The sequence below is a fragment of the Saccharopolyspora sp. NPDC045941 genome, from assembly GCF_056431445.1.
Genome location: NZ_JBWKKU010000059.1, coordinates 1 through 56903 on the forward strand (window position 1 = coordinate 1; position 56903 = coordinate 56903).

General features: G+C 71.0%; 58 protein-coding genes (1 of these 58 running past the window's edge). 34 read left to right on the top strand and 24 right to left on the bottom strand.

Annotation, left to right across the window (positions count from 1 at the left end; genetic code table 11):
* Positions 1-115 precede the first annotated feature (115 nt).
* The 9 genes from cobM to AC07FN_RS34720 all read right to left on the bottom strand — a co-directional run bounded on the left by cobM (position 116) and on the right by AC07FN_RS34720 (position 9215).
* On the bottom strand, positions 116-859 hold the full coding sequence (gene cobM / locus AC07FN_RS34680; protein ID WP_132487335.1) for a precorrin-4 C(11)-methyltransferase: 744 nt from the start codon (positions 857-859) through the stop codon (positions 116-118).
* The gene (cbiE, locus tag AC07FN_RS34685) at positions 856-2082 is read right to left on the bottom strand and encodes a precorrin-6y C5,15-methyltransferase (decarboxylating) subunit CbiE (RefSeq protein WP_478399435.1); all 1227 of its coding nucleotides are present in this window, start codon (positions 2080-2082) and stop codon (positions 856-858) included. The genes cobM and cbiE overlap by 4 nt, the downstream gene beginning before the upstream one ends.
* Before the next feature lie 23 nt (positions 2083-2105).
* Positions 2106-2513, bottom strand: a complete 408-nt coding sequence (locus tag AC07FN_RS34690; RefSeq protein ID WP_478399436.1) for a pyridoxamine 5'-phosphate oxidase family protein — start codon at positions 2511-2513, stop codon at positions 2106-2108.
* Positions 2514-2569: 56 nt separating this feature from the next.
* Positions 2570-4177, bottom strand: coding sequence for a DEAD/DEAH box helicase (locus AC07FN_RS34695; protein ID WP_478399437.1), 1608 nt, complete (start codon positions 4175-4177; stop codon positions 2570-2572).
* A 226-nt stretch (positions 4178-4403) separates the two neighbouring features.
* A complete protein-coding gene (locus AC07FN_RS34700) occupies positions 4404-5366 on the bottom strand; it encodes a serine protein kinase RIO (protein ID WP_478399438.1) in 963 nt (320 codons plus the stop codon).
* Between the two features lie 227 nt (positions 5367-5593).
* Positions 5594-6337, bottom strand: coding sequence for a peroxide stress protein YaaA (gene yaaA / locus AC07FN_RS34705; protein ID WP_478399439.1), 744 nt, complete (start codon positions 6335-6337; stop codon positions 5594-5596).
* A 66-nt stretch (positions 6338-6403) separates the two neighbouring features.
* Positions 6404-7333 (bottom strand): endonuclease domain-containing protein, encoded by a 930-nt coding sequence (locus AC07FN_RS34710; protein ID WP_478399440.1) that lies wholly within the window; start codon positions 7331-7333, stop codon positions 6404-6406.
* 154 nt (positions 7334-7487) lie between these two features.
* A complete protein-coding gene (locus AC07FN_RS34715) occupies positions 7488-8786 on the bottom strand; it encodes a cytochrome P450 (protein ID WP_478399441.1) in 1299 nt (432 codons plus the stop codon).
* Positions 8787-8861: 75 nt separating this feature from the next.
* Positions 8862-9215, bottom strand: a complete 354-nt coding sequence (locus tag AC07FN_RS34720) for a VOC family protein (RefSeq protein WP_478399442.1) — start codon at positions 9213-9215, stop codon at positions 8862-8864.
* A gap of 124 nt (positions 9216-9339) precedes the next feature.
* Here AC07FN_RS34720 and AC07FN_RS34725 point away from each other — a divergent pair, with 124 nt between their 5' ends.
* A complete protein-coding gene (locus AC07FN_RS34725; protein ID WP_478399443.1) occupies positions 9340-11085 on the top strand; it encodes a proline--tRNA ligase in 1746 nt (581 codons plus the stop codon).
* 86 nt (positions 11086-11171) lie between these two features.
* On the opposite strand, the gene AC07FN_RS34730 is transcribed toward AC07FN_RS34725, so the two are convergent.
* The 3 genes from AC07FN_RS34730 to AC07FN_RS34740 form a co-directional block, all read right to left on the bottom strand.
* Positions 11172-11858, bottom strand: a complete 687-nt coding sequence (locus tag AC07FN_RS34730) for an HAD family hydrolase (protein ID WP_452615456.1) — start codon at positions 11856-11858, stop codon at positions 11172-11174.
* Positions 11859-11919: 61 nt separating this feature from the next.
* Positions 11920-13206 (bottom strand): MFS transporter, encoded by a 1287-nt coding sequence (locus AC07FN_RS34735; RefSeq protein WP_478399444.1) that lies wholly within the window; start codon positions 13204-13206, stop codon positions 11920-11922.
* 295 nt (positions 13207-13501) lie between these two features.
* Positions 13502-13912 carry a YjbQ family protein gene (locus AC07FN_RS34740; RefSeq protein ID WP_132487358.1) on the bottom strand — a complete coding sequence of 137 codons (411 nt, stop codon included), beginning with the start codon at positions 13910-13912 and terminating at the stop codon, positions 13502-13504.
* Positions 13913-13969: 57 nt separating this feature from the next.
* On the opposite strand from AC07FN_RS34740, the gene AC07FN_RS34745 reads away from it, so the two are divergent.
* Positions 13970-14989: an aminotransferase class V-fold PLP-dependent enzyme gene (locus AC07FN_RS34745; RefSeq protein WP_478399445.1), complete on the top strand. Its 1020-nt coding sequence runs from the start codon at positions 13970-13972 to the stop codon at positions 14987-14989.
* Between the two features lie 79 nt (positions 14990-15068).
* Complete coding sequence (locus tag AC07FN_RS34750) at positions 15069-15890, top strand: hypothetical protein (protein WP_478399446.1); 822 nt, start codon at positions 15069-15071, stop codon at positions 15888-15890.
* A 9-nt stretch (positions 15891-15899) separates the two neighbouring features.
* Here AC07FN_RS34750 and AC07FN_RS34755 read toward each other — a convergent pair whose 3' ends face one another.
* Both AC07FN_RS34755 and AC07FN_RS34760 read right to left on the bottom strand, forming a co-directional pair.
* Positions 15900-16346: a ferritin-like domain-containing protein gene (locus tag AC07FN_RS34755; RefSeq protein WP_478399447.1), complete on the bottom strand. Its 447-nt coding sequence runs from the start codon at positions 16344-16346 to the stop codon at positions 15900-15902.
* Entirely contained in the window at positions 16343-16834 is a 492-nt protein-coding gene (locus AC07FN_RS34760) for a hypothetical protein (protein WP_478399448.1), read from the bottom strand. The genes AC07FN_RS34755 and AC07FN_RS34760 overlap by 4 nt, the downstream gene beginning before the upstream one ends.
* A 251-nt stretch (positions 16835-17085) precedes the next feature.
* Here AC07FN_RS34760 and rimP point away from each other — a divergent pair, with 251 nt between their 5' ends.
* From rimP to AC07FN_RS34795, 7 genes are all read left to right on the top strand, one after another.
* On the top strand, positions 17086-17643 hold the full coding sequence (gene rimP, locus AC07FN_RS34765; RefSeq protein WP_478399449.1) for a ribosome maturation factor RimP: 558 nt from the start codon (positions 17086-17088) through the stop codon (positions 17641-17643).
* Positions 17640-18710 (top strand): transcription termination factor NusA, encoded by a 1071-nt coding sequence (gene nusA / locus AC07FN_RS34770; protein ID WP_452615463.1) that lies wholly within the window; start codon positions 17640-17642, stop codon positions 18708-18710. Before rimP ends, nusA begins: the two co-directional genes overlap by 4 nt.
* A complete protein-coding gene (locus tag AC07FN_RS34775; protein WP_478399450.1) occupies positions 18604-19137 on the top strand; it encodes a YlxR family protein in 534 nt (177 codons plus the stop codon). The genes nusA and AC07FN_RS34775 overlap by 107 nt, the downstream gene beginning before the upstream one ends.
* Before the next feature lie 92 nt (positions 19138-19229).
* A complete protein-coding gene (gene infB / locus AC07FN_RS34780; protein ID WP_478399451.1) occupies positions 19230-22193 on the top strand; it encodes a translation initiation factor IF-2 in 2964 nt (987 codons plus the stop codon).
* A 73-nt stretch (positions 22194-22266) separates the two neighbouring features.
* Entirely contained in the window at positions 22267-22560 is a 294-nt protein-coding gene (locus tag AC07FN_RS34785; RefSeq protein WP_132487374.1) for a DUF503 domain-containing protein, read from the top strand.
* Positions 22561-22676: 116 nt separating this feature from the next.
* Positions 22677-23177, top strand: coding sequence for a 30S ribosome-binding factor RbfA (gene rbfA, locus AC07FN_RS34790; protein ID WP_478399452.1), 501 nt, complete (start codon positions 22677-22679; stop codon positions 23175-23177).
* A 164-nt stretch (positions 23178-23341) separates the two neighbouring features.
* Positions 23342-24298, top strand: coding sequence for a DHH family phosphoesterase (locus AC07FN_RS34795; RefSeq protein ID WP_452615586.1), 957 nt, complete (start codon positions 23342-23344; stop codon positions 24296-24298).
* Positions 24299-24749: 451 nt separating this feature from the next.
* On the opposite strand, the gene AC07FN_RS34800 is transcribed toward AC07FN_RS34795, so the two are convergent.
* Positions 24750-25277, bottom strand: a complete 528-nt coding sequence (locus AC07FN_RS34800) for a CGNR zinc finger domain-containing protein (RefSeq protein WP_478399453.1) — start codon at positions 25275-25277, stop codon at positions 24750-24752.
* A 69-nt stretch (positions 25278-25346) separates the two neighbouring features.
* On the opposite strand from AC07FN_RS34800, the gene AC07FN_RS34805 reads away from it, so the two are divergent.
* A complete protein-coding gene (locus tag AC07FN_RS34805) occupies positions 25347-26675 on the top strand; it encodes an MATE family efflux transporter (RefSeq protein ID WP_478399454.1) in 1329 nt (442 codons plus the stop codon).
* Between the two features lie 15 nt (positions 26676-26690).
* On the opposite strand, the gene def is transcribed toward AC07FN_RS34805, so the two are convergent.
* Positions 26691-27188 (bottom strand): peptide deformylase, encoded by a 498-nt coding sequence (gene def / locus AC07FN_RS34810; protein WP_397531454.1) that lies wholly within the window; start codon positions 27186-27188, stop codon positions 26691-26693.
* Between the two features lie 72 nt (positions 27189-27260).
* Between def and truB the strand changes: the two genes are divergently transcribed.
* From truB to AC07FN_RS34860, 10 genes are all read left to right on the top strand, one after another.
* Positions 27261-28169 (top strand): tRNA pseudouridine(55) synthase TruB, encoded by a 909-nt coding sequence (gene truB / locus AC07FN_RS34815; protein WP_478399455.1) that lies wholly within the window; start codon positions 27261-27263, stop codon positions 28167-28169.
* Positions 28170-28298: 129 nt separating this feature from the next.
* Positions 28299-28940: a DUF4232 domain-containing protein gene (locus AC07FN_RS34820; protein WP_478399456.1), complete on the top strand. Its 642-nt coding sequence runs from the start codon at positions 28299-28301 to the stop codon at positions 28938-28940.
* A gap of 87 nt (positions 28941-29027) precedes the next feature.
* Positions 29028-30014: a bifunctional riboflavin kinase/FAD synthetase gene (locus AC07FN_RS34825; RefSeq protein WP_452615471.1), complete on the top strand. Its 987-nt coding sequence runs from the start codon at positions 29028-29030 to the stop codon at positions 30012-30014.
* 168 nt (positions 30015-30182) lie between these two features.
* A complete protein-coding gene (locus AC07FN_RS34830) occupies positions 30183-30671 on the top strand; it encodes a helix-turn-helix domain-containing protein (protein WP_358575300.1) in 489 nt (162 codons plus the stop codon).
* Positions 30672-30723: 52 nt separating this feature from the next.
* Positions 30724-31293 carry a 2'-5' RNA ligase family protein gene (locus tag AC07FN_RS34835; protein WP_478399457.1) on the top strand — a complete coding sequence of 190 codons (570 nt, stop codon included), beginning with the start codon at positions 30724-30726 and terminating at the stop codon, positions 31291-31293.
* 144 nt (positions 31294-31437) lie between these two features.
* Positions 31438-31707: a 30S ribosomal protein S15 gene (gene rpsO, locus AC07FN_RS34840; RefSeq protein WP_093261676.1), complete on the top strand. Its 270-nt coding sequence runs from the start codon at positions 31438-31440 to the stop codon at positions 31705-31707.
* A 251-nt stretch (positions 31708-31958) separates the two neighbouring features.
* The gene (locus AC07FN_RS34845) at positions 31959-34205 is read left to right on the top strand and encodes a polyribonucleotide nucleotidyltransferase (RefSeq protein WP_478399458.1); all 2247 of its coding nucleotides are present in this window, start codon (positions 31959-31961) and stop codon (positions 34203-34205) included.
* A gap of 315 nt (positions 34206-34520) precedes the next feature.
* On the top strand, positions 34521-35858 hold the full coding sequence (locus tag AC07FN_RS34850; RefSeq protein ID WP_478399459.1) for a M16 family metallopeptidase: 1338 nt from the start codon (positions 34521-34523) through the stop codon (positions 35856-35858).
* Positions 35859-36024: 166 nt separating this feature from the next.
* Complete coding sequence (gene dapB, locus AC07FN_RS34855; RefSeq protein ID WP_358575297.1) at positions 36025-36777, top strand: 4-hydroxy-tetrahydrodipicolinate reductase; 753 nt, start codon at positions 36025-36027, stop codon at positions 36775-36777.
* 15 nt (positions 36778-36792) lie between these two features.
* Entirely contained in the window at positions 36793-37245 is a 453-nt protein-coding gene (locus AC07FN_RS34860; RefSeq protein WP_358575442.1) for a hypothetical protein, read from the top strand.
* On the opposite strand, the gene AC07FN_RS34865 is transcribed toward AC07FN_RS34860, so the two are convergent.
* Positions 37161-37583, bottom strand: coding sequence for a response regulator transcription factor (locus AC07FN_RS34865; RefSeq protein ID WP_478399460.1), 423 nt, complete (start codon positions 37581-37583; stop codon positions 37161-37163). The two genes, AC07FN_RS34860 and AC07FN_RS34865, sit on opposite strands and share 85 nt — an antisense overlap.
* Positions 37549-37860, bottom strand: a complete 312-nt coding sequence (locus AC07FN_RS34870) for a hypothetical protein (protein WP_478399461.1) — start codon at positions 37858-37860, stop codon at positions 37549-37551. Before AC07FN_RS34870 ends, AC07FN_RS34865 begins: the two co-directional genes overlap by 35 nt.
* 848 nt (positions 37861-38708) lie before the next feature.
* Between AC07FN_RS34870 and AC07FN_RS34875 the strand changes: the two genes are divergently transcribed.
* From AC07FN_RS34875 to AC07FN_RS34895, 5 genes are all read left to right on the top strand, one after another.
* A complete protein-coding gene (locus AC07FN_RS34875) occupies positions 38709-40529 on the top strand; it encodes a hypothetical protein (RefSeq protein WP_478399462.1) in 1821 nt (606 codons plus the stop codon).
* Positions 40530-40685: 156 nt separating this feature from the next.
* Entirely contained in the window at positions 40686-42341 is a 1656-nt protein-coding gene (locus AC07FN_RS34880; RefSeq protein ID WP_478399463.1) for a hypothetical protein, read from the top strand.
* A 19-nt stretch (positions 42342-42360) separates the two neighbouring features.
* Positions 42361-43596 (top strand): YeeE/YedE family protein, encoded by a 1236-nt coding sequence (locus AC07FN_RS34885; protein ID WP_478399464.1) that lies wholly within the window; start codon positions 42361-42363, stop codon positions 43594-43596.
* Positions 43597-43641: 45 nt separating this feature from the next.
* Positions 43642-43833, top strand: a complete 192-nt coding sequence (locus AC07FN_RS34890; protein WP_132487414.1) for a hypothetical protein — start codon at positions 43642-43644, stop codon at positions 43831-43833.
* Between the two features lie 34 nt (positions 43834-43867).
* Entirely contained in the window at positions 43868-44101 is a 234-nt protein-coding gene (locus AC07FN_RS34895) for a hypothetical protein (protein WP_358575288.1), read from the top strand.
* 123 nt (positions 44102-44224) lie between these two features.
* On the opposite strand, the gene AC07FN_RS34900 is transcribed toward AC07FN_RS34895, so the two are convergent.
* Positions 44225-44716 (bottom strand): YqaA family protein, encoded by a 492-nt coding sequence (locus tag AC07FN_RS34900; protein WP_478399465.1) that lies wholly within the window; start codon positions 44714-44716, stop codon positions 44225-44227.
* 82 nt (positions 44717-44798) lie between these two features.
* A complete protein-coding gene (locus tag AC07FN_RS34905) occupies positions 44799-45362 on the bottom strand; it encodes an N-acetyltransferase family protein (protein ID WP_478399466.1) in 564 nt (187 codons plus the stop codon).
* A gap of 150 nt (positions 45363-45512) precedes the next feature.
* Here AC07FN_RS34905 and AC07FN_RS34910 point away from each other — a divergent pair, with 150 nt between their 5' ends.
* Positions 45513-46730 (top strand): winged helix-turn-helix domain-containing protein, encoded by a 1218-nt coding sequence (locus tag AC07FN_RS34910; protein WP_478399467.1) that lies wholly within the window; start codon positions 45513-45515, stop codon positions 46728-46730.
* Between the two features lie 45 nt (positions 46731-46775).
* Here the strand turns inward: AC07FN_RS34910 and AC07FN_RS34915 are convergent, their stop codons facing one another.
* Positions 46776-47171: a winged helix-turn-helix transcriptional regulator gene (locus AC07FN_RS34915; RefSeq protein ID WP_478399468.1), complete on the bottom strand. Its 396-nt coding sequence runs from the start codon at positions 47169-47171 to the stop codon at positions 46776-46778.
* 88 nt (positions 47172-47259) lie between these two features.
* On the opposite strand from AC07FN_RS34915, the gene AC07FN_RS34920 reads away from it, so the two are divergent.
* Entirely contained in the window at positions 47260-47952 is a 693-nt protein-coding gene (locus AC07FN_RS34920) for an NADPH-dependent F420 reductase (protein WP_478399469.1), read from the top strand.
* Positions 47953-48048: 96 nt separating this feature from the next.
* On the opposite strand, the gene AC07FN_RS34925 is transcribed toward AC07FN_RS34920, so the two are convergent.
* Positions 48049-49050 carry a DUF4097 family beta strand repeat-containing protein gene (locus tag AC07FN_RS34925; protein ID WP_478399470.1) on the bottom strand — a complete coding sequence of 334 codons (1002 nt, stop codon included), beginning with the start codon at positions 49048-49050 and terminating at the stop codon, positions 48049-48051.
* A 15-nt stretch (positions 49051-49065) separates the two neighbouring features.
* Positions 49066-49629: a toxin-antitoxin system HicB family antitoxin gene (locus AC07FN_RS34930; RefSeq protein ID WP_358575283.1), complete on the bottom strand. Its 564-nt coding sequence runs from the start codon at positions 49627-49629 to the stop codon at positions 49066-49068.
* A gap of 163 nt (positions 49630-49792) precedes the next feature.
* On the opposite strand from AC07FN_RS34930, the gene thyX reads away from it, so the two are divergent.
* The 6 genes from thyX (at position 49793) to AC07FN_RS34960 (ending at position 56152) form a co-directional block, all read left to right on the top strand.
* Positions 49793-50545, top strand: a complete 753-nt coding sequence (gene thyX, locus AC07FN_RS34935; RefSeq protein ID WP_478399471.1) for an FAD-dependent thymidylate synthase — start codon at positions 49793-49795, stop codon at positions 50543-50545.
* A 224-nt stretch (positions 50546-50769) separates the two neighbouring features.
* Positions 50770-52215: a serine/threonine-protein kinase gene (locus tag AC07FN_RS34940; protein WP_478399472.1), complete on the top strand. Its 1446-nt coding sequence runs from the start codon at positions 50770-50772 to the stop codon at positions 52213-52215.
* Between the two features lie 44 nt (positions 52216-52259).
* Complete coding sequence (locus AC07FN_RS34945; RefSeq protein ID WP_358575279.1) at positions 52260-52886, top strand: TIGR03085 family metal-binding protein; 627 nt, start codon at positions 52260-52262, stop codon at positions 52884-52886.
* A gap of 148 nt (positions 52887-53034) precedes the next feature.
* A complete protein-coding gene (gene dapA / locus AC07FN_RS34950) occupies positions 53035-53967 on the top strand; it encodes a 4-hydroxy-tetrahydrodipicolinate synthase (RefSeq protein ID WP_478399473.1) in 933 nt (310 codons plus the stop codon).
* A 7-nt stretch (positions 53968-53974) separates the two neighbouring features.
* The gene (locus AC07FN_RS34955) at positions 53975-55699 is read left to right on the top strand and encodes a ribonuclease J (RefSeq protein ID WP_452615489.1); all 1725 of its coding nucleotides are present in this window, start codon (positions 53975-53977) and stop codon (positions 55697-55699) included.
* Between the two features lie 213 nt (positions 55700-55912).
* Entirely contained in the window at positions 55913-56152 is a 240-nt protein-coding gene (locus tag AC07FN_RS34960) for a hypothetical protein (RefSeq protein WP_478399474.1), read from the top strand.
* Positions 56153-56276: 124 nt separating this feature from the next.
* Here AC07FN_RS34960 and AC07FN_RS34965 read toward each other — a convergent pair whose 3' ends face one another.
* Positions 56277-56903, bottom strand: the final stretch of a protein-coding gene (locus AC07FN_RS34965; protein ID WP_478399475.1) for an alpha/beta hydrolase. The gene runs 954 nt beyond the window's last position; 627 of the gene's 1581 nt are visible here — the last part of the coding sequence; the start codon falls outside the window, past its right edge; the stop codon is at positions 56277-56279.

A 56903-nucleotide genomic window follows, 5' to 3' on the forward strand; every position in this document is an offset into this window, starting at 1 on the left:
CGCGTCCGCTGCTGCCCACACCGCGTCGGCACCCTCGCCCGAGCCATCCTCACCCTCGAACACGAAGGATGAAAAACGCTCAATGGAAATTGCGGTACACCCAGGGGCCCAAGCCCTAGTCGCGGCAGCGGGTGGCGGAGTAGAGGTGGCTGTCGGGGAACTCCGACGCGGTCAGCACCTGGCCCACCACGACGACGGCGGTTCGCACGATGCCCGCGGCGCGCACGCGTTCCGCGATGTCGGAAAGCGTTGCGCGCAGGACGATCTCGTCCGCACGGCTCGCGTTCGCGACCACGGCCACGGGGCAGTCCGCACCGTAGTTGGGCAGCAGTTCCTCGACGAGCTGCTCGATGCGGTTGACCGCGAGGTGCAGCACCATCGTCGCCCGGCTCCGGCCGAGCGTGGCGAGGTCCTCGTGCTCGGGCATCGGTGTCGCACGCGCGGAGGTGCGGGTGAGCACCACGGTCTGCCCGACCCCCGGCACGGTGAACTCCCGCTTCAGCGAGGCCGCCGCGGCCGCGAACGCCGGCACGCCCGGCACCACCTCGTAGGGGATCCCGGCCGCGTCGAGCCGGCGCATCTGCTCGGCGACGGCGCTGAACACCGACGGGTCCCCGGAGTGCAGCCGAGCCACGTCGAGCCCGGCTCCGTGGGCGGCCAGCATCTCGGCGAGGATCTCGTCCAACGTCAGCTTCGCCGTGTCCACCAGCCTGGCGTCGGCCGGGCAGTGCGCCAGCAGCTCCGCCGGGACCAGGCTGCCCGCGTACAGGCACACCGGCGACGAAGCGATCACGTCGCGCCCCCGCACGGTGATCAGGTCTGCGGCGCCGGGCCCGGCACCCACGAAACGCACTGTCATCGCTTGCTCACCGCCCACTGCGTCACCGGCATCGCCGGTCGCCAGCCGGTGTAGCCACCGATCGGCGCCGCGCGCTCCACCGAGATCCGGACCAGCTCACCGCCGTGGCGGCCGTACCAGTCGGTCACCAGCACCTCCAACTCCAATGTGACCGCGTTGACCACCAGCCGACCGCCTCGCCGCAGAGCGGCCCAGCACGCCTCCAGCACGCCCGGCGCGGTGCCACCGCCACCGATGAAGATCGCGTCGGGTTGGTCCAGCCCGTCCAGCGCGCGCGGCGCGGCTCCGGTGACGACCTGGACGCCGGGGACGCCCAGCGCGCTCGCGTTCGTCGCGATGCGCCGTGCCCGGTCCTCGCGGTGCTCGATCGCGATCGCCCGGCAGGCCGGATCGCTGCGCATCCACTCGATCGCGATGCTACCGGCGCCCGCACCGACGTCCCACAACAACTGCCCGGGCGTCGGGGCCAGCCGCGCCAGCGTGATCGCCCGCACGTCGCGCTTGGTGAGCTGCCCGTCGTGCTCGAAGGCGTCGTCGGGCAGACCTGGCGTGCTGGGCAGGAGGTTCGCGTCGGGAGCCGGGCGGCACTCGACCGCGATCACGTTGAGCGGACTCACCGCCGGCCGGTCCCAGTCGTCCGCGGTGGAACTCGTCCGGCCCTCCTGCACGCCGCCGAGGTCGGACAGCACCGTCACGCTGCTCGTCCCGTAACCGCGGGCCCGCAGCAGCGCGGCCACCTCGTCCGGCGTGCCGCCGTCGGAACTGAGGACCAGCAACCGGTTTCCCGGCTGGAGCCGGGGGTGCAGCAGCTCCACCGGCCTGCCGACGAGGCTCACGACGGCCGTTTCCTGCAGCGGCCAGCCCATTCGAGCGCAGGCCAGCGACAGCGATGACGGGTGCGCAACGATCCGCACCCGATCCCGGCCCAGCAACTTCACCAGGGTCGCGCCGACCCCGTAGAACATCGGGTCACCGCTGGCCAGCACGCAGATCGACCGGTCGGCGTGCTCCGCGAGCAGGCCGGGCAGCGCGGGCAGCATGGGCGTGGGCCAGGTCACCCGCCGTCCGTTCGCTTCGGGCACGAGGTCCAGCTGTCGCGAGCTGCCGAACAGCACATCCGCGGAATCGACGATCTCCCGGGCGTGCGGCGACAGACCCGCTGCGCCGTCGGCCCCGATTCCCACGACGTGGACGAGCTCCGGCTTCTCCTGGTGAACGGTCACCGCACCACCTCACCACGTCGCCGCTATACCGTGCCGAGGACCTTCGTCACGGAGATCTCGATCACCACGCGGGACGGGTTGGGGCGGGGCTTCTTGTAGCGCTGCTCGTACCGGGCCTCCGCGTAGGCCACGGCGCCGGGATCGTCCCGCACCACGGCGCGACCCTCCAATGTGGACCAGCGCCGCCCGTCGACCTGGCAGACCGACGCGGGCACGCCCGCCGGCCCGGCGGCGAGGATCTGTCGCACCTTGTGCGAGGTGCCCGAGGAGATCACACGCGCGACCGCCGACTCGACGTCGAGGGTCACGCCCACCGGAACGACGTGCGGTGTGCCGTCGCGTCGCACCGTCGTCAGCGTGCACAGGTGCCGTTCCTGCCAGAACTGCAGGAAATCCTCGCCCTTGCCGTCCAGCGGCGACTTCTGGCCCACCGGTTTCCCTCCTGCTCGGGTTGGCGACGCGTGTTCACGAGCGCCGCAGCCGCGCGTCACCCCCGGCGCGCACCGCCGCGGTCGTTGCGGGTGCCGTGGCCTCGCCGGGCACCGCGCCCGGACGGACCGTGCACGCCGCGGCCGGCGCGATCTCCATGCGCGCCTTCGGCGCTACGGCCGCTGTCGCGGCGCCCCTGGCCGTTGCCGTCCGCACGGCGCGGCCTGCGGCTCGCCCTGGGCTCGCCGGCCTCGTACTCGGTGCGCCGCGTCGCGCCTCGCGGCGCTTCGCTCTGCCTCGCGCCGCGACTGCGCAGCGCACCGCCCTGCTTCGCGGGCCTGCTGCGCGGCGCTTCGCGCCGCTTCGGGTCGACGATGGCGACGCCGTCGGGTTCGCGGGCTCCGGTCAGGCGCGCCAGTTCGGCGTCCTCCGGGCCGACCGTCGTGGTCGTGGCCGTGACCCCGGCCTGGTTCGCCATCGTCCGGAAGGCCTGCTTCTGGTCGTCCGTGACCAGGGTGACGACGGTGCCGGTCGCGCCCGCACGGGCGGTTCGGCCCGCTCGGTGCAGGTAGTCCTTGGGGTCGGCCGGCGGCTCGACGTGCACCACCAGGCTGACGTCATCGACGTGGATGCCGCGCGCGGCGACGTTCGTCGCCACCAGGGTCTCGGTCTCGCCGGTCTTGAACTCGTCGAGGATCCGGGTGCGCGCGTTCTGAGCCTTGCCGCCGTGCAGCGCTCCGGCCCGGATCCCGACCGCGCGCAGCTTCTTCGCCAGCCGGTCGGCGTGGTGCTTGGTGCGCACGAACATGATCGTGCGGCCCTCGCGGGCTGCGATGCGGGCGAGCACCGCCTGCTTCTCCGCGGCGGACACCAGGAGCTGGTGGTGCTCCATGCTGTCCACGCTCGCCGCCGGGGGCGCCAGCGAGTGCACCACCGGGTCGGTCATGTAGCGCTCGACGAGCTTGTCGACGTCGCCGTCCAGCGTCGCGGAGAACAGCAGGCGCTGGCCGTCGGCCGGGACCAGGTCGAGCAGCTCCCGGACCTGCGGCAGGAAGCCCATGTCCGCCATCTGGTCGGCCTCGTCGAGCGCGGTCCGCTCCACTTCGGACAGCACGCAGGTGCCCTGGCGCACGTGGTCGGCCAGCCGGCCGGGCGTCGCGACCAGCACGTCCACGCCCCGGCGTAGCGTGTCGGCCTGCCGGGTGAAGGAGGTGCCGCCGACGACCTCGCGGACGTAGAGGCCGAGCGCCTTGGCCAGCGGTTTGAGGGCATCGGTGACCTGCGTCGCCAGTTCGCGGGTCGGCACCAGCACCAGCCCGCGCGGGTGCAGCGGGCGGGCGTTGCCCTCCTGCATCGCCAGCAGTGGCAGGCCGAAGGCCAGCGTCTTGCCGGATCCGGTCTGGCCCCGGCCCAGCACGTCCCGTCCGGTCAACGCGTCCGGGATGGTGGCCGCCTGGATCGGGAAGGCCTCGACCATCCCGTTGTGGGCCAGGGCGCTCACCAGCCGCTTCGGCAGCCCGAGCTGGTCGAAGGGCGCCGGGTCGACGGCTGTGACGCCGACCTCGTCGAACAGGCTGCGCTTCGGCGCCGGCTGCTGGGATTGCGGGCGGCGCCGGCGGGGCCGCCGGGACGAGCGCGCGGGCGTGTTGGACGAACTTGATGGCACGAAGAAACTCCCGAGATGCGGCACGTCACGGGGAGGCTTCGCGGAGACCGCGTGCGATCGCAAGGACGAGCCCGGCGCATTCGCGCCGATGGATGTGGATTCCGAGTCCGTTGACTCGTGGTCGGCCGGTGGGTTTCCGGCCCGGTTCAGCGCCGAGTCTAGCCGATCACGCGCGGTCGCCGGTGGCTGGCGTGCGTGGTGGCCGGACCCGGCGCTGAGACCGCGGTCACATCACATTTCCCGCTGTGGCCAGGAGAACCGTCAGTGCCTCGGGATCCGCCAGGTGCTCGTCGGCACCGCGGGCGCGGAACCAGCCGGCGATGTTGTCCGCGTCACGTCGCAGGAATTCGGGCCCCCGCGGATTCGCCGCGAGATCGACCGCCTGCGGCAGGTCGATCAGCATCAGCTTGCCGTCGTGCACGAGCACGTTGTACGCGGACAGGTCACCGTGGGTGTAACCCTGCTCGGCCAGCCCCAGGAGAGCGTCGACGAGTTGCAGCCAGAGCTCGTCGAGCTCGTCCGGCGTCGGCCGCAGCGCCGAGAGCCGCGGAGCCGACGTCCCGTCGGCGGACCCCAGGAACTCCAGCAGCACCTCGGTGCCGACGCGCTGCACGGGGTAGGGCACCGGCACGCCGGCCAGCCACAGCGACGACAGTACGGCGAACTCCGCCACCGCCCACTGCTGCGCGATCATGCCGCGCCCGAACGAGCTGCGCTGCTGCATCGCCCGCATCTCGCGGGACTTGCGCATCTGCCGGCCTTCGAGATAGCCCGCGTCGCGGTGGAACATCCGGTGATCCATGTCGCGGTACCGCTTCGCCGCGAGCAGGCAGGAACTCCCACCGGGCACCGACCTGCGCAGCAGGTGCACGTCGGCTTCCTTGCCGGTCTTGAGCACGCCCAGCTCGTGGTCGACCGCGGCCAGCTCGGTCACCAGCCAGGACGGGTGCGGCCCGGGGCCGCGTTCCCCGGTGTCCCAGGTGGACCAGCGGTCGGCGCCGTCGGGCAGCGGTCGTGGTTCTGGCTCGTCGCGCAGCGCGGCGAGCAGGGTGCGTTCCTCCTCGGTGAGTCGGCCGCGCCGCATCGGCTCGTCGTCGAAGCGGCGCTTCTTCGACTGCTTCGGCTTGCGGTTCTTGATCGGCTTCGTGATGCGGATGAAGTCTGGGTCGTACTCGTCGTACGCAGACAAGATCTGGTGCTCCTCAAGCGGGACCTCCGCCGGGCACCGGTGTTTCAGCGCACGCGTGGCGGAGAGAGGCGGGTTCGGCGGTAGCTGCGCGGAATACGCACGCGCGCGAAGGTCACAAAGGCCACCATGGCGAACCTCCCTCCAACTTTCCGAGCTGCGCGAACTGGTCGAAGTAAGTCTGATCGATCGACGGCCGCCGCCGCAACCGAATTTCCGCGCCCGGAAAGTCAGGCCCGGACGACGACGCAGAGCCCGCGCGCGCCCTCGCGTTCCACCTGCAGCCCGGCGTCGTTGGCCACGTCGAGGACGTCCTCGAGCGCACCGGGCTCCTCGGGCGTCCGGGCCAGGGCCCGGGCCAGCTTCCCCTTGTGCGACTTGTTGTGGTGGCTGACGACCTTCCGCTTGCCCGCCGCGTCTTCGGACAGCACGCGAACCGCAACGGCGTTCGGCACCTTGGCCAGCGCCGAGTACGCGCCCGACCGCAGGTCGACCACCAGCGCGTCGGCGTCGGCGAGTACCGGCTCCAGCACTGGGCGCCACACGCTGCGCAACGTCCCGAACCCGGGCAGCGCGCTGCCCCCGGACAGGCGGTAGGCGGGGATCGCGTCGGTGCCCCGGACCAGCCCGAACAGCGCCGAAGCGACGGCCAGCCGGGCATCGGCCCGCGAGCGCTCGGCGGCCAACAGCGACCGGACGTCCAGCGCGTCGTACAGCACCCCGGTGTAGCGCTCGAGTGCCGGAGCAGTGGGCGAATCCCACAGCTCTGCGTTGCGCTCGACCTCCTCCACCTGGCGCTCCGACAACCCCAGTGCGGCCAGGCTGGCGGGCACGTCATCGGCCAAAGTGGACAGTGCCTCGATCAGCTTCCGCCGGGTGGGCGTCAACTCCGGATGCGACAGGGCGTCGAGATCCAGCGGCGCCCCGGCGCCGCCAACGGCCTTGGTCTCCGAAGGAGGAAGCAGAACCAACACCCCACCAGGCTAAGCGGTCCCCGGACGAGGCCGGCGAGCCCGGTGCGCAGCACCTCACCTCCGAGGTCACGCAATTTCCATTGAAATCGAACCTCCAATTTCAATGGAAATTGCGTACTGGTGCTTCAACGCGGCTTGGATCCTCGCAACGACCTGGTCGAAACCCTCCCGAAGCTGGTCGCTCGTCACGATGATGACGACCCACCCGAGACTCCTGAGACGGTTCCGCCGGATCTCGTCGCGCTTGATCTGCGCCGGGTCCGCATGCCATCCCCCGTCGTACTCGACCGCGACCCGGGCGGCTTCGAAGGCGAGGTCCACCCGCGCGACGAATCCATCACTATCGAATACCTCCAGTTGCGGAACCGGGCGTAGTCCGCGCAGCGCGAGTTCGACGCGGAGGATCGACTCCGGCACGGACTCCGCGCGGCCGTCGAGATGTTCGAGCCGCATACGCGCCCGGACGATTCCATGATCCTTCCTGCCGACAAGGAAGCCCGCGATCTCCTCGATCGTGATGCTCCCCGCGTGCAGCAGCGCGTCGCAGTACGCGACGGCCTGGGACATCGAGCGCTGCTTCAGGATGTCGAACGAAATGCGCGGAAATCCCGCCACCCCGATCCCACGCCACGACGAGTGCTCGAAGTCGAAGGCTCGGGCAGCGGTGCAGCGGAGTCCGTTCCTGCGAAGCATCCCGTCAACGCGGGGCACGATCACTTCGACCGGCGCCCTGAAATCCGCGAGCGGCACACCACGCAGCGTCGCAGCGGATCGGCCGGTGATCACCGAGCCGCTCGGCAAGGTCATGGCCGCTGCGGCACATTTGAGCTCGTGCGTCAGCTGGGTGTCGCAGGTGGTGTAGACCCCGTGCAGCACCTTGCGGAACGCGCTGCCCCGCAACTGCCAGTCGGTGAGACCCGCGGCAATGGCCTCGGAGCGGAGGAAGAGCTTGTGGGGGGTGTCGCCGATTTCGGGAGGGAACGCTTGGAGTCTCATGTAGATGTAGAGGCGCGAGACCCTCGATCAGATACACCTCGCCGAAAATCTGTGGATAGGTCGACCCCCTTGTGGATAACTTCCGCAATTTCAATGGAAATCGAAGGTCCGATTTCCATTGAAATTGCGGGACCTCGAGTCGGGACGGGGGACGTCAGGCGGGGGAGAGGGTGCGGTTGGTGGTGGCCGGTAGGGCGGACAGGCCGTGGATGATCGACGTCGGGCGGCGGACCACCGCTCCCGCCCGGCGCAGCCCCGGCAGGCGGGTCGCCAGGCAGCGGAACGAGATCTCCGCCTCCAGCCGGGCCAGCGGCGCGCCCAGGCAGTAGTGGATGCCCGAGGAGAACGCGAGGTGATCACCCCGGTCCGGGCGGGTGATGTCGAACCGGTCCGGGTCGTCGTGCACCGCCGGGTCCCGCCCGGCCGACGCCAGCACCGCCAGCACCGGCGTGTCCGCCCGGAGCCGGCGACCGGCCAGCTCCACCGGCTCGTGCGCGATCCGCATCGTCACCTGAACGGGCGGATCCCAGCGGAGCGTCTCCTCGACCACGGCCGACGCCATGCCGGGATCGGCCCGCAGCAGATCCCACTGCTCCGGGTGCTGCAGCAGCGCGAGGGTGCCATTGCCGATCAGGTTGACCGTCGTCTCGAAGCCGGCGACCAGCAGCAGGTCGCACAGCTGCACCAGCTCGGCGCCGGTCAGCTTGTCCTGGTCGAGGGCGGCGACCAGGTCGCTGACGATGTCCTCGCCGGGATCCGCGCGGCGCTGCTCGATCAGCCCGGTGAACATCGCGTCGAGCTCGCCGAAGGACTCCCGCATCTGCCGGAGCTGGCGGGCCGACCGGACCCCGTCCAGCGCGCCGGCCAGCACCGTGCCGTGGTGCGCCAGCCGCTGCGCGTCCAGCGGCGGCAGCCCGAGCAGCTCGCAGATCACCCGGATCGGCAGCGGCCCGGCGAAGTCCCGGACCACGTCGAACTCGCGGCGCTCGGCGGCCCGGTCCAGCAAGTCGTGGGCGATCTGCTCGATGCGCTCGCGGTAGGTCTCCAGGCGGCGCGTCCGGAAGGCCGGGGCGGCGAGCTTGCGCAACCGCGAATGATCGGGCGGATCGAGCTCCAGCAGCGAGAGCTGCAGGTCAACGGCGGCGGCCGTCGGGTCGCCGTAGGACCCGTCGCTGGTGCGCACGCCGAACCGCCGGTCCCGCAGCACCTCGTCGCACAGCTGGTGGGTCGTCGCGACCAGCACCCCGAGCTTGCTGCGCACCAGCGGCCCCTGCTCGCGCATCTGCCGGTAGAGCGGGTACGGATCGTCCCGCCACGGGGCGTGCAACAGGCGCGCCATCGGGTCGCCGCGCACCGCGAAGAGCCAGGTCAGCGCCCCCTGCGCGAGCAAACGCGCGCGGAGGCTCCACTCCGCTGATCGGCCGCCGTCGCTGCGGGCCTGCTGAGCGGACATCGGACCCCCTACGTGAAACGGACACCTCGTTCGAGGTAACCGCACCCGCGGCGGCCCGACAATGGGCCAACCGGATCAGTGTCCGCTGGCCACGCAGAACTCGTTGCCCTCCGGGTCCTGGAGCACGGTCCAAGCCAGGCCGCCGGGCCCCTCGTGCTCGCCGACCTCCGTGGCGCCCAGCTCGACGAGGCGGCGCACCTCGGCCTGCCGGTCGGTGGTGCCCAGGTCCACGTGGACCCGGTTCTTCCCGGCGCGCGGCTCCGCCACCTGCTGCAACCCGAGCGCCACCCCGCCCTCCTGGTTCGCGGCGAGCATCACGAACTCACCGACGTCGAGGACGACGGAGGTGTCCAGGGCCTGCGTCCAGAAGTCGGCCAGCTTCCGGGGCGATGCGCAGTCGATCGTCACCATGCCGATGTTCAGTGCCATGGCGCGGAAGATAGGCGCCGACCCCGACAGCCGCCGGGCGGCGCGGGTAATCCGCTGGTGGTGACCCCGGGGTGGGTCGCTACCCTGCGGTTGACGTATCGGGCCGGACGAGGAGCTAGTAGCCGTGATCACGAGGATGTCGACGTTGTTCCTGCGTACCCTGCGCGAGGATCCGGCCGACGCCGAGGTGCCGAGCCACAAGCTGCTCGTCCGCGCCGGCTACGTCCGCCGGATCGCGCCGGGCATCTACTCGTGGCTGCCGCTGGGCCTGCGGGTGCTGCGCAAGATCGAGGAGGTCGTGCGCGAGGAGATGAACGCGATCGGCGCGCAGGAGATCCACTTCCCCGCGCTGCTGCCGAAGGAGCCCTACGACGCGACCAACCGCTGGACCGAGTACGGCCCGAACCTGTTCCGGCTGAAGGACCGCAAGGGCGGCGACTACCTGCTCGGTCCGACGCACGAGGAGCTGTTCGCGCTCACCGTCAAGGGCGAGTACAGCTCCTACAAGGACTACCCGGTCATGCTGTACCAGATCCAGACGAAGTACCGGGACGAGGAGCGGCCCCGCGCCGGCATCCTGCGCGGCCGCGAGTTCGTCATGAAGGACTCCTACTCCTTCGACCTGGACGACGAGGGCCTGGCGAACTCGTACCAGCTGCACCGCGACGCCTACATCCGGATCTTCGACCGGGTCGGGCTGCGCTACGTGATCGTCGCGGCCACCTCCGGCGCGATGGGCGGTTCGGCGTCCGAGGAGTTCCTGGCCGAGAGCGAGACCGGTGAGGACACCTTCGTCCGCAGCACCGAGTCGGGCTTCGCCGCCAACGTCGAGGCCGTGGTCACCCCCGCGCCGCCCGCCGAACCGATCGAGGGCAAGGCGGCCGCCGAGGTCCACCACACGCCGAACACGCCGACCATCGAGACCCTGGTCGACTACCTCAACGCCAACACCGACCGCAAGTTCACCGCGGCCGACACGCTGAAGAACGTGCTGGTCAAGACCCGGCAGCCGGGCTCGTCGGACTGGGAGCTGCTGGCCGTGGGCGTGCCCGGCGACCGCGAGGTCGACATGAAGCGGCTGGAGGCGTCGCTGGAGCCCGCCGAGGTGGCGCTGCTGGAGGAGGCCGACTTCGCCGCCAACGCGTTCCTGGTCAAGGGCTACATCGGCCCGAAGGCGTTGCAGGACAACGGCGTCCGGTACCTGGTCGACCCGCGCGTGGTGACCGGGACGGCGTGGGTCACCGGCGCCGACAAGACCGACCACCACGTGGTGGACCTGCTGTGCGGCCGGGACTTCACCCCGGACGGCACCATCGAGGCCGCCGAGGTCCGCGAGGGCGACCCGTCGCCGGACGGCCACGGCACCCTGGTCGCCGCGCGCGGCATCGAGATCGGCCACATCTTCCAGCTCGGCCGCAAGTACGCCGACGCGTTCTCGCTGGACGCGCTCGGCCAGGACGGCAAGCCGAAGCGCATCACCATGGGTTCCTACGGCGTCGGGGTGTCGCGGCTGGTGGCCGCGATCGCCGAGCAGAGCCACGACGAGGTCGGCCTGGTGTGGCCGCGCGAGGTGGCGCCCGCCGACGTGCACGTGGTGATCGCGGGCAAGGACGAGAGCATCCGGGAGCGCGGCGAGGCCATCGCGGCCGAGCTCGACGCGGCCGGCGTGCAGGTGATCCTGGACGACCGGACGGTGTCGCCGGGCGTGAAGTTCGCCGACTCCGAGCTGATCGGGGTGCCGACGGTCCTGGTGGTGGGCAAGGGCCTGACCAGGGGCGTCGTCGAGGTCCGCGACCGTCGCTCCGGCGACCGCGCGGAGGTCGAGGCGGACAACGCGGTGCAGCACCTCATCGACGTCGTCCGCGGCTGAGAGGCCCGAAGCCGATTACGGGGCCGTGGGCCCGGGGTTTCCCGGGATCCACGGCCCCGTTTCTTCGCTGTTCCGGCAGCCGCAGGTCAGGACAGCGCGGTGAGCACCGCGTCGGTGTCGGCGAGGTTCGGCAGGACCGCGTGGGCGCCCGCGGCGCGGAGGTCGTCCTCGCTGCTGGAGCCCGTGGCGACGCCTACCGCGACCGCGCCGAAGCGCAGCGCACCCGCGACGTCGTGCGGCGTGTCACCGACGACCACCACGGCGTCCGGGGAGATCGGCCCGCCGTGGCGGTCTTCGGCCTTGGCGACGGAGTCCGCGATCAGATCGTGGCGGTGCACCGAGGCCTCGCCGAAGCCGCCGATCTCGAAGTCGACGTGGTGGTGCAGGCCGAACGATTCGAGCTTGTGGAAGGCGACCTCCGCGAGGTTCCCGGTCACCAGCGTCTGCGTGAACCGCGGCTCGTCGGCGAGCGCCGTCAGCGCCCGGGCCGCACCGGGCAGCGCGCTGCCGCGCTGCGAGAGCTCGTCGCGCGTGTCGGCGACCGCGCTGGTCAGCGCCGCGAACATGGCCGCGATCGTGGGCTCGTCCGGGGTGCTGCCGTGGATCTCCAGCACGTCCGTGGTGATCGCCAGCTCGGTGCGGCCGGCGGTGTCCGGCATGCGCTGCAGAGCCTTCCCGGTCACGTCCGCGAGCGCGCGGCGGTACCAGCGGGAGCCGAAGCCCCGGGCGTCGATCAGGGTCAGGTCGATGTCCCACAGCACGAGTCGCGTCACCGCACCATCCTGCCAGCCGACAGGCGGTGCGGTGACGCCCGATTTCCCGGCAGCCGCGCGCTCAGGCGGCGAGCTCGCGGCGGGCGGTCTCGGTCACGATCGACATGCCCAGCACCGTCAGCGCCAGGCAGCAGATCAACATGATCGCCACCGGCATCGCCGAATGCGTCGCCCGCAGCAGCGCCGCGCCGATCAGCGGTGCGGCGGCGCCGGCGACCACCGTGGCGGCCTGATATCCCAGCGACACCCCGGAATACCGCACCGAGGTGCCGAAGAGCTCGGCGTAGAAGGCGGATTGCGCGCCGGTCAGCGTGCCGTGCAGCAGCAGCCCGACCGCCACCGCCAGGAACACCAGCACCGGATCGTGGCTGCCCACCAGCGGGAAGAAGATCACCGTCCACAATGCACAGCCGATGGCGGCGGTGATCGCCACCGGTCGGCGGCCGAGCCGGTCGGACAGCGCCCCACCGGCGAGCATCGACAACGCTTGCACGAGGGAACCGACGGCCACCGCGGTGGTCGTGATCGTGGTGGGAAGCCCGATGTTGCCCGCGTAGACCAGCAGGAAGATGGTGAACACGTAGAACGCGGCGTTCTCGCCCACGCGCGCCGCGAACACCGCGAACACCGGCCGCGGGTACTGGGCCAGCGCTTCGAGCACCGGCGCCCGCTCCTCGCGGCTCTCCTCGGCGACGGCCTGGAACAGCGGCGACTCGGCCACCCGCAGCCGCACCCACAACCCGATGACGACCAGCACGATCGACGCCAGGAACGGGATCCGCCAGCCCCACGCCGAGTACTGCGCGCCGGTCGTCGCGGTCGCCATCGCGGCCAGGGCGCCCGTGGCCAGCAGGTTGCCCAGCGGCCCGCCGGTCTGGGGCCACGCGGTCCAGAAGCCGCGCCGCTCGCGCGGCCCGTGCTCGGCCACCAGCAGCACCGCGCCGCCGAACTCGCCGCCGAGCGCGAAGCCCTGCACCAGCCGCAGCAGCGTCAGCAGCAGCGGCGCCGCGATCCCGATCTGCTGGTAGCCCGGCAGCACGCCGATCAGCACCGATGCGGAGCCCATCAGGACCAGGCTGATCACCAGCAGCCGCTTGCGGCCGACCCGGTCGCCGAAGTGCCCGAACACCAGGCCGCCCAGCGGCCGGGCGGCGAACCCGACGGCATAGGTGACCAGCGCCAGCAGCACGCCGAGCAGCCCGTCGGAATGCGGGAAGAAGACCGGGCCGAACACGGTGGCCGCGGCCGCCCCGTACAGGAAGAAGTCGTAGAACTCGACGGTGGTCCCGACCACGCCCGCGGACACCACGCGGGCCAGGCGGCGAGTTCCCCCAGCTGTTGTCGTCACGGTCGCAAAGAGTGCTCGCGCGACCACGCCCCGCGCAAGATCCCGGCTCGAAGTCGCCTCATCCGCAATGCCATTGGAATGAGGTTTTCCAACCTCGTTTTGCGTGGCGGTGCGGGTAGCGGAACCTCAGAGGCTTCCCGGACTGCGGGTGCCCGCCGCCATGAAGCGTTTGAGAACCCGCGGCGGTGCCGGTTGCGGGGGTGGGCCGAAAGCGCCTCCGGTGCTTGGCGGCAGCGTGCGCGGTCACGGCACGTCGGGCTCCGCAGTCACGGCCGCTCCAGGATGAAAATCGCGATCAGCCGGGCAGGAAGCTCAGGCGGACCCGGCGGACCGGATTGTCCACATTGGTGTCCACCAGGCACACCGACTGCCAGGTCCCCAGCGCCATCTCCCCGCCCAGCACCGGGATAGACGCGTACGGCGGGACGAACGCGGGCAGCACGTGGTCCCGGCCGTGGCCCCGCGAGCCGTGGCGGTGCCGCCAGCGGTCGTCGGCGGGCAGCAGGTCCCGAAGCGCGGCGAGCAGGTCGTCGTCGCTGCCCGCGCCGGTCTCGATGATCGCCAGCCCGGCGGTCGCGTGCGGCACCCAGACGTTGAGCAGGCCGTCGCGCGCCCGGGCCGAACGCAGGAACCGCTCGCACTCCGCGCCCAGGTCGTAGACGACTTCCACGGAGCCGGTCCGGACCTCGATTTCCTCGCTGTGCATGGGTTCAACCGTAAGCAGCGGTACCGGAACCGGCCCGGCCGGTGCGAGGATGCCGCCATGCGTGAGGCATTCGGTGCGCGGTTCGACGTCCCGGACGGCTATCTCAACACCGCGAGCATCGGCATCCCGACCGCCGACGCGGCCCGCGCGGTCGCGGAGTCGGTCGCGCGCTGGGGGCGCGGCCGCGACCTGCCCGAGGACTTCGAGCCGGCGGTGGCCGACGCGCGGGCGTCGTTCGCGGCGCTGGTCGGCACCACCGCGGAGCGGGTGGCGATCGGGGCCACCGCCTCCCAGCTCGTCGGCCTGGTCGCGGCGAGCCTGCCGGCGGGCGCTCGCGTGCTGGTCGCCGAGAACGAGTTCACCAGCGTCGTCTTCCCGTTCGCCGCGCAACCGGACGTGCAGGTCACCGAGGTGCCGCTGGACGAGATCGCGGAGCACGCCGCGGACCACGACCTGGTGGCGGTCAGCGCGGTGCAGTCCAGCGACGGCCGGATCGCCGACCTCGACGGCCTCCGGCGGAGCGCCGCCGCGGGTTCGACGCGGGTGCTCATCGACGTCACGCAGGCGCTGGGCTGGCTGCCGGTGCGGCTCGACTGGGCTGACTGGGTCGTCGGCGCCGCCTACAAGTGGCTGCTGTCACCGCGCGGCGCCGCCTGGCTGGCGGTGCACCCGGATGCGCCCGAGGTCGTGCCGAACAGCGCGAACTGGTACGCCGGGCAGGACCCGTGGAGCACCACCTACGGCCTGCCGCTGCGGCTGGCCGGTGGCGCCCGCTCGCTCGACCTCTCGCCGACGTGGTTCGCGCAGGTCGGCGCGGCGGTGGCGATGCGATGGCTGGCCGGGCTCGACATGGCCGCGGTCGCCGCGCACTGCACCGGGCTGGCCGACGAGTTCAGCGCGGCGCTGGGCCTGCCCGCCGCCGGCTCCGCGATCGTCTCGGTGCGCGCGCCGGACGCCGTGTCGAAGCTCACGGCGGCCGGGATCACCTGCGCGGCGCGAGCGGGCCGGGCACGACTGTCATTCCACCTCTACAACACCTCCGCCGACGTCGAGCGCGCGGTGCGTGCGCTGCGATGACCATCCGGGGTGTCCGACTTGTAATCAGCGCCCGCTACGGTTGGTGCTCGTGCCGGACCGACGAGGTGTGCCCGAAGAGATGACGGGAGCACAAGCCAACACGCAGCGCGAAACCACGCCGCTGCGGCGCGACAACTCGCTTATCAGACCGGATCGCGCGCCGGTGCCGCCGGACGAGGCCACTCGGCCGGCGTTCGCCCCACCGCCCCGCCGCGACCAGCCGCCGCCAGTGCAGCAGCCGCCGGTGCAGCCGCAGGCGCAGCAGCAGCCGACGAGCTGGCAGGCCCCGGTGGCGCAGCCGGAGCCGCAACCGCGTCGCATCACGCCGACCGGCTGGCTGCTGCGCGGGCTCGGGCTCGTCGCGATCTCGGTGCTGTCCGGGCTGATCTGGCTGATGATCAAGCCGGACACCGATGACGAGGCCGCACCGCCGCCTGCGGAGGTGCCGCGCTACGAGTTCGTCCCGATCCGCCGCGAGGAAGCGTTCCAGGGCTGCCAGAACGTCTCCACGGCCAAGATCAAGAGCTTCTTCCAGAAGCAGGAGTGCGCGCACCTCACGCGGGCGCTCTACAGCACCAAGCTGCCCGACGGCACCCGGGTGCTGACCTCGCTGGTCACGGTCCTGATGCCGGACGCGGCCACCGCGCAGCAGCTCAACGACCTGACCACCAAGGACGGCACGGGCAACATCCGGGACCTGGTCGACGACGGCCGGGACGGCACCAAGGGCATGCCGGCGCTGGACGACGACGCCTACGCCTCGGGCCGCCAGGACCGGCTGGTGGTGATCGGCGACTCGGCCTACTTCGACAAGAACACGCCGCACAAGGACCCGGTGCTGCTCGACGTCACCAAGGAAGCGCTGAAGCTCGGCTGGCCGCAGGAGCAGACCCCGCGCTGACCGCCGGGGTCAGGGCTGACCGGGGAAGGGCTTCGCGGCGGGCTGCGTGCCGACGGTGAGCCGCCACCGGGTGGCCCGGACGGCAGCGGTGGTCAGGCCGTCGAGCGCGATACCGCGCAGCGCGGCGTCCTCGGTGTTCTCCAGCACCGAACGCCAGCCGGTCTCGCAATCGGTCTCCGTCTTGACCAGCAGCCCGATCGCGGCCTTCTGGTCGCTCACCGACTCCCCGACGTCGTACGCCGGCTGAGCCGCCGACGGCGTCTGCTGCGCGTCGCGGATCACCCGCTCCGCGGTGTCGCGCAGCCTCCGGTGCTGCTCCATCGCGTCGCCGATCGCGCTGCGCACGCGGGATTCGCTCGCGAACGCGCTCGCCAGCCCGTACACCCACACCGCCGCGTGCTCCGCGCTCAACGCGCTGCGCAGCGCGTTTCCCGCCTCGTCTGAAAGCTCCGTCATCCGAGCACCTCCCGCAGGCTCGCGCAGCTCGCCGCGACCGATCCCAGCAGCCCGGCGCGGTAGGGCTCCACCCCGGCCACCAGCTGGATCGCCCTGTCCTGCGCGCCGGCCAGCGCATCGCGCAGCGCCTTCGCCGCCGTGCTCGCCGAGGACGGGGCCTGCTGCGGTGCCGGATCGGGCACCGACGGCGGGTCTTCGGGGTCGCGCGGATTGACCCGGTCGACCTCGCGCTGCAACGCGGCGGCGTGCTCGGAACGCGCCGAGGCGATCTCGCCGGCGGCGTCGGCCAGGCCCGAATGCGCCTGCGCGATCGCCTTCGCCAGCTGGGCGTCGGACTTCGCCGCGGCCGCCAGCGCCACCAGCGGGTCGGGTTCCTCGGGTGCCGAGCTGCACGCCGCGGTCAGCGCGGCGGCGACCGGAACGGCCGCGAGCAACCGCAGCGCGCTCCGCCGCCCCAGCAGCGACCTGGCTCGCGAAGGGGATTCCACGTCGGCCTATCCTGCCAGGCGATCACCCGGCCGGACGCCCGGGCATCGCCCCCGGTGATCGGCACGATCCGCCGATCGTTGGGGTCCCACGCCGCGCTCGGGTGCGGGTGGACGCGATACCCTGGGCGACCGCGGCCGGCACGGACAGCACTGGTCGTGAACGTCCCGCCGGCCGGCCCGGCCGCGAGACCCCGTGCCGCGATGTTTCCAGGTCTGCCCCAGACCCCGATCGGAATTTAGGGAGTGCCAACGTGTCCAGCCCGCCGCGCGGTGAGATCACCGCGCAGCTGGAGCCCGTCGTAGCCGAGGCCGTGGCTAGATCGGGCTTCGACCTCGAGGAGTTCGACGTGCAGCAGGCCGGCCGCCGCCGGCTGATCAAGGTCGTCATCGACTCCGATGACGGCGTCGGGCTCGACGAGATCTCCGACGTCAGTCGCGCGGTGTCGGAGGTGCTGGACGCGCACGAGCACGTCCTGGCCGGCTCCTACACGCTCGAGGTCACCTCGCCGGGCGTGGACCGGCCGCTGACCCGCGCGCGGCACTGGCGTCGCGCCCGCTACCGGCTGGTCAAGATCCGGTTCGCCGACGGCGAGAAGTTGGTGGCGCGGGTCGGGGCGGCCGATGATGAAGGAGTCACGGTGCTGGTCGCCGGCGAACTGCGCCGGGTGGCCTACCGTGATGTCGAACGCGCGGTGGTCGAGGTGGAGTTCCAGCAGCCACCGGCGGAGGATTTGGTCAAGCTGGAGCGGGCTGCGAGCGGCGTTTCCCAAGAGGGGGACGACCGGGAAGACACGGAGGAGTCGAGGTGAACGTCGACATCGCGGCGCTGCGGGCGATCGAACGCGACAAGGACATCCCGTTCGAGACGGTCCTAGAAGCGATCGAATCGGCACTGCTCACCGCATACCGCCACACCGAGGGGCACCAGCCGCACGCGCGGGTGGAGGTGGACCGCAAGACCGGTGTCGTGCGGGTCCTCGCGCACACCCTGGCGGCCGACGGCAGCGTGCAGGAGGAATGGGACGACACCCCGGAGGGGTTCGGGCGCATCGCGGCGACGACCGCGCGGCAGGTCATCCTGCAGCGGCTGCGCGACGCCGAGCACGAGCGCACCTTCGGCGAGTTCTCCGCTAAGGAGGGCGAGATCCTCGGCGGTGTCATCCAGCGCGACGCGCGCGCCAACTCGCGCGGCATGGTCATCGTGTCGGTCGGCGACAGCGAGGGCGTGATCCCCGCCGCCGAGCAGGTGCCCAGCGAGAACTACGAGCACGGCACCCGGATCAAGTGCTACGTCGTCGGGGTGTCCCGGAGCGCGCGCGGACCGCAGATCACGCTGTCCCGCACCCACCCGAACCTGGTGCGGCGGCTGTTCGCGCTGGAGGTCCCGGAGATCGCCGACGGCACCGTGGAGATCCCCGCGGTGGCGCGGGAGGCCGGGCACCGTTCCAAGATCGCGGTGCGCTCGACCGTCAGCGGCGTCAACGCCAAGGGCGCCTGCATCGGGCCGATGGGCTCGCGGGTGCGCAACGTGATGAGCGAGCTCGGCGGCGAGAAGATCGACATCATCGACTACTCGGACGACCCGGCGACCTTCGTCGGCAACGCCCTGTCGCCGGCCAAGGTAGTCTCGGTGGAGGTCGTCGACGAACGCACCAAGACCGCGCGGGTGGTCGTGCCGGACTTCCAGCTCTCGCTGGCGATCGGCAAGGAAGGCCAGAACGCCCGGCTCGCGGCTCGGCTCACCGGCTGGCGGATCGACATCCGCAGCGATGCCGACCCGGGTGCGTCGGCTGCTCCGGCGGCGCAACCCCCGGCGCAGGCGTCCGGTCTGGACCCCGCGGTGGAGGGACTGCCGACCGTGGGTTCGGCCGAGTAACGTCGTCGGGTTAGAATCAGAGGAGGTTCGACGCGAGGGAGCGACAATCCGCACACGGGTGTCCGGTGAGCACGGCGAAAGCCGTGAGCCGGTTCGTACCTGCGTGGGGTGTCGTGCCCGGACGTCATCCTCTGAGCTGCTGCGTGTGGTGGCTGAGGTCGGTCGGGCTGGTCCCGTCGCTGTACCCGATCCACGACGTCGGCAACCGGGCCGGGGCGCTTGGCTGCACCCCGATCCGGCGTGTCTGCGTCTGGCCGAGCGGCGCCGGGCTTTTCCGCGTGCACTCCGTGTGCCGGGAGTCCTGGACACCTCGGCCGTGCAGGCCCACCTGAGTGCCGGGCAACCGCAGCAGGCGGCTCAAGACGTGACCGACGCGGGATCCGTCCCGCGCCAGGCAACTGAAGGAAAGCAGGTCGACCCGTCATGAATCAGCCGTGAAGCTGAAGCCATGAACGCGCATCGGCGATAGGACGAGGTCGAGCGGGACTGCCGCCCGGCCTCACCCAGATGAGGAGAGCAGTGGCAGGCAAGGCCCGCGTACATGAGCTCGCCAAAGAGCTCGGTGTTACCAGCAAGGAAGTTCTGAACAAGCTCGCCGAGCAGGGCGAGTACGTGAAGTCCGCGTCGTCCACCGTGGAAGCCCCGGTGGCCCGCAGGCTTCGCGACGCACTCGCCAAGCCCTCGGCGTCGAAGAAGAGCGACGCCGGCGGCGGAGGCAAGCCCGCTCCGGCAGAGCCCAGGCCGTCCCGCGCCGATGCGGCGGCGCCGAAGCCTGGACCCAAGCCCGGCCCGCGCCCCGAGGCGCCGGTCGGTGAGCGTCCCAAGCCCGGCCCCAAGCCGGGTCCGAAGCCGACCCCCAAGCCCGAGCCGGAGGTCGTCAAGCCGGCCGAGCAGGCACCGGTCGTCAAGCCGGCCGAGCAGGCACCGGCCGCCAAGGCGGCCGAGTCGCGTCCGGCGCCCGGCCCCAAGCCGGGTCCGAAGCCCAGCCCGAAGCAGGGTGGCGACGGCGACGCCGGCGTGGTTCCGCCGCGTCCGAAGTCGCCCAAGCCGGGCCCGCGGCAGCCGCGCGTCGGCAACAACCCGTTCGGCGTCGGCAGCGGAGCGCCGCAGCAGCGGCCGCCGCGGCCGGGCCCGGGTGGCCGTCAGGGCGGCGGGCAGGGTCCCGGCCGCCAGCACGGCGGTCCCGGTGGCCAGCGTCAGGGCGGCGGTCAGGGTGCCGGCACGGCCCCGGCCGCGGGCAACGCCCCGCGCGGTGAAGGTGGCTCGCGCCCGAACCCGGGCATGATGCCGCCGCGTCCGAACCCCGGCATGATGCCGCCCCGTCCGCCGCGCAGCGGTGGCGGTCCCGGCGGTGGCCGCGGTGGCGGCGGTGGCCGTGGCGGTCCGGGTGGCGGCGGTGGCCGTCCCGGCGGTGGCGGCGGTCGTCCCGGTGGGGGCGGCGGCGGCTTCCGCGGTGGCGGTGCTGGCGGCGGCGCCCCGAGCGGTGCCCCGGCCGGCGGTGGCTTCCGCGGTCGTCCCGGCGGCGGTGGCCGTCCGGGCGGTCCCGGTGGTCGCGGCGGTGCTGCCGGTGCGTTCGGTCGTCCCGGCGGGCCCGCGAAGCGCGGTCGCAAGTCGAAGCGGCAGAAGCGCCAGGAGTACATGGAGAACATGCAGGCGCCGTCGGTCGGCGGCGTCCGCCTCCCGCGCGGCAACGGCGAGACCCTTCGCCTGCGTCGTGGTGCTTCGCTGACCGACTTCGCCGAGAAGATCAACGCCAACCCGGCCTCGCTGGTGCAGGCGATGTTCCACCTCGGTGAGATGGTCACCGCGACCCAGTCCGTCTCCGACGAGGTGCTGGAGCTCCTCGGCCAGGAGATGAACTACAAGGTCGAGATGGTCAGTCCGGAGGACGAGGACCGGGAGCTGCTGCAGTCGTTCGACATCAGCTACGGCGACCCGGGCAGCTCCGAGGACGAGCTGGCGGCGCGGCCGCCGGTGGTGACCGTCATGGGTCACGTCGACCACGGTAAGACGCGACTGCTGGACACCATCCGGAAGACGAACGTGCAGGCCGGCGAGGCCGGTGGCATCACCCAGCACATCGGTGCCTACCAGGTCCTCACCGAGCTGGAAGGCAACGAGCGGCCGATCACGTTCATCGACACCCCGGGTCACGAGGCGTTCACCGCCATGCGTGCCCGCGGTGCCAAGTCGACCGACATCGCCGTGCTGGTGGTGGCCGCCGACGACGGCGTCATGCCGCAGACGGTGGAGGCGATCAACCACGCCCAGGCGGCCGGTGTGCCGATCGTGGTCGCGGTGAACAAGATCGACGTCGAGGGTGCGAACCCGGCGAAGATCCGCCAGCAGCTCACCGAGTACAACCTCGTCGCCGAGGAGTACGGCGGCGACACCATGTTCGTCGACATCTCGGCGAAGCAGGGCACCAACATCGACAACCTGCTCGAGGCGATCCTGCTCACCGCGGACGCGGCGCTGGATCTGCGGGCCAACCCGCACATGCCCGCCCAGGGTGTGGCGATCGAGGCCCACCTGGACCGCGGTCGCGGTCCGGTGGCCACGGTGCTGGTGCAGCGGGGCACGCTGCGGGTCGGTGACTCGGTGGTGGCCGGCGACGCCTACGGTCGCGTCCGCCGGATGATCAACGAGAACGACGAGGACGTCCCCGAGGCGCTGCCGTCGCGGCCGGTGCAGGTCATCGGTTTCACGTCGGTGCCGGGCGCGGGCGACACCTTCCTGGTGGTCGACGAGGACCGGGTCGCCCGGCAGATCGCCGACCGCCGCGGGGCCCGCATCCGCGAGGCGCAGAACGCGGCCAAGCGCAAGCGCGTCAGCCTCGAGGACCTGGACAAGGTGCTCAAGGAGACCAACCAGCTCAACCTGATCATCAAGGGTGACAACTCGGGTACCGTCGAGGCGCTCGAAGAGTCCCTGATGAAGATCGAGGTCGGCGAGGAGGTCGAGCTCCGGGTGATCCACCGCGGCGTCGGTGGCATCAACGAGTCGGACATCAACCTCGCCACCGCGGAGAACACCATCGTCCTGGGCTTCAACGTCCGGGCCGAGGGCAAGGCGGCCGAGGTCGCCAACCGCGAGGGCGTGGAGATCCGGTACTACTCGGTGATCTACCGGGCGATCGAGGACATCGAGCAGGCCCTCAAGGGCATGCTCAAGCCCGAGTACGAGGAAGTCGAGCTGGGCCGGGCCGAGATCCGCGAGGTCTTCAAGTCCTCCCGGATCGGCACCATCGCGGGCTGCATGGTCACCGAAGGCATCATCAAGCGCAACGCCAAGGCGCGCCTGCTGCGGGACAACGTGGTCGTCGCCGAGAACCTCAGCATCAACTCGCTGAAGCGGTTCAAGGACGACGCCACCGAGGTCCGCGAGGGCTTCGAGTGCGGTCTGACCTTGGGGTCGTACAACGACATCAAGGTCGGCGACGTCATCGAGCCCTACGAGATGCGCGAGAAGCCGCGCGACTGAGCCGGTGCTGCGCAGGGGGTCGTCACTAGACGGCCCCCTGCGTGCCGGTTCGCCCCCGCGGTGAGGAACACCCATGTACGTCGGTGTACTCGAACTGGACGTCCTCCTCGGCGACGTCCACTCCCTGAAGCAGAAGCGCGCTGTCGTGCGGCCCGTGGTGGCCGAGTTGCGACGGCGCTTCGAGGTTGCCGTCGCCGAGGCCGGGAACCAGGACTTGCATCGCCGCGCGCTGTTGGGCGTCGCGGCCGTCTCCGGCGACGCCGCGCACGTGCGCGAAGTGCTGGAAGCGTGCGAGCGGTTGGTCGCCGCACGCCCCGAACTGGAACTGCTCTCCGCCCGCCAGCGCATGCTCGGGCCGGAGGACTAGGAGCTCTTCGTGGTCGTTCTGCGCGAGAACCCGCGGCGGCGCGAGTCGAGTCCCACACCGCAAGCGGCTAGCGCCGCTTTTCAGACGAACTGAACTTTCCCCGAAGGAGGTGCGCCGTGGCTGATACGGCGCGCGCCCGCAAACTCGCCAAGCGCATCGCCCAGATCGTGGCATCCGGGCTGGAGCACGAGGTGAAGGACCCGCGGCTGGCGATGGTGACAATCACCGACGCTCGGGTCACCCCCGATCTGCGGGATGCCACTGTCTACTACACCGTGTTCGGCGACGACGCCGACTACGCCTCCACCGCGGCCGCGCTGGCGAGCGCGACCGGGGTGCTGCGGTCCCGGGTCGGGCAGCAGACCGGCGTCCGGTTCACCCCGACGCTGACCTTCGTCGCCGACACCGTGCCGGACAACGCGCGGCGGATGGAGGAACTGCTCGCCAAGGCCAAGGAGGCCGACGAGGAGGTCGCCCGGTTGGCCTCTGGAGCGGTGCCGGCCGGCGACGCCGATCCGTACCGAGCCAGCACCGACGATGACGAGTTCGCCACCGACGGTGCGGACGAGGGGTCGTTTTCCGACGCCGATGTGCGTCGTGGGCCACAGAGTGGTTGAGTCGCAGCTCAGCATCAGGTGCGTTGGACGTCGGCGGCCGGAACGGCCACCGATGTCGTGGAGGTGAACCTGTGCGCGGGCAACCCGATAGCGACCGCACCGGCGGCGGCCAACCGGCCACCGTCGATCCGGTCGAGCAAGCCGTAGCCGAGGCCGCTCGCAAGCTGTCCGAGGCCTCGGACGTGACGTTGTTCGCGCACATCAACCCGGACGCGGACGCGCTCGGCAGCGCGTTGGCGCTGGGCCGGGCGCTGCGGCAGCGCGGCTGTGCGGTCCGGGTGTCCTTCGGGATGCCGGACCTGCCGCCGTTCTCGCTGCGCGATCTGGACGGCGACGACCTGGTGGTGTCGGCGGACGAGGTGCCCGCCGCGCCGCCGGTGCTGGTCGTCTGCGACACCGGGAGCCTGCAGCGGCTCGGCAAGCTCGCTGATCGGGTCGACGCGACGATCGCCGCCGGCGGCGACGTCATCGTGATCGATCACCACGTGTCGAACACCCGCTACGGCACGCTGCACCTCGTCGACGAGCACGCCGAGGCGACGGTGATGATCGTGCTCCGGCTGCTCGACGAGCTCGGCGCGGAGCTCGACCTGCCGACCGCGCGGTGCCTCTACGCGGGCCTGGTCACCGACACCCGGTCGTTCCGGCACGCCAGCGCGTCGACGCACCGCGCGGCGGCGCGGCTGCTGGAGGCCGGGGTCGACCCGGAGGCGACGACGCGGCCACTGCTGGACACGCATCCGTTCGCCTGGATGAACATGCTGTCCGGGGTGCTGGGCGAGGCCCGGCTGGAGCCGACCGCGGCGCAGGGCCTCGGGTTCGTGCACGCGACGGTGCGGCTGGCCCATTCCGACGGGCTGCGCAGCGAGGACGTGGACAGCGTCATCGACGTGGTGCGCACGACGAGCGAGGCCGAGGTCGCCGCGGTGCTCAAGGAGACCGCGCCGGATCACTGGTCGGTGTCGCTGCGCTCGGACAGCCGCGTCGACGTCGGCCACGCGGCGGCGGCCTGCGGCGGGGGCGGGCACCGGCTAGCCTCCGGCTTCACGGCGCAGGGCCCGGCGGAGGAGATCATCGCGGCGATGCGCAAGGCCCTCGACGAAGCCCCGCTCCTGGACTGACGCCCGCCCGCACCGAGGCCCACCTCGCACCGGTGTCCCCGCAATTTCCATGGAAATCGAAGGTTCGGTTTCAATGAGGTTCTTCCAACCTCAATTTGCGTGACGGTGCGGGTAGCGGAACTTCAGAGGCTCCCTGGACTGTGGGTGCCCCGCCCAATACACGGCGGAGGGGCCGTCCTCGCCGAGGGAACCCCGGAGGGGTGGGCACCGTGAACCCGCGGCGGTGCAGGTGTCGTAGGTGGGCTATGCGCCTGCGGCCCATGCGACACCCATCGACGTGCACCTTTGCGACCCGCGGCTGCGGAACGACCAAGATGAAAAACGCTCAATGGAACTTGCGGACCTCCGGCGTGTCGCATCCCGACATGCCGGACGTTGTGGACAACTTCCGCAATTTCAATGGAAATCGGACCTTTGATTTCCATTGAAATTGCGGACGACCCTGGGCGCGTCAGGTTCGGCGGCGGGCTCGGAAGGCTGCGACGTGCATGCGGTTCGCGCAGCGGGGGCTGCAGAAGCGCTTGGCCTGGTTCGTCGACGTGTCCAGGAAGTAGGTGTAGCAGCCCTCGGCTCCGCAGCGTCCCCAGCGCGTCGTGCCGTGCTGGACCACGCCCTGCGCCAGGCCCCACGCAGCCGCCGCCGCGACTTCGTCGACCGCCGGTGCGTCCGGGCCGGCGACGTGGACGTGCCAGTTCGGGGTGCCGTCGTGGCTGCCGTGCCCGGAAAGCCTGGGCCGGGGCGGGTGTGCCGACAGCAGGGCGTTGATCTCGGCGAGCACCGTCTCGCCGTCGTCGGCCACCATCGCGTCCAGCGCCCGGCGCAGCCCGGCCCCCATCGAGCGCAGGAGCGGCAGGTCGCTCGCGTGGAGCCGGTCGGCCCACCAGGGCTCGTCGTGGAGCGCGGCGCGCACCGCGTCGAGGCTGCTCAGATCGGCGTTGGCGATCCGCAGCGCAACGGCGGCGTAATCAGCGTTGTCCATCAGTGGTCCTTACCAGTACCCTTGGCCGTCAGGGGCGAACCCGCCGATCACAGCTTACAAGGAGACAGGGTGCCGGATCTGGGGGAGCGCGTATCGCCGCGCCGGGTGCTGGCGCTCGCGGTGCCCGCGCTCGGCGTGCTGGCCGCCGAACCGCTGTACGTGCTCGTGGACACGGCCGTCGTCGGTCACCTCGGAGCGGTGCCGCTCGCCGGGCTCGCGCTGGGCGGCACGCTGTTCACCCTGGTGTCGAGCCAGCTGACGTTCCTGAGCTACGGAACCACCGCGCGCACCGCCCGGCTGCACGGCGCCGGGCGCCGCAAGGACGCCGTCGCGGAGGGCGTGCAGGCGACCTGGCTGGGCGTCATCGTCGGCGTCGTTCTCATGTTGCTCGCGCAGCTGCTGGCCGTCCCGGTCGCGGAGCTCATGGCGGGCCCCGGGCCGATCGCCGACGCGGCCGCGACCTGGATGCGCATCGCGCTGTGCGGCGCGCCGATGGTGCTGATCACCATGGCCGGCAACGGCTGGATGCGCGGCGTGCAGGACACCGCGCGGCCGCTTCGGTACGTGCTGGTGGGCAACGGCGTTTCCGCCGTGCTGTGCCCGCTTTTCGTCTACCCCTTCGGCTGGGGGCTGGAGGGTTCGGCGGTCGCGAACCTGATCGGCCAGACGATCGCCGCGGCGCTGTTCGTGCGCGCGCTGTTCGTCGAGCGCGTGCCGCTGAAGCCGGAGTTCGCGAAGATGCGCGCCCAGCTCGGGCTCGGCCGCGACCTGGTGCTGCGGACGCTCGCGTTCCAGGCGTGCTTCCTGTCGGCGACGTCCGTGGCGGCGCGGACCGGCGCGGAAGCCGCGGCGGCGCACCAGGTCGTGTGGCAGCTGTGGGCGTTCCTGGCGCTCATGCTCGACTCGTTGGCCATCGCGGCGCAGTCGTTGGTCGGCGCGGCGCTCGGGGCCGGTTCCGCGCCGCGCGCCAAGGGAATCGCCCGGCAGGTCACCTGGTACAGCCTGGGGTTCGGCATCGTGCTCGGGTTGGTGTTCGCAGCGCTCTCCGGCCCGCTGCCGACGTTGTTCACCACGGACGGCGCGGTGCTGGCGGCCATCCCGCACGCGTGGTGGTTCTTCGTGCTCCAGCAGCCGATCGCCGGCGTGGTGTTCGCGCTGGACGGGGTGTTGCTCGGCGCCGGTGATGCCGCCTACCTGCGAACCGCGACGTTGCTGAGCGCGGCCATCGGCTACCTGCCGCTGATCTGGTTGTCGCTGGCGTTCGGCTGGGGCCTGGTGGGGATCTGGACCGGGCTGACCCTGTTCATGGTCCTGCGGCTGATCACGCTGCTGCTGAGGGCCCGCTCCGGCCGGTGGGCCGTCGTCGGCGCCACCCGGGCCGAAGCCACCGCGGGGTGAACCCCGCCGCGCGGGTCACTGCCAGAACCAGGACTGCTCCCGGACCTGGCGATAGGCCTCGCGGCGGCGCTCCGGGTCGAGGCGCTGGATGTAGACCATGCCGTCGAGGTGATCCGTCTCGTGCTGGAGGCAGCGGGCCATCAGGCCGCTGCCCGACACCGTGACCGGCTCGTTGTCCGCGTCCACGCCGCGCACCACCGCGTGCTGGGCGCGGCGGGTTTCGAACCCGAGCCCGGGCAGCGACAGGCACGCCTCCACGTCGTCCTGCACCTCGTCGGAGAGTTCGACGATCTCCGGGTTGACGACGTACCCGATCTCGCCGTCGACGCGGTAGCTGAACGCCCGCACCCCGACGCCGATCTGCGGCGCGGCGACCCCGGCGTGCCCGGGCGCGTCGACGGTGTCCAGCAGGTCCGCGACGATCGAGCGCAGCCGCTGGTCGAAGACCGTGACCGGCTCGGCCGCCATGCGCAGCACCGGGTCGCCGAAGCGCCGGATCGATCGGAATGCCACCGCTGACCTCCTCGCAGTTCCGCCGCCACCCTAGCGACGCGCGCCGCGCCGGGTCGGGGAAGATGTCTCCTCGTGTCCGAGCGCTCCCGCAAAACGCGTCCCACCGTTCCACCCGGCCTGCTGGTGATCGACAAGCCGGCGGGGATGACCTCGCACGACGTCGTGTCGCGGGTCCGCCGCATCATGGGTACCCGCCGCGTCGGGCACGCCGGGACGCTGGACCCGATGGCCACCGGGGTGCTGGTGCTGGGCTTGGAGCGGGCCACCAAGCTGCTCGGTCACCTCGCCCTGGACACCAAGGCGTACCTGGCGACGATCCGGCTGGGCACGGCCACCACCACCGACGACGCCGAGGGCGACGTGGTGTCCGAAGCGGACGCCTCCAGGGTGGCCGAGGAGGCGATCCGGGCCGGCATCGCGGAGCTGACCGGCGACATCCAGCAGGTGCCCAGCGCGGTCAGCGCGGTGAAGATCAACGGCCGCCGCGCCTACGAGATGGTGCGCAATGGCGAGACCGTCGAGCTGGCCGCCCGGCCGGTCACGGTGTCGCGCTTCGACGTGCTGGCGCTGCGCCGCACGGAGCGCACGACCGACCTCGACGTGCTCGTCGAATGCTCGTCGGGGACCTACGTGCGAGCGCTGGCGCGCGACCTGGGGGCCGGGCTCGGCGTCGGCGGGCACCTCTCGGAACTGCGCCGGACCCGGGTCGGCCCGTTCGGGCTGGCCACGGCGCGCACCCTGGACCAGCTGGAGGCCGAGCCCGGGCTGTCGATGGGGCTGGACCAGGCGGTCGAGACCGCCTTCCCGCGCCGCAACGTGGACGCCGACACCGCCCGCGCCCTCTCCTACGGCCAGGTCGTGCCCGCGGCCGGCGTCGAGGGGACCTACGGGATGTTCGATCCGGACGGCCGGGCGGTGGCCCTGGTCCGCGATCGCGGCCGGACTGCGAAGGCGGTGCTGGTGATCATTCCGGCGAACTGACGCATTCCGGTCGAACCCCCTCCGGTTCGCGGGCGATTTCGGTGACTGGTGTCACATCCCTGGAACCCGGTGAGGAGTCGCTCGTCCCACGGCTAGTCCGATCCAGTGACTGCAGACGTTGGGAGCAGCATGCGCAAGCGATTAGTCGGGGCGACCGTCGTGTTGGCGGCGGGGTTGGCGCTGAGCGGCTGTGCGGCAGGCGGTGCGCCGCAGCAGACGACCGGCGGTGGTTCGCAGGCCGAGAGCCGGCCGGTCGAGGCCAGTGCCGGTCAGCAGCAGGAGACCACCGAGGCGGCCGGCTCGAACCAGGGCGGGACCGGCGCCGGCGACCGGCCGTGCGAGGCGTCCGACCTCGACGCGAAGTTCGTCACCGCCGAGAACTACGACGGGCGCCCGAGCAACGGCCAGTTCAGCGTGACCAAGAACAGCAACGACATGACCTCGTGCGTGCTCGACGGCTACCCGGAGATCAAGGCGATGCGCGGCTCCGAGGGCGGCGCGACCATGCCGGTGGCGATCCAGCAGGTGGCGGCCGACGGCGCGCAGCCGATGCGGCTGGACGGGCACGGCGGTTTCGCCAGCTTCAACATCACTTGGACAACCTCCGGTGACGACGGCGGGTGCGACATGCCGGGGGCGCTCTCGGTGCGGCTGCCGCGCGCCGGTTCCCAGGACATCGAGGTGCCGGTCAACCAGGGCCGCGACAACTCCCTGCGGATCTGCGAGAACGACGAGCTCCAGGTCCAGCCGTTCGGCGACTACACGAGCTGAGCCGATCCGCCCGCCCGTGCCGCGCGACCCGTGGCACGGGCGGTGGCGTTCCGGCCATCGGGTGGCGGCGCAGTAGGCTTCCTGGTCGTGCAGCGTTGGCGTGGTTTGGAACAGATTCCCGGTGGCTGGGGCCGGTGCGTGGTCACCATCGGCGTCTTCGACGGGGTGCACAGGGGGCATCAGCAGCTGATCGCGCACGCGGTGCGGCAGGCCCGCCGCCGCGGCGTGCCGTGCGTGCTGATGACCTTCGACCCGCACCCGTCCGAGGTGGTGCGCCCGGGTAGTCACCCGGCACAGTTGACGACCCTGCGGCGCCGCGCCGAACTGGCCGAGCAGCTCGGGGTCGACGTCTTCTGCGTGCTGCCGTTCACCCGCGAGATCTCCCGCGTGCCCGCCGAGGAGTTCGTGCACGCGATGCTGGTGGAGCGGTTGCACGCGGCGGAGATCGTGGTCGGCGAGAACTTCACCTTCGGCCACAAGGCCGCGGGCAACATCGAACTGCTGGCCAAGCTCGGCGAGCGGTTCGGCTTCGAGGTCGAGTCCGACGCGCTGGTCTCCGGGCCGGTGGAACGCGCCGACGACGCGGGCGGCCCCTCGGTCACCTTCTCCTCGACCTACATCCGCTCCTGCATCGACGCGGGCGACGTCGTGGCGGCCGCCTCCGCGCTGGGCCGCTACCACCGGCTGGAAGGCATCGTGGTGCGTGGCGCCGGGCGCGGCGGCAAGGAGCTCGGCTTCCCGACCGCCAACCTGTCCACCCCGCCGCACGCGGCGATCCCCGCCGACGGCGTGTACGCCGCGTGGTTCACGCACCGCCGGCGCGGCTCGGTGCTGCCGGGCGAGACGCTGCCGGCGGCGGTGTCGGTGGGCAGCAACCCGACGTTCTCCGGCACCGAGCGCACCGTCGAGGCGTACGTGCTGGACATCGACGCCGACTTCTACGGCGAGCACGTCGACCTCGACTTCGTGCAGCGGCTGCGGTCGATGGAGCGCTACGACACGGTCGAAGCGCTGATCGAGCAGATGCACCAGGACGTCGCCGAAACCCGGCGGATCCTGGCCGTGGGCGGGTGAGGCGGTATGCCGAACCCCCGAACGGGGCAGCCGCGTCCGCCGCGCGGCGCACCGCGGTCGGAACGCTTTTCGGATTCCCGGCCACGCCCGGCCGGTGACCTGGCAGTATTCAGGGCCGGATCAACAGCCGCCCGCGGCCGGGTCGGCGCCGACACGGGGGGAACGAAGGTGGCGGAGAACAGCAACGTCCAGCGGAACCTCGCACTGCAGCGGCAGTGGTACGGAGAGCCGCTGGGGGACCGGGTGCGCCGCCTGGTCGTTGCGTTCCGCATCTCGCAGGCCCAGCTCGCGGAAGTGCTCGGGATCAGCGCGCCGATGCTCAGCCAGGTGATGAGCGGCCGCCGGGCCAAGATCGGCAATCCGTCGGTGCTGGCCAGGCTGGTGATGCTGGAGCGCAAGGTGCTCATCCCCGGTGTCGCCGCAGGTGACGAGGACGCGATCAAGCAGGCGCTGGAGGACGTCCGCCAGTCGCGCCCGTCGGTGGGCCGCGACAACCTGCCGGTCATGGGTTCGGCGAACGGCGAGGAGGCCGCCTGGCCGGTGCTGCGCGAGGTGGCCAAGCCCGGCGAGCTCGCGGCGGCGGCGTCGCTGCTGGAGGGCCGTTACCCGGCGTTGGCGCAGCTGCTCCGCCGCGCCGCCAACGGCGACCCCGACTGAGCTCCCGTGGAGCCGCCGCGCGGGCGTCCGGGGAGTGCGCGGACACTGGGGTATGCGTTTGTTCACCGCGCTGTGGCCGTCGGACGAGGCGGTGCGGCACCTGGCGTCGGCGGTAGACCGGCTCCACCCGGACCGATTGGCCGAGGCGACCGCGGGCCTGCGCAAGTTCCGCTTCACGTCCCCGTCGCGCTGGCACCTGACGCTTCGCTTCCACGGCGACGACGCCGAGGAGCAGCGCGTGACCGACCGGCTCGACCAGCGCGTCGCCAAACTGCTGGAGACCGACCCGTCATCGCCGCGCCTCCGGCTGGCCGGTGCCGGGACGTTCCGCGGCGTGCTGTGGGTCGGCGTCGAGCCGGAAACCGGATCCGACGACGCCGCGCTGCGCGAGCTGGTTCGCGCGGCCGGCGGTGATCCGCGCGGTCACACCGCGCACCTCACCATCGCCAGGTGGGTCGCCGGGCGCGCCGACCGCGAGCTGCTGCCGGGGCTGTTCGCCGGCTACGCCGGCCCGTGGTGGCGGCCGCGCGATCTCGCGGTGGTGTGCAGTGACCTGCGGGAAGGCGGTCGGGAGTACCGGACAGTGCACCGGGTGGCGGTGACGCGCGAGACGCCGGGTTGACCCGATCGCAGCAGGTCTCCCTGTTATCCTGGCATGTGGAGCGGCTGCAGTCCGTGGTGGCCGCATCCGGTCGACCTGGGGTCGACCCGCCACCCGATCGATCGGTCGGGCGTCGCTGACACGGGACATCGAAGGAGTCAATTCGTGGCGTTGTCCACTGAAGACAAGAAGCAGATCCTGGCCGAGTACGGCCTGAAGGACGGCGACACCGGTTCGCCGGAGGCCCAGGTGGCCCTGCTGACCAAGCGGATCGTCGGGCTGACCGAGCACCTCAAGCAGCACAAGCACGACCACCACTCGCGTCGTGGTCTGCTGCTGATGGTCGGTCGTCGCCGCCGTCTGCTCAACTACCTGACCAAGGTGGACATCGAACGCTACCGTTCGCTGATCCAGCGACTCGGTCTGCGTCGTTGACGAACACCGGGGGGAGCGGCCGATGGGCCGCTCCCCCCGGTGCATGAAGAACGGACGGCGCCCCGCGCGCCGTCGCAACTGAAGAGCGCTCACGGTGGCACGCACCGGACAGGCGTCCGCCGGTCCTCGGTAGTGGCTGCCGGGCAAGTCGTCGCAACAGACGTTCCCGGGGGCTTCGATCGATGGCCGGCCTCGTCGGACCACGATCCGGATGCTCCTGCCGTGGGCCTCGTGAAACCGAGGAGTCAACCTTGACTGAACCCCAGATCGACGAGGGCGTCTACGAGGCCACCGCCGTGCTGGACAACGGCGCGTTCGGGACCCGGACCGTCCGGTTCGAGACGGGCCGGCTGGCCAAGCAGGCCGCCGGCAGTGTCGTCGCCTACCTCGACGACGACACCATGCTGCTGTCCGCCACCACGGCGTCCAAGCAGCCGAAGGAGCATTTCGACTTCTTCCCGCTGACCGTCGACGTCGAAGAGCGGATGTACGCCGCGGGCCGCATCCCCGGCTCGTTCTTCCGCCGCGAGGGTCGCCCGTCCACCGACGCGATCCTGACCTGCCGGCTGATCGACCGGCCGCTGCGCCCGTCCTTCGTGGACGGCCTGCGCAACGAGGTCCAGGTCGTCGTCACCGTGATGAGCCTGGTGCCCGGCGACCTCTACGACGTGTTGGCGATCAACGCCGCGTCGGCATCCACCCAGCTGTCCGGTCTGCCGTTCTCCGGCCCGATCGGCAGCACCCGGGTGGCTTTGATCGACGGCCAGTGGGTGGCCTTCCCGACCCATGAGCAGCTCGAGCGGGCCGTGTTCGACATGGTCGTCGCGGGTCGCATCGTCGGCGACGACGTGGCAATCATGATGGTCGAGGCCGAGGCCACCGAGAAGACCGTCAACCTGGTCGCCGAGGGTGCGCAGGCGCCGACCGAAGAGGTCGTCGCCGCTGGTCTGGAGGCAGCGAAGCCCTTCATCCGGACCCTGTGCCAGGCGCAGCAGCAGCTCGCGCAGGCCGCCGCCAAGGAGGTCCAGGACTTCCCGGTGTTCCCGGCCTACGCCGAGGACGCCTTCACCGCCGTCGAGCAGGCCGTCTCCGGTGAGCTCGCCGAGGCGCTGAAGATCGGCGGCAAGCAGGAGCGCGAGAGCCGGCTCGACGAGATCAAGGCCGCGGTGCTGGAGAAGGTCGGCACCGGCGAGGGCCAGCAGTTCGAGGGCCGCGAGAAGGAGGTCGGCGCCGCCTTCCGGTCGCTGACCAAGAAGCTGGTGCGCCAGCGGATCATCCGCGACCAGGTCCGCATCGACGGCCGTTCGCTGACCGACATCCGCAGCCTGTCCGCGGAGGTCGGCGTGATCCCGCGGGCCCACGGCTCGGCGCTGTTCGAGCGCGGCGAGACCCAGATCCTGGGTGTCTCCACGCTGAACATGCTGCGCCTGGAGCAGACCATCGACTCGCTGTCCCCGGACACGACGAAGCGGTACATGCACCACTACAACTTCCCGCCCTACTCGACCGGTGAGACCGGCCGGGTCGGCAGCCCGAAGCGGCGCGAGATCGGCCACGGTGCGCTGGCCGAGCGCGCGCTGATGCCGGTGCTGCCGACGCGCGAGGAGTTCCCGTACGCGATCCGCCAGGTCTCCGAGGCGCTGGGCTCCAACGGGTCCACCTCGATGGGCTCGGTGTGCGCCTCGACGCTGTCGCTGCTGAACGCGGGTGTGCCGCTGAAGGCGCCGGTGGCCGGCATCGCGATGGGCCTGGTGTCCGACGAGGTCGACGGGCAGACCCACTACGTGGCGCTGACCGACATCCTCGGTGCCGAGGACGCCTTCGGCGACATGGACTTCAAGGTCGCCGGCACGAAGGACTTCGTGACCGCGCTGCAGCTGGACACCAAGCTGGACGGCATCCCGTCCGAGGTGCTGGCCCAGGCGCTCGGCCAGGCCCGCGACGCCCGGTTCACCATCCTCGAGGTGATGGCCGAGGCGATCGGCAAGCCCGACGAGATGAGCCCGCACGCCCCGCGGGTGACCTCCATCAGCATCCCGGTGGACAAGATCGGCGAGGTCATCGGCCCGAAGGGCAAGATGATCAACTCGATCACCGAGGAGACCGGCGCGGAGATCACCATCGAGGACGACGGCACCATCTACGTCGGTGCCGCCGACGGTCCGTCCGCGGAGGCCGCGATCGACAAGATCAACGCCATCGCGAACCCGCAGCTGCCGAAGGTCGGCGAGCGCTTCCTGGGCACCGTGGTCAAGACCGCGGCCTTCGGCGCGTTCGTCTCGCTGCTGCCGGGCAAGGACGGCCTGGTGCACATCTCCAAGCTGGGCAACGGCAAGCGCATCGGCAAGGTCGAGGACGTGGTGAACGTCGGCGACAAGCTGCGCGTGGAGATCGCCGACATCGACAGCCGCGGCAAGATCAGCCTGGTGCTGGTCAACGACGAGGCGGAGAAGGCCGAGGGCGAGGCCCAGCCGGAGGCCGAGACCCCGGCGCAGTGACCGATCGGCGCGCGTGACGCGCTGTCCAATGCGGCCCGTCCCGGAACTCCGGGGCGGGCCGTACGGTTGTGAGTCGTCAACTCACGATGTCGCGACGAGACCAAGGCGGTTGGTGTTTGATGAGCGACGGCAGCCGCTTGCGGTGCGGGACTCAACTCGCACCGCTGCGGGTCCACGGTGCCCACTCCTCTGGAGTTCTCCCAGCGAGGACAGCCCCGACGTGGTGAATTGATCGGGGATCCCACAGCGAGGGGCGTCTAGTTCCGCCACCCGCACCGCTACGCAAACCAACTTCGAAATACTCTCTAAAGGGACATGAAGAAGCAGACACGCGCCGGGTACCTGCAGCGTCCCGGGACCACTCGAATCCTCGGCGGCACCGGCGACGCGGCCGTGCGCCGGACGGTTTTACCGGGCGGCTTGCGGGTGGTCACCGAGCCCGTGCCCGGCGTGCGCTCGGCCTCCGTCGGCATCTGGGTCGCGGTGGGTTCGCGCGACGAGGGCCGCCCGCAGGCCGGTGCCGCGCACTACCTGGAACACCTCCTCTTCAAGGGCACCGCCAAGCGCACGGCGGTGGACATCGCGCAGGAGATCGACGCCGTCGGTGGCGAGCTGAACGCCTTCACGGCCAAGGAGCACACCTGCTACTACGCGCACGTGCTCGACCGCGACCTGCCGCTGGCGATCGACATGCTCTGCGACGTGGTCTTCGACGCGCTGAACGCGAAGTCCGATGTGGATGTCGAGCGCAGCGTGGTCCTGGAGGAGATCGCGATGCGCGACGACGATCCCGAGGACCTGCTGCACGAGCTGTTCACCTCGGCGGTGCTCGGCGACCACCCGCTCGGCCGCTCCGTGCTGGGCACCGAGGACTCCATCACCGAGATGACCCGGGCCCGGGTCAACGGCTTCTACCGGCGCAGCTACGAGATGCCGAAGATGGTCATCGCCGCCGCGGGCAACGTCGACCACGGCCGTGTGCTGCGGCTGCTGCGCAAGGCGCTCGGCGACCGGCTGGACGGCGACGTGCTGCCCGCGCCGCCGCGCACGGGGCGGGCGCGGCTGCCGAAGCAGAAGCCGCTGGCGCTGCACACCGACGACACCGAGCAGGCCCATCTGCTGATGGGCTGCCGCGGTTTCGACCGCTACGACGACCGCCGCTTCGCGCTCGGCGTGCTCAACGCGGCGCTGGGCGGCGGCATGAGCTCGCGGCTGTTCCAGGAGGTGCGGGAGCGGCGGGGCCTGGCCTACTCGGTGTACTCGGCGACCACGGCGTACTCCGACGCCGGGACGTTCTCGGTGTACGCGGGCTGCACCCCGGACCGGCTCGGCGAGGTCGCGACGGTGATCCGCGGCGTGCTCGCCGGCGTCGCGGCCGACGGGCTGACCGTGGACGAGGTGGAGCGCGGGCGCGGGCAGCTGCGCGGCGGCCTGGTGCTCGGCCTCGAGGACAGCGCGTCCCGGATGAGCCGGATCGGCAAGATCGAGCTGAACTACGGCAGGCACTTCACGGTCGAGGAGACCCTGGAGCGCATCGACGCGGTCACCGTCGACGACGTCGCGGAGCTCGCGGCCGAGCTGCTGCGCCGGCCGCTGACCACCGCCGTCGTCGGGCCGTACGACTCGCCGGCGGACCTGCCCGACGGGGTGTGACCCCGGACTCGACCGTCCGCAATTTCCATTGAAATCGAACCTTCGATTTCAATGGAAATTGCGGGCCGGGGCACCCGCGAGCGGGCGTGGGGTGCCCGTTACCTCGGAGAACGCCGGTGCATAGACTCGCGGCAGTGCGGCGTCGAGGTGGAAAGGTAGTCGTCACGTGAACAGCCCGATCAAGGTCGGCGTGCTGGGTGCCCGCGGGCGGATGGGATCCGAGGCGGTTCGCGCCGTCGGTGAGGCTCCCGACACCGAACTGGTCGCCGCGATCAACCGCGAGGACGGCCTCACCGGGTTGCTCGACGGCGGCGCTCAGGTCGCGGTCGACCTCACCCATCCCGACGCGGTGCTCGACAACATCCGGTTCTGCGTCGAGCACGGCATCCACGTGGTGGTCGGCACCAGCGGGCTCGGCACCCCGGAGCTGGACACCGTCCGCTCCTGGCTGGCCGACCGGCCGGAGGTCGGCGTGCTGGTGGCGCCGAACTTCGCGATCGGCGCGGTGCTGTCGATGCGGTTCGCCGAGCTCGCCGCGAAGTTCTTCGAATCCGTCGAGATCGTCGAACTGCACCACCCCAAGAAGGCCGACGCGCCGTCGGGCACCGCCGCGCGCACCGCGCAGGTGATCGCGCAGGCGCGCGCCGAGGCGGGCCTGGGCGAGGTGCCGGACGCGACGACCAAGGAGCTCGACGGCGCCCGCGGCGCGGACGTCGACGGCGTGCGGGTGCACTCGGTGCGGATGACCGGGCTCGTCGCGCACCAGGAGGTGCTGTTCGGCACCGAGGGCGAGACGCTGACCATCCGGCACGACTCCTACGACCGCCGCTCCTTCATGCCCGGGGTGCTGCTGTCGATCCGCGAGGTCGGGTCCCGGCCGGGCCTGACCGTCGGCCTCGACGCGCTGCTGGGGATCTGAGTGGCCCGCAAGCTGATGACCCCGCGGACGTCCGCGTTCGTGGTGGCGATCGTGCTGCTGGTGTACCTGGTGCTCATGGGCGGCCGCGCGATCACCATGATCACCAGCGGGCAGCCGGTGTTCATCGCCCTCGGGGTGGCGGTCTTCGTGCTGCCGGTGCTCGGCGCGCTGTTGGTCGTCGATCAGCTGCGGTTCGGCGCGAGCACCGAGCGGCTCGCGCAGCGGCTCTACGACGAGGACGCGCTGCCGGACGTCTCGCACCTGCCCCGGCGGCCTTCCGGCCGCGTCGAGCGGGAGGCGGCGGACGCGTACTTCGACGAGAAGCAGGCCGAACTCGAAGCCTCGCCGCAGGATTGGCGGCGTTGGTTCGCGCTGGCGCAGGCCTACGACCTGGCCGGCGACCGCAACCGCGGCCGCAAGGCGATGCGCCGCGCGATCGAGCTGGAGCGCGAAGAATCCGCGCGGTGACGCGGTTTTCGGCCGGCGCTACTCGTCCCCGCCGCGGGACGCCCCGGCGTGATCAGCCCGGTTTCGGAGGCCAGCACCACTAGTTGCGGGCGGCCTCGGGCGTCCATTTTGGACAGCAGTCGGCCGACGTGGTTCCGCGCGGTGGCCGGGCTGAGGAACAGCCGCTCGGCGATCTCGGCGTTGGAGCACCCGGCGCCGACCTCGGCCAGCACTTGGAGCTCCCGCTCGGTCAGCCCGGCCAGGCGATCGGCGTCGAGCGAACGGGAACTCGCCGCCGCGGCCCGCCCGGGCGACAGCAGCGCCTCACCGCCTGCCACCACCCGCACTGCCTCGCGCATCTGCTCCGGCGCGGTGTCCTTCAGCAGGAAGCCCGCCGCCCCGGCGCGAACCGTCCCGTCCGCCGATCATCGGCAGTGCAGGACCTCCGAATGCTTGCGTCCAGAGCAGCTGGTGCAGAACGCCGTAGATGACGCCGACGATCAGCAGGGTGTGGAACGCGTCGGGCACCCGAAGCCACCGCACGACCGCCAGCCAGACCGCGATGGGCACGAACACGAGCAACGAATTGGCCAGCGGGCCCGCGAGGCGGAGCTCGTGGGCGACCACCCGCGGCACGCCCAACAGCGGGATTCCCGCAACCGACCGAGCATCTGCGCACCTCTTCCCGGTGGTAGCGGAGGAAGCCGATGAACGCCGTCGTCGCGGTCACGGCGCTCGCCGCCAGCCGGAACCAGTGCCCGGTCTAACCGCGACCTGCCGCAGGAACTCGGCGGAATGCACGGCGATGCCCCCGGTGGAACTTGATCTCGTTGCGCGGCCAGAAGTCGAGCGCGTAGAACAAGAACTCGCCGCCCAGCAGCGAAGCCAAACGCGTTCGCGTCGCCGGCCTGGAAGCTCTCGCGCCGTACGCCTCTCCACGTACGCCGTGCTTGGTCCGAAGTGGACCGCCTCTTGGCGCGCCGCGTCGGCGGCGGCATTGCGGGTGATCCTCAGGCACAATGGGTTCAGGCGCGCGGACCACGGCAGCTTTTCGGGAATTGTGAAATAAATGTTTCGCGGCGGCCGCAAGATAGGGTTACGTTGTTAACTCCTCTACCGCTCGTCGGGTGAACGCGGGCGCGTGCTGCGCTTTTCCGGGTAACGATGTGCGGCGATCTCACCAAGTGGTTGGGCCATTGACAGCGTCTCCGGTAATCCCGATCATTTCAGCCATGTCTAGGTTCGCCACTCTGGTGGCTCGCCTGCATGTCGATTTGGTGCAGCAGGCCAGCGCGCTCTGTTGCGCCGGCTAGGGCTCTCCTTTCGCGGAACCGGGCCTGGCGTGACAACGCAGGTTTCCCCCGGTCCGATGTGTTCCCTTCGGCATCGCCGCTTTCTCCTCTAGCGCGCGTTTTTCCGAACGTGCCGCCGGTGGGGTCCGGCATGCCTTCAGTCGGGTGATTCCACGGATTCTCGGAGCACAAATGAAGATACGTTTTCGCAGATGGCCGACCGGGCTGGCCGCCGTGCTGCTGGCGGTCGGCGCGGTCACGCTACCCGTCCAAGATGCCTACGCAGATGTCGAAGTGTCGACGCAATCGGTCAAAGGTGCCGACGGCAAGGACTACACGGTCACCAACCACCTGGTGAAGAGCGCGCTGGAGAAGTCGCAGTCCGACGGCAAGCGCAAGGAATGGCTGCTGGTCTGGGCCGGCGACGAGAACATCGCCGACACGGTGGTCCCGGACGTGCGGAACCTGCCCGGATCGCTGGGCGGCGGCCTCGGCAAGGCCTCGAACGCCCTGCCCGGTCCGGACTTCCTCGCCGTCATCGATGCCACCCCGGGATCGCCCGGATACGGCCAGGTCGTCAACACCATCACCGTCGGACCGCTGGTGGAGAACGAGCCGCACCACATGCAATACGTGTGGCACAAAGGCGACACCATCTACGCGGGCGCGCTCTTCGGCGCCGCCACCTACGCCTTCGACGTGACCGCCTTGCCCAACGTGAAGCTGAAGGGCATCAGCCTGCCGACGCAAACGCTCGGCGGCTCCGTGCCCGACGCCTACTGGGTGCTCAAGGACGGCACGGCGTACGCGACGTACATGGGCGGACCGGTCGCGCCCGGCCCCTACCGCTACGACGACGGTTCGGTGCACATCGGCAACGGTTTCGCCGGCAGCCCCGGTGAAGTCGTGCGCTTCGACGAGAACGCCAAGGTGCTCTCGCAGTCCCCGGCGGCCACACCCGGCGGCGACAACGAGAAGCTGTGCGCCAACCTGCCGAGGCTCGGCGAGCCGACCTGCGCCAACCCGCACGGCATCCAGGCCCGCGAGGACCTGAACACGCTGGTGACCGCCGACTACGTCGAGCCGCGCAACATCATCCTGGACCCGGTCAAGGCGCCGTCGCCGTACCTGCGCCGGCCCACCGTGCGCACCTGGGACATCTCCGACCGCAACCACCCCAAGCTGAAGGCGGTGTCCTACCTGCCGGACGGTCCCCGCGCCGACCCGAACGACCCGCTGCACCAGGAAAGCCGCGCGGTGATGGAGACGACCGTCACCAACCTCCCCGGTCACAAGGGCGCCTTCGCCCAGACCATGCAGGGCGGCGCGGTCTTCTACACGCCGGACATCACCGCGGCCGAACCGCACTGGCGGCAGGTCTTCGACGACGGCACGGCCAGCCCCGGCTTCGACGCGGCCAACGACCGCAACGGCGGCAGCTCCAACGGCGGCTGGATCCAGACCAGCCCGGACGACCGGTTCCTGTACCGGGCGATCCAGGGACGGCAGCCCGGCACGTTCGGGCCCGACGACCCGGGCACCACGGGCGGCGTCTACGTGCTGGACATCTCCAAGCTCGTCGGGGCCGGCGACGACTACAAGTGCTCGATCGACACCAAGCAGGAGGCCGAGCACGGCGGCGCCGAGGCCGACTGCCCGACGCTCGCCGGTGCCACCCCGATCAACCCCGGCAAGCCCGGTGCCGGCCCGCACTGGGGCGCGTACGACAACTTCGTGCTCGGCCCGGACGGCTTCTACCAGGAAACCCAGCAGCCGCAACGGCTCGCGGTGTCGAACTACTTCGTGGCCCGATCCGGCCTGGACGGCGACCACAAGGTCAACGTCGTGAGCCTGGGCAAGGACGGCTCGGTGTCGGTGGACGACGAGTTCCGCGACGAGGTCACCGGTGAGGTCGGCGTGAACTTCAACCGTCGGTCCTGGCCGCACGGCGAGTTCGGCAACGCCAAACCGCACTCGGAGCTGTTCGTGGTCGCCGACGGCGACGTGAAGTAAACCGCGCACCCAGGGAGGAGTCGTCCCCCCGCGGAACGGCTCCTCCCTGGGAGGGCGATTTCACGCGAAATCGCCCTTCACCACGCGTGGCAGGTGGCGATTTCACGCGAAATCGCCGGAACCCGAGCGAGAGAACGCGAGTGGCTGATGGAGAACATGCACTCCCACACCGGGGTGTCCAGTGTGGATCTGCTGGCCTTGGTGCTGCGGATTCTCCTGCTGACCAGCACCGCGGTGGTCGCGGGCGTCGGCCTGCTGCGCGCCGTGGTGGCGGTGCCGCCGTGGCTGGCCTGGACGGCCGGCGGCATCGCCGCGCTGGCCAGCGGGTGGTCCGCGGCGGTGCTCGACATCAACATCGGTTTCGCGGTGGCGCACGCGATCCTCGCAATGGCGGTGCCGCTCGCGTTGCGGTGGCGGGCCGCCGCGACCTATCTTGGGTTCGCGCTGGCGCTGCTGCTGATCGCCGAGGCCGGGCTCGGGCATTCGTCGCTCGCGTTCTTCCTCGACACCGTGTTCGCCGCCGTCGCCGTGGTCTGGTTCGGCTTCGCCGTCGGATCCTGGCGCGACGACGGCGGGCTGCGGCCCGGCCCGGTGGCGCTGACCGCGGCCTTGGCACTGGCCGGGGCCGCCCTCGCCCAGTTGCTGGTGTCGGGCCTGCTCGACCGCCGGCTGCTGGACAGCGCTTACGGCTTGGCGCTCGTCGGACTGGTCGTGGCGTCACTGGGAGTTCTGGTTCTGACCGTGGTGCTCCGCGACGTCCGGCGGGTCTACCGGTTGGGTGCGGTGGGAGTGCTGGTCGCGGTCGTCGCCTGGACCGCCCTGCCGGGCATTCCCCAGCCGCACGACCTGGCGGTGCCCGGCATCCCACGGCTCGCGTCGGCCGCCGGGACACCGGTGCTGGTCAGCCCGCACCGGCCGGGGCGAAACCTGGTGCACTTCCCGGCGAGCGCGGGACTGGACGTCGTGGTCGAATCCGGCGGCCGGATCTCGCGGGCCGTGCCGCGACCGGGCAGCACAGGAACCTGGGCCGAGGTCGAACTGGCCAGCGGGCGCAGCGATTTCGTGGTGCGTCGCGGGGCGGAGCAGGGCACGGTGGACGTCGACACCGGCGAGCTCCCCGTGCTGCCGGACGCCGTCGCTGCGGACGGACCCGAATGCGCCAGCGCCGCGCTGGGCGGCATCGCCGCCGGGGCTCCGTCGGTGCTGGACAGCTGCCCGTCCGCAGCGTTGTCCACAGAGGACGAGGATGCGCTGCGCAAGCAGGTCGGCTACCTCGCCGCAGCCGGGGTTCCGTCGATCGCCGTGATCAGCGACGATTCGCCCCGCTCCCGAGCCGCCGCCGACGCGGTGCTTTCCCAAGCACAGCAACGCGGACTGGCGATCCGGGACGATCCCGGCGGCGCGTTGCTCGTCGTTTCCGGCTGGTCGCGCGCCGCAGAAGCCCTCGAATCCAGCAACAGCGGTCCGGGCTACATCTACGGCGTCCACCTCGCCCCGTGGCTGCTGCACGGGCCGGTCGTGAACGCCGTGGCCGGCTCGTCGATCCCGCTGCGCTTCGACCCCCGTGACGAGCGCTCCCTGGCCTACGGCATGACGCTGGCCGGCGTGTTCGGCGGCGAACCCCCGTCGCTCGCCGGATTCCGCCGCTGGCTGGCGGCGCGCCAGGAGAACCTCACCGGCGACGTCGCGATCTACGCCTCCGCCCAGGTGGACGTGATGCGGATGGCCAACCACCCGCACGGCAGTTCCGCCGCGGGCCAATGGATTCCGCAGGGCACCATCGTCGCCATTTCCGGCCCCCTCCCGTCCTGACCCAGAACCAGGAGTGCTCATGTCTGTTGTGGACGTATCGCGTCCGGCCGTCCCACCGGTGCAGGCGCCACCGGCGCAGCGCGGCGTGGTCGCGATCGGTGTCGCTGTAGCCGTCGTGGTCGGCCTCGCCGTCAACAACGCCGCAGGCTGGAAGCTCACCGTGCTCTACGCGATCGGCCTCGCGCTCGGGCTCGTGCTGTTCCATTCCCGCTTCGGCTTCACCTCGGCGTGGCGGCAGCTGGTGACCGTCGGCCAAGGCCGGGCGATCCGGGCGCACATGCTGATGCTGGGCGTGGCGTGCCTGCTGTTCTCCGTGCTGTTGGGCAGCGGCGCGAGCCTGTCCGGTACACCGGAGGGCACCGTGGCGCCGGCCGGGCTCGGCGTGGTGCTGGGCGCGTTCCTGTTCGGCGTGGGCATGAAGGTCGGCGGCTCGTGCGCCTCCGGGACGCTGTTCGCCGTCGGCAGCGGGCAGACCGCGATCCTGTTCACCCTCGGCGGCTTCATCGCCGGCTCGGTCGCCAGCGCCTTCGCCGCCGACTGGATCAAACTGCTGCAGAACACCGGACCCAGCGTTTCGCTCGCCGACACGCCCTTGGGGTACGCCGGGGCACTGGTCATCTCGCTGCTGGTCATCGGTGCCATTGCCGGCGCATCGGTGCTGATCGAACGCTGCCGGACACCGCCGCCGATCGAACAGCCGCCGACCGAACGCGGCGTGCTGCGGGCGCTGCGCGGCTCCTGGCCGTTGTGGGTCGGGGCGCTGCTGTTAGCCGGGCTGAACGCGCTGACGCTGTTCGTGTCCGGGCACGCCTGGGGAATCACCTCGGCGTTCGGCTTGTGGGGCGCCAAGATCCTCGGCTGGGTCGGCATCGACATCTCCGGCGCGCCGTTCTGGAGCGTGCCCGAGAACGCCGCGAAGCTCTCGGCTTCCGTGCTCACCGACCGGATTTCGGTGATGGACTTCGGAATCATGATCGGCGCGCTCATCGCCGCCGCCCTCGCCGGCGCCTTCACCCTGCACCGCAGGATCCCGTGGAAGCTGGCGGTCGGCGCCGTGCTCGGCGGCGTGGTCATGGGAATCGGCGCCCGGCTCGCCGGTGGCTGCAACATCGGCGCCTATTTCTCGGGCGTGGCCTCGTTCAGCCTGCACGGCTGGTTGTGGGGCGCGATGGCCCTCATCGGCACCTTCGCGGGCGTCGCGCTGCGCCCGCTGTTCGGGCTCACCAACCCCAAGCCGTCCGACTCCGTCTGCTGATCTGCCGCGCGGAAACCGCGTGGAACACCGAGAAATGGAGGAACCATGGCCACATCCATCCGCAGGTTCGCCGCGGCGACCGCGACCGCGCTGGCCGCCTGCCTGCTGACTGGCGGCGTCGCCACGGCCGAGCCGATCTGGGTGCTGCCCGGCGTCGACCTGGGCGCGGTGCTCGGCCCCACCGTCCAGTTGCCCACCCAGCTGCTGCAGCCCGTCTTCGACGTGCTCGGCGGCTGAGGAACGACCCGAAGACGAATTGAGGAGGAAGAACATGAAGCGGACCGCAGGACGTGCCGTCGCCGCCTCGTTGCTCGCCGGAGTCGCCTTGCTCGGTGCCGGCCCGGTGGCACTCGCCGAGGCACCGCAGGGGGACGGCGTGGCAGTGGTCGACGAACCCGACACCGGCGACCTGAACAACAAGTGGACCTTCGCGCCGCTGGGCGTGCCGGTCTTCGGTCTGATCGACTCGGTCAGCGGCGTCCCCAAGCGCCTCGGCCTGATCTGAGCCGCCACGCTCGGGATGACTTCGCCGGTCACGGGCCGTGAGTCCTTCGGGTCGCTTCAGCGGCCCAACGGGTTCACGGCCCCGCACCTGCAGGTCAGGAGCCTTCTCTCCGGGATCGCCCGGTCACAGCCAGCCGACGACCACACCCGGGGCGATCGCCAGCGCGCCGAAGCGGATGAAGCGCCCGATGAAACCCGTGACCAGGAACGTGGTCAGCGGCACCTTCGCCCAGCCCGCGATCACCGCGATCGCGGCGAACGGCGGCAGGCTCGCGGCCGCGCTGATCAGCAGCACCGCGCCGGTCCACACCGGCCGGCGACGGCAGTTCGCCCGGAACTTCTCCATCCACTCGCGCCAGCGGCTGTCCTTCCGCTCCCGCTCGGTCTTTCGCCGGAACATCCGGGGCAGCCGGATCGAGCCGCGCGCCGCGTAGTAGTGCAGCAGCTTTCCGGCGATCTGACCGGCGGCGATGACCAGCGCCAGCAGCCACCACGGGATCTCCGGGCCCTTGAGCACCAGGCCGATCGTGAACAACTCGACGCTGATCAACGGGAGCAGCGCGGAGGCCACCGACACCCCGAAGGTGGTGGACAGCAAACCGATCACGGTCAGCACGATCGCTCCCAGCGAGCTCGGACCCCAGCAGACGGTGTGGCCGGCAACCCCGCGTGCGCCCGAGCGAGCACGGCACCGGTGTTCACCGTTCTTCGAACTGCAATTCCATCGGACCCGACAACCGCAATTCCCGCAGCGGACGGCCGCCGGCGTCCAACGTGCGTACCGTACCGTCCGGAGCCCAGCCCGCACTGCGGAAGAAGGCCATCGACGCCGTGTTCGCCTCCGGCACCCACGTGATGCCGCGCGTGGCCCCGCCCGCGGCGAGCCGCTCCACCATCGCGCCGAGCAGCCGCCTGCCGTGACCGCGCCGTCCCCAGCGCGGCTCCACCAGCAGCGCGCTGACCAGCGCGACCGTGGCCGCATCCTCCGGCAGGGTGCCGTTGGCCGCCGCCACCTCCGCTTCCGGGGCCGGGCCTGCCGCGCAGAAACCCACGATCCACGGGCCTTCCGTCGCGACCAGCACCGCGGCCGGACCGTCGGTCAGGGCGTGCCGCCACTCCTGCTCGGTCGCCGCGCTGTCCAACTCGTCCAGCACCGCCGCGGGCAGCAGCTCGGTGAAGGCGGTGCGCCACGTCGTCAGCTGGATGCGAGCGATCTCCGCGGCATCGGACGGCACAGCTTCCCGCACATCGGCATCGGCCATGGCGACAACCTAACGTGCCCGACCGGCTACTGGATCGGCCGCCCTGCAACCGGTACCGGGACTTCCGGTTCCGGGTGAATCCGGCCCCGGGCGCGGAAGAACGGGCCTCTGGTGATCGGATTGTCAGGGGTTGCTGGCACGATCTGGCGGGTGCAGACCATGAGCCGCGACACCGCACGCCGACTCGCTTTGGCCGCCCAGGGATTCGCCGACCCGCCGCCGCGCGGCGAGGTGACGCGCCGGCACCTGCAGCGCGCCCTGGCCCGCACCAAGCTCCTGCAGCTCGACTCGGTCAACGTGGCCGTCCGGGCCCACTACATGCCGCTGTTCAGCCGGCTCGGCGGCTACGCGGCCGAGCTCCTCGATGCGGCGGCCTGGTCGCACCGGTCGCGGCAACCACGCCTGCTCGTCGAGTACTGGGCGCACGAAGCGTCGCTGATCCCGATCGAGGACTGGCCGCTGCTGCGGTGGCGGATGCGGGAGTACGGCGGGGCTTGGCGACGGCGCAGCCGCGAGCTGCTGGAACGCTCGCCCCAGCTGATCGACGACGTGCTGACCGCGGTGAAGGAACTCGGGCCGATCGGCGCGGGCAGCCTGGAACGCGAGCTCGGCGGCGGCGAACGCCAGGGGAGGGGGCCCTGGTGGAACCGCACCGACACGAAACGGGCCTGCGAACTGCTGTTCGCGATGGGCGAGCTGACCACCGGCACCCGACGCGGCTTCGAACGGCTCTACGACCTTCCCGAACGCGTGCTGCCAGCGAATGTCCTCGCGCACGAACCGGAGGACGACGAGGCGATTCGCGCGCTCGTGGAGCGATCCGCGCACGCGCTCGGCGTCGCCACCGAACCGGACCTGCGGGACTACTACCGGCTTTCGCCCGCGCAGTCCCAGCAAGCCGTGGCCGAACTGGTGGAGGACGGCGTGCTGGAGCCGGTCGTGGTGCACGGTTGGCGACAGCCCGCGTACCGCTATACCGCGGCCCGCATCCCGAGGAAGGTCACCGGCCGTGCGCTGCTCTGCCCGTTCGACCCGCTGATCTGGGAACGTTCCCGCGCCGAACGGCTTTTCGAGTTCCGCTACCGCATCGAGATCTACGTGCCCGAGCCCAAGCGGCAGTTCGGCTACTACGTTTTCCCCTTCCTCCTCAACGGTGAACTGGTGGCCCGCGTCGACCTGAAGGCCGACCGCGCCGCCAGCGTGCTGCGGGTACCGGGCGCGTTCCTCGAAACCGGCCCCGATTCGGGCGAGGTCGTGCCGGAGCTGGCCGCCGCGTTGCGCGACATGGCGTCCTGGCTCGGCCTCGATGACGTCGTGGTCGGCGCCAGGGGAGACCTGGCCAAGCCGCTCCGCGCTGCCAGCCGCTGATCGCGGAAGCCCGCCGAGAGCGGTGACCGTGCGGACGGCGCGCGTTCAGCTCGCGCAGATGCCGTCCGCGCGGTCGTGTTCCTCTTGCGCCGCCATGACTTCGTCGCCGTGGCGGAATCCCCATTCGCCGAGCATCCCGATCGGGCCCAGCAGGCTCTCGCCCAGCTCGGTCAGCCGGTACTCGACCCGGGGCGGAGCCTCCCGGTAGGTGCACCGGTCGACCAGGCCGTTGTACTGGAGCCTGCGCAGCGTCTCGGAAAGCACCTTGGTGCGGATGCCACCGATCTGCCGCCGCAGATCGATCGGACGCAACGGCCCCTTGCGGAGCGCCCATACGACCACCGGATTCCACGTGTTGGACAGCAGGTCGAACGCCAACCTCGCCCGGCAGTCTGCGAGGAACTCGCCGTTCGCGGGCAACACCTCGGGCATCTCGGTCATGGGACTCTCCTCACCTGCCTGGAACCCCATCCTGCCCGGCCGTGAGGCACCGATTGGTAGCCATCGGGCCGCTTAGCGTCGGACCGGCATGCCACCGGAGAATTCGGACGAAAGCGAGAAGAGACCTGTGCGAATCGGGATTGTGGGCGCCGGGAACATGGCCGACGCGCTCGGTACACAGTGGACGCGAGCCGGTCACCACGTGATGGTGAGCGGTCGCGACCCGGCCAAGGCAAGAGCGCTCGCGGAACGACTCGGGCCGTCGGCGCGGAGCGGAACCTTCGCGGAAGCCGCCGAGTTCGGCGATGTCGTCCTCGTCGCCGTGCTGCACTCGGCGGTCGCCGACGTGCTCACGGCTGCCGGAGCCGAGGTCGGCACCTTGCGGGGCAAGGTGTTGATCGACTGCACGAACGCCGTCATCCCCGATCGCTTCACCCTCGACCTCCCCGCCGGAACCTCGATGGCCGAACGGATCGTCGGCCAGGCGGTCGGGGCGCACGTCGTCAAGGCCTTCAACACCTGCCACGAATCCGTCTGGCGTTCGACCCCACCGGTTTTCGACGGCCGACCGCTGGTCGTTCCGCTGTGCGGGGACGATGCCGTGGCGATCGCCACCGTTCGGTCGCTGGTGACCGACATCGGCTGCGTACCGGCAGACGGAGGCCCGCTGGAACGAGCGTCGTTGCTGGAAGCCACCACCGCTTTCATGATCGGCCTGTGGTTCCGCGGCGTCGATGCGCAGGCGATGCTGCCTCCGCAGAAGTACGGCACCGGCGGCTGACCACCCGCGGCGACGATCCCGGCCGCGTCGATGGATCGGTCGTCGCGCGCCCGATCCATCGACGCCGTTCGGCGTTCACGCCAGTCCTTCCACGTTTCACGTGGCTGTCGTCAACATGGCATCACCCGTTCCTGTGCGGCCGAAGATCTGCAGCTTCGGTTCCTTCTCGGGAGGTACTTCGGAGACCACCAGGTCGCTGCTCGCCGTGCCGGTGGACGAGGTGAGGTCCACCTCCGCGGAGGTTCCGCGGTGGACGGACACCTGCAACTCGCCGGAGCCGGTGATCAGCTCGACCTGCCCGGCGGTCGCGTCCGCGACCGTCAGGTCGCCGCTGCCGGAACGCACCAGCACGTCACCGGACACGGTGCCGAGCCACACGTTCCCGCTACCGGTGGCCACCGACGACGCCGTCTCGATCACGGCGATCTCGACATCGCCGCTGCCGCTGCGCGCATGCACGCCGCCGGCCATCGTGCCCAGCCGGAGCTGGCCGGAACCGGACCGGATCGTGGCCCGATCCGACGCCCGCTCGATCGACACCATGCCGGAACCGGCCTGAACGTTGATCCGCCCGGCTGTGCCGGTCACGCTGATCTCGCCGGAGCTGGAGTGCACCCCGACCTCCGAGTCCAGCGGGGCGCGAACCTTGACCGCCAGCGGGACGTTGCGCAGCGGGGCGTTGGCCGGGGTCCGGATGGCGAGCCGGTTGCCGGTGAGGTCGATCCGCGTCCGCCGCACGGCTTCGGAGATCGGATCCTGCGCCCCGCGACCGCGGTCGGCCTCGCCGCCGGTGCGGATGCCAGCCTCGCTGAACTGCTCGGTGACCCAGCTCAGCAGCCCGGTCAGGCCGCCGCGCCAGTCCGGCCCGCTGGCGGCTGCATCGTGGCGGACCTCGACGTGGGTCGTCGCTGTTTCGGCCAACTCGATCACGACCGGCCCCAGGCTGTTGCCGATGTCGATGCGAATCGGCGCGGCGGTGTCGAAGTCCTGGCTGCGCACCAGTTCGGCCAACCGCTCCTCGGCGCTCGACCGCTCCTCCGCGTCCGGCCGGTCGGCGGGCTCGGCCGGACCGCCGCCCGTTGTCTCGTCGTTCGTCATCGCGATCCCCTCCTCTCAGCCTTCGACCCAGCCGCGCACCCGCGAGCCGGGCTCGCCGCGCCACCGCCCGCGCGGGCCGCCGCCGGGCGGTCCCCATGGTCGGCCGCGACCGTGCCGCGGGTGGTCCCACGGGCCGCGCGGTCGTCCGGTGTGCAGCGCACCCTGAACCGCCTGCGCGACCCAGGTGTTCAACGACACGCCCTGGCTCGACGCGGCCTGTTCGGCCTGCGACTTGATCTCCTCCATCAGGCGGAGCGTGATGCGGCTGATGTCACCGCTGTCGCCGCTGGGCGGGGGTGGCGGCGGCTCGGCCTCGTCCTCCACCGTGGGTGGTGCGGTGTCGCCGCTGACCACCACTCGGACGTCGCGGCCGTCGAGGCGGATGTCGACGACCTGGCCGTCCAGCAGGGTCGTCACCTCCGCTGCCAGGTCGGACAGTGCGTTCATGATCGCCAGCCGTGCGGCCGGCTCGATCGCGCCGGACAGCACCGCCGCGGTCTGCCGGGTCTGGTCGTCCCCGGCGGAGGCGGCGGAGCTCAGGTCCTCGCGAAGCTGCTCGATGTAAGGGCTCAGATCCATGACACCACTATGACTTCATCAGTGACGTCGTGCAATGACCTGATGGTGTCATCTGGCGTCATGGGATCTTGTCGGGACCGCCGGTTACGCTCGATGCACACATGGGGAGTCGCAAACGGCAGTCGTCGACCGCCGTCCAGAGCAGGAAAGGGGCCCGCCCGTCGTGACCGAGATCGTGCGGCCGAAAGTGCAGCTGATCGGCAAGACCGAGTTCTTCCCGCCGGAGGACGTGCCCTGGTCGACCGACGCCGACGGCGGGCAGGCGCTCGCGGAGTTCGCCGGTCGCGCGTGCTACCAGTCGTGGCGCAAGCCGAACCCGGCCACCGCCACCAACGCCGGCTACCTGAAGCACATCCTCGAGGTCGGCCACCTGTCCGTGCTGGAGCACGGCTCCGTGTCCTTCTACCTGTCGGGGATGTCGCGCTCGCTGACCCACGAGCTGATCCGGCACCGGCACTTCTCCTACTCGCAGCTGTCGCAGCGGTACGTGCCGGAGCGCGACGCCGCGATGGTCGAGCCCGACGTCATCGCCGGTGACCCGGAGCTGCACGAGAAGTTCGTGCAGGCCACAGAGGCGAGCGTCGCCGCGTACACCGAGCTGCTCGCCGCGCTCGAGGAGAAGTTCGCCGACGAGCCGAAGGCGACGCTGCGCCGCAAGCAGGCCCGGCAGGCGGCCCGCGCGGTGCTGCCCAACGCGACCGAGACGCGGATCGTGGTGACCGGCAACTACCGGGCGTGGCGGCACTTCGTGGCGATGCGCGCCTCCGAGCAGGCCGACGTCGAGATCCGCGGCCTGGCCATCGAGTGCCTGCGGCAGCTGCAGAAGGCCGTGCCGAACGTGTTCAGCGACTTCGAGATCACCACGCTGAAGGACGGCACCGAGATCGCGTCCAGCCCGTTCGTCACCGAGGGCTGAACCGGGTTCTCCCAGGTTTTCGCGAATCGGACGGCCGGCTCCCGCCTCGGGCGCCGGCCGCCCGCGCAATCCGGGCAGCCGACAGCGGTCCCGCCCCAGCAGGGAACCGATCGGTCCGCCGCACAGTCAAAGGACTGATCCGGCTCATCTGATTGGATGAACGGCGAGGCGGGAACGTTTGCGCTGCGTGGTCGCGCGCGAGGACTTCGGTGGAGGACGGCGCAGTGGTTGAGCAGGTCGGGCCAGGGCAGCAGGCCCGGGTGATCGGCGGTCGGTACCAGGTCGTCCAGGAACTCGGACGCGGCGGCATGGGGATCGTCTGGCGCGCCTGGGACCAGGTCATCGGCCGCGAGGTCGCGATCAAGGAACTGCACCTGCCCGACGGCGTGCCCCCGGCCGAGCGGCAGGTCTTCGAGGAGCGGGTGCTCCGCGAGGCGCGCACCGCGGGACGGCTGAACGACCCGGCGGTGGTCACGGTGCACGACGTGCTGGCCGAGTCCGGCGTCACGTACATCGTGATGGAGCTGGTGCAGGCGGTCACCCTCAGCGACTACGTCGCGCAGTGGGGTCCGCTGCGCCCCGAGCAGGCCGTGGACCTGACCCGCAAGGTGCTCTCCGCGCTGGAGACCGCGCACGCGGCCGGGATCGTGCACCGCGACGTGAAGCCGAGCAACATCATGGTCGCCGACGGCCGGGTCAAGCTGGCCGACTTCGGGATCGCCCAGACCCTGGACGACCCGAGGCTGACCAGCAGCGGCGCGATCGTCGGCTCGCCGTCGTTCATGGCGCCGGAGCGGATCAAGGGCGCGGACGCCTCGCCGGCCAGCGACCTGTGGTCCCTGGGCGCGACCCTGTTCTTCGCGGTCGAGGGCTGGATTCCGTTCGAGCGGCAGACGACGGCCGCCACGCTGCACGCGGTGCTCAACGATCCGCCCCGCCTGTCCGGCCCGCACGGCATGATCGGCTCGGTGATCACCGGGCTGCTGATCGCCGATCCGCGGGCGCGGTTCACCGGCCCGCAGATCCGGGCGCTGCTGGACAGCGCGCCCGCCAACGGCGGCAACCCGGACCAGACCCTGTCGGTCGGCAGCCCCACCCGGGTCGCCCCGGGGGCCCCGAAGCCGAAGCGTTCCAAGGGCCCGTGGCTGATCGCTGCGGCCGTCGCCGCCGTCGTGCTGTTCGTCGCCGGGCTCCTGGTCGGGCGGTTCGCGCTGGTCGGCGGTGGTGCGCCGGCCGCGATGGATTCCACCCTGGTGTTCGGCGAGGGCGGCGACGTCGCCGGTTTCGACCCGGACGCCAAGGACTGCGGCACCGGGAAGATCACCGCGGGCAAGCCCATCAACAACACGACGTCTTGCTCCGACCCGCACGACTTCGAGTTCTACGCGTCGGGCTCCGCGTTCAGCTCCAGCAGCTACGACACGGCTTATCCCGGCAAGGACGTGCTGGTCGCATACGGCGAGGGCTACTGCTCGATGTACTTCGCCTCGGACAAGGTCGTCGCGCCGGGCAAGCAGACCACGTTGCGCTACGCCACGCTCGTCCCCTCGGAACAGAGCTGGAACGCATACCGCCAGTCCGAAGGCGACCGGAAGGCCGGCTCGCAGAGCATCTACTGCGCCCTCTACAGCGCGTCCGGCGACAAGCTGCAGACTTCCGCGACGAAGTGATCTCCTGCGCCACCCCGGGCATCGGCGGTGGCTAGAGTGGGCGCATGGGTGTGGCCAGCGATGAGCGCCAGCAGTTGTGCGACCTGTTCGAGCGGCTCGGCCCGGACGCGCCGACGCTGTGCGCCGGGTGGAGTACCAAGGATCTCGCGGTGCACCTCGTGGTGCGCGAACGGCGGCCGGACGCGGTGGCGGGCAAGTTCGTGAAGGCGCTCGTCGATCGCAGCGAGCGCATCCAGAACGAGCTGCGCGCGCTGTCCTGGCCGGAGCTGATCGACCAGATCCGGCAGGGGCCGCCGAAGTGGAACCCGCTCGGCTTCTCCGGCGTGGACGAGGCGGTCAACGCCGCCGAGTTCTACGTGCACCACGAGGACGTCCGGCGGGCCCAGCCGGATTGGCAGCCGCGCCCGTCCGACCCGGAGCGCGAGGAAGCGCTGTGGAAGTCGCTGACCCGGGTCGCGAAGATGTTCTACGGGCGCAGCCCGGTGGGCGTGGTGCTGCGGCGCCCGGACGGCACCGAGATCGCGGCGAAGCGCGGTCCGCGCACGGTGCGGTTCGTCGGCGAGCCCAGCGAGCTGATCCTGCACGCCTTCAGCCGTCGTGCAGCGAAGGTCACGTCCGAGGGCAACGAGGCCGATGTGCTCGCGGTCGAGGACCTGCGCCGGTCTTTTTGACGCGAGGGGCGGAAACTCGCTCGCGCGGCGGCGGCCGGACCGGAAGAAACACGGCGTTCCAGAGCCTGTGGACGCCGGGTTTCCCGAATCTGCTCTGAGGCTGATCCGGCCGCTCTGAACAGGGAACTCACCAGGTAGCGTCAGGACCATGACCGTCTGCCCCACTGCCAGTCCGGGCCGCCCGTTCGGCCGCGTCCTGACCGCCATGGTCACGCCGTTCGACGAAGACGGAAAGCTCGACCTGAAGCTGGCGCAGGAGCTCGCCACGTATCTGGTCGACAGCGTCGGCAACGACGGCTTGGTCGTCAACGGCACCACCGGCGAGAGCCCCACGACCAGCGACCACGAGAAGCAGCAACTGCTGCGCGCCGTGGTCGAGGCGGTGGGCGACCGCGCGACCGTGGTGGCCGGCGTCGGCACCAACAACACCGAGCACTCGGTCGAGCTCGCGCGCGCCGCTGAGCACGCCGGTGCGCACGGCCTGCTGGTCGTGACGCCGTACTACTCGCGCCCGCCGCAGGAAGGGCTGTTCCAGCACTTCTGGACGGTCGCCGACGCCACCGAGCTGCCGGTCATGCTCTACGACATCCCGCCGCGCTCCATCGTGCCGATCCAGGTCGACACGCTGAAGCGGCTGGCGGACCACCCGCGGATCCAGGCGGTCAAGGACTCCAAGCACGACCTGCTGGCCGGTAGCGAGGTGCTGGCCAGCACCAGCCTCGCCTACTACTCGGGCGAGGACCCGCTCAACCTGCCCTGGCTGTCGGTCGGCGCGGTCGGCTTCGTCAGCGTGATCGGCCACGTGGTGGGGGACCGGTTGCGCAAGATGCTGGACGCCTACGAGGCGGGCGACGTCGTCGGCGCCCGGGAGGTCCACAATGGACTTCTGCCGGTGTACCGGTCGATGAACTTCGTCGGTGGGGTGATCTTCTCGAAGACGGCACTCCGGTTGTGCGGCTACGAGACCGGGCAGCCGCGGCTGCCGCTGCCCGCGGCGACCGAGGAGCAGGTGCGGTTGATCACCAGCGACCTGTGGGATGCTGGCCTGGTACTGGTCAATCCGGACGCCGCACAGAGGTGAAGCAGCGTTGAGCGCAAAGGCGACAGCCACCGAGTACCACCCGGTGACGCCGACATCGTCGGCCCCACCACCCCCGCTGGCCGACGGTGGGCTGCGCGTCGTAGCGCTCGGCGGCATCGGCGAGGTCGGCCGGAACATGACCGTGTTCGAGCACGCGGGCCGGCTGCTGATCGTCGACTGCGGTGTGCTGTTCCCCGAGGACGACGCGCCGGGCGTGGACCTGATCCTGCCGGACTTCGCCGCGATCGAGAACCGGCTGGACGACATCGACGCGCTGGTGCTCACACACGGGCACGAGGACCACATCGGCGCGGTGCCGTTCCTGCTGCGGCTGCGGCCGGACCTGCCGGTGGTGGGGTCGAAGTTCACCCTCGCCCTGCTGGCGGCCAAGTGCCGCGAGCACCGGCTCGACCCGGTGCTCGTGGAGGTGGCCGAGGGGCAGCGCAGCAAGCACGGCGCCTTCGAGCTGGAGTTCTTCGCGGTCAACCATTCGATCCCGGACGCGCTGGCGGTCGCCATCCGGACCCCGGCCGGGGTCGTGCTGCACACCGGTGACATCAAGCTCGACCAGCTGCCGCTGGACAACCGGCTGACCGACCTCGCCGGCTTCTCCCGGCTCGGCGACGAGGGCGTGGACCTGTTCCTGGTGGACTCCACCAACGCCGAGGTGCCCGGGTTCGTCACGCCCGAACGCGAGATCGGGCCGGTGCTGGACCGGGTGATCGGCAAGGCCACCCAGCGCGTGATCGTGGCGTGCTTCGCCAGCCACGTGCACCGCGTGCAGCAGGTGCTGGACGTCGCCGAGACGCACGGCCGCAAGGTGTGCTTCGTCGGCCGTTCGATGGTGCGCAACATGGGCATCGCGAACGATCTGGGCATGCTGCGCGTGCCGGACGGGCTGCTGGTCGACCTCGACGAGGCGCTGGCGATGCCCGAGCACATGGTGGCGTTCGTCTCGACCGGATCGCAGGGTGAGCCGCTTTCGGCGCTGTCCCGGATGGCGCGCGGTGAGCACAAGCAGATCCACATCCGCGCCGGCGACACCGTGGTGTTGGCGTCATCGCTGATCCCCGGCAACGAGACCGCGGTGTTCGGCGTGGTCAACGGCCTGGTCCGGTTGGGCGCCAACGTGGTGCACCAGGGCCACGCGAAGGTGCACGTGTCGGGGCACGCCTCGGCCGGTGAGCTGCTGTACCTCTACAACGCGGTGCGCCCGAGCAACGTCATGCCGGTGCACGGCGAGTGGCGGCACCTGCGGGCGAACGCCGAGCTGGCGCGGCTGACCGGGGTGCCGGCGGATCGCGTGGTGATCGCCGAGGACGGCGTCGTGGTCGATCTGGTGGACGGCATCGCCGCGATCGCCGGCCGGGTCGAGGTGGGGCACGTCTACGTCGACGGTCTGTCCGTCGGTGACGTGGGCGAGTCCACGCTCTCCGACCGGCTGGTGCTGGGCGAGGGCGGGTTCATCGCGATCACGGTCGCGGTGGAGGCGTCGACCGGCCGGGCGGTGTCGTCCCCGACGATCTCCGGTCGCGGCTTCTCCGACGATCCGAAGGCGCTGGACGACGTGGTGCCCCTGGTCGAGATGGAGCTGGCCCGCACCGAGGCGGAGGGCATCACCGACACCCACCGGATCGCCCAGGCGGTGCGCCGGGTGGTCGGGCGGTGGGTGGCCGAGACCTACCGCCGGCGGCCGATGATCGTGCCGAACGTGCTTCCCGTCGGATCCTGAACCGATCACCTCGTCGAGTGGCCCATTAGTCCGGTTTGCCGATATTGTTGATCGCTGTCGGTGGCCGAGATCTCCAGTGGGTGGTCTGCGGAACCCGTTGGGAGCACACGGCGGGCCTGCCTGGAGGTCCACTGCGAGGGTGGGTCTCGCCGGTTCGGGGCGCATTCGGACTCCTGGACCGGAGGAATCACCAACGGGAGATTGGGGTCTGAAGTGCGTACTTCCGCTCGACTCTTCGGCGCTGCCACTGCCGCGGCCGCAATGCTGGCGATCGGTTCCCCCGCGTTCGCCGACAGCTACGGCAACGACGGGATCAACGTGCTGAACGACAACAACGTCAGCGTGCTGCCGATTCAGCTGTGCGGCAACAACATCGGCGTCCTCGCCATCGTGGTGCCGATCGCGTCCCCGCAGATCAACAACTGCGTCAACGCGCCGATCTTGGACCACTGACGCACGACCTCGTAACCTAGGTCGAAGTGCCGGCCTCCTTCTCGGAGGCCGGCACTTCGCTTGTTCCCGGGCACCGACGACGAAGGGCCGGTCTCCGTGGGGAGGCCGGCCCTTCAGCGGGGTATCAGTGCCAGTTGGCTTGTAGGGCTTCTTGCAGGACCGCGGGTTGTTGCGGGCGGACCTTCAGCGCGCCCACGCCCTCCGGGGTCGGTTGCGGAAGCGGCTCGCACGTGGTGTCCGGACCGTCACCCGGCTTTCGGGCCGGCAGCTTGCCGGTGGCCAGGTAGTCGGCGATCTGGTCGTCCAGGCAGGCGTTTCCGCCGAGCGAGCCCGAGTGCGTGGTGCCGCCGGGCAGGCTGATCAGGCTGGCGTTCGGGAAGCGCTTGCGGGCTTCCAGCGCGCCGGGGAACGGGGTCGCGGCGTCCAGCTCCTCGCTGATCAGCAGCGCGTCGGTCACCTTGCTGCCGTCGACCTCGACCGGCTTGCCCGGCTTCGCCGGCCACGAGCGGCACGGCGCGTTGTACCAGGCGTTGGCCCACGTCTCGAACGGCGCCTTCGCGTACACCTCCCAGTTGTCCTTGCTCCACTGCTGCCAGCTCTGCGGCCACTTCACGTCGGTGCACTGCACCGCCAGGTAGACCGCGAAGCCGTTGTCGTCGCCGGGCGGGTTGGCGCCGTCGTAGATCTTCTTCAGCGACTCCCAGTCGCCGTTGTGCACCCAGCCCGAGAACGCCTTGGCGCGGCGGTCCCA

Excerpts from the sequence above, each read along its gene's own strand:
- cobM (WP_132487335.1), bottom strand. The coding sequence starts at position 859 with ATGACAGTGCGTTTCGTGGGTGCCGGGCCCGGCGCCGCAGACCTGATC.
- AC07FN_RS34865 (WP_478399460.1), bottom strand. The coding sequence starts at position 37,583 with ATGCGCGAGGCAGTGCGGGTGGTGGCAGGCGGTGAGGCGCTGCTGTCG.
- AC07FN_RS34890 (WP_132487414.1), top strand. The coding sequence starts at position 43,642 with ATGGCCACATCCATCCGCAGGTTCGCCGCGGCGACCGCGACCGCGCTG.
- AC07FN_RS34915 (WP_478399468.1), bottom strand. The coding sequence starts at position 47,171 with ATGACCGAGATGCCCGAGGTGTTGCCCGCGAACGGCGAGTTCCTCGCA.
- AC07FN_RS34710 (WP_478399440.1), bottom strand. The coding sequence starts at position 7,333 with ATGAGACTCCAAGCGTTCCCTCCCGAAATCGGCGACACCCCCCACAAG.
- AC07FN_RS34800 (WP_478399453.1), bottom strand. The coding sequence starts at position 25,277 with ATGGACAACGCTGATTACGCCGCCGTTGCGCTGCGGATCGCCAACGCC.
- AC07FN_RS34835 (WP_478399457.1), top strand. The coding sequence starts at position 30,724 with ATGCGTTTGTTCACCGCGCTGTGGCCGTCGGACGAGGCGGTGCGGCAC.
- AC07FN_RS34920 (WP_478399469.1), top strand. The coding sequence starts at position 47,260 with ATGCCACCGGAGAATTCGGACGAAAGCGAGAAGAGACCTGTGCGAATC.
- AC07FN_RS34880 (WP_478399463.1), top strand. The coding sequence starts at position 40,686 with ATGCACTCCCACACCGGGGTGTCCAGTGTGGATCTGCTGGCCTTGGTG.
- dapA (WP_478399473.1), top strand. The coding sequence starts at position 53,035 with ATGACCGTCTGCCCCACTGCCAGTCCGGGCCGCCCGTTCGGCCGCGTC.
- AC07FN_RS34820 (WP_478399456.1), top strand. The coding sequence starts at position 28,299 with ATGCGCAAGCGATTAGTCGGGGCGACCGTCGTGTTGGCGGCGGGGTTG.
- AC07FN_RS34885 (WP_478399464.1), top strand. The coding sequence starts at position 42,361 with ATGTCTGTTGTGGACGTATCGCGTCCGGCCGTCCCACCGGTGCAGGCG.
- AC07FN_RS34875 (WP_478399462.1), top strand. The coding sequence starts at position 38,709 with ATGAAGATACGTTTTCGCAGATGGCCGACCGGGCTGGCCGCCGTGCTG.
- AC07FN_RS34745 (WP_478399445.1), top strand. The coding sequence starts at position 13,970 with ATGCGTGAGGCATTCGGTGCGCGGTTCGACGTCCCGGACGGCTATCTC.
- AC07FN_RS34715 (WP_478399441.1), bottom strand. The coding sequence starts at position 8,786 with ATGTCCGCTCAGCAGGCCCGCAGCGACGGCGGCCGATCAGCGGAGTGG.
- AC07FN_RS34860 (WP_358575442.1), top strand. The coding sequence starts at position 36,793 with ATGACCCCGCGGACGTCCGCGTTCGTGGTGGCGATCGTGCTGCTGGTG.
- AC07FN_RS34895 (WP_358575288.1), top strand. The coding sequence starts at position 43,868 with ATGAAGCGGACCGCAGGACGTGCCGTCGCCGCCTCGTTGCTCGCCGGA.
- AC07FN_RS34945 (WP_358575279.1), top strand. The coding sequence starts at position 52,260 with ATGGGTGTGGCCAGCGATGAGCGCCAGCAGTTGTGCGACCTGTTCGAG.
- AC07FN_RS34740 (WP_132487358.1), bottom strand. The coding sequence starts at position 13,912 with ATGCACAGCGAGGAAATCGAGGTCCGGACCGGCTCCGTGGAAGTCGTC.
- AC07FN_RS34785 (WP_132487374.1), top strand. The coding sequence starts at position 22,267 with ATGTACGTCGGTGTACTCGAACTGGACGTCCTCCTCGGCGACGTCCAC.
- AC07FN_RS34750 (WP_478399446.1), top strand. The coding sequence starts at position 15,069 with ATGACGGGAGCACAAGCCAACACGCAGCGCGAAACCACGCCGCTGCGG.
- AC07FN_RS34775 (WP_478399450.1), top strand. The coding sequence starts at position 18,604 with ATGCCGACCCGGGTGCGTCGGCTGCTCCGGCGGCGCAACCCCCGGCGC.
- AC07FN_RS34905 (WP_478399466.1), bottom strand. The coding sequence starts at position 45,362 with ATGGCCGATGCCGATGTGCGGGAAGCTGTGCCGTCCGATGCCGCGGAG.
- AC07FN_RS34755 (WP_478399447.1), bottom strand. The coding sequence starts at position 16,346 with ATGACGGAGCTTTCAGACGAGGCGGGAAACGCGCTGCGCAGCGCGTTG.
- AC07FN_RS34850 (WP_478399459.1), top strand. The coding sequence starts at position 34,521 with ATGAAGAAGCAGACACGCGCCGGGTACCTGCAGCGTCCCGGGACCACT.
- AC07FN_RS34925 (WP_478399470.1), bottom strand. The coding sequence starts at position 49,050 with ATGACGAACGACGAGACAACGGGCGGCGGTCCGGCCGAGCCCGCCGAC.
- AC07FN_RS34930 (WP_358575283.1), bottom strand. The coding sequence starts at position 49,629 with ATGGATCTGAGCCCTTACATCGAGCAGCTTCGCGAGGACCTGAGCTCC.
- AC07FN_RS34720 (WP_478399442.1), bottom strand. The coding sequence starts at position 9,215 with ATGGCACTGAACATCGGCATGGTGACGATCGACTGCGCATCGCCCCGG.